This is a genomic window from Enterococcus sp. 7E2_DIV0204 (genome assembly GCF_002140855.1).
GTDB classification, from domain to species: Bacteria; Bacillota; Bacilli; order Lactobacillales; family Enterococcaceae; genus Enterococcus_L; species Enterococcus_L lemimoniae.
The window spans coordinates 2,006,421-2,064,091 of the sequence record NZ_NGKY01000001.1; the positions used below are offsets into that span (position 1 = coordinate 2,006,421).

General features: G+C 36.0%; 50 protein-coding genes, 1 pseudogene and 1 other annotated feature (2 of these 52 cut by a window edge). Of the genes and pseudogenes, 36 read left to right on the forward strand and 15 right to left on the reverse strand.

Annotated features, from left to right (window positions below):
• The 4 genes in view from A5819_RS09355 to A5819_RS09370 are tightly spaced (at most 27 nt apart) and all read left to right on the forward strand, a layout consistent with a single transcriptional unit that may run on beyond the window.
• Positions 1-157: the 3' end of a PTS sugar transporter subunit IIC gene (locus A5819_RS09355; RefSeq protein ID WP_086278544.1), read on the forward strand. It extends 1,133 nt beyond the left edge of the window; only the last 157 of its 1,290 coding nucleotides appear in the window; the start codon falls outside the window, past its left edge; its stop codon occupies positions 155-157.
• Positions 158-172: 15 nt separating this feature from the next.
• Positions 173-571: a hypothetical protein gene (locus A5819_RS09360; RefSeq protein ID WP_086278545.1), complete on the forward strand. Its 399-nt coding sequence runs from the start codon at positions 173-175 to the stop codon at positions 569-571.
• A 27-nt stretch (positions 572-598) separates the two neighbouring features.
• Positions 599-1,462 carry a class II fructose-bisphosphate aldolase gene (locus A5819_RS09365; protein WP_086278546.1) on the forward strand — a complete coding sequence of 288 codons (864 nt, stop codon included), beginning with the start codon at positions 599-601 and terminating at the stop codon, positions 1,460-1,462.
• A gap of 6 nt (positions 1,463-1,468) precedes the next feature.
• Complete coding sequence (locus A5819_RS09370) at positions 1,469-2,086, forward strand: AAA family ATPase (protein ID WP_086278547.1); 618 nt, start codon at positions 1,469-1,471, stop codon at positions 2,084-2,086.
• Between the two features lie 95 nt (positions 2,087-2,181).
• On the opposite strand, the gene A5819_RS09375 is transcribed toward A5819_RS09370, so the two are convergent.
• Positions 2,182-2,661: a GNAT family N-acetyltransferase gene (locus A5819_RS09375; protein WP_086278548.1), complete on the reverse strand. Its 480-nt coding sequence runs from the start codon at positions 2,659-2,661 to the stop codon at positions 2,182-2,184.
• A 163-nt stretch (positions 2,662-2,824) separates the two neighbouring features.
• Between A5819_RS09375 and A5819_RS09380 the strand changes: the two genes are divergently transcribed.
• Complete coding sequence (locus A5819_RS09380; protein WP_176271400.1) at positions 2,825-3,178, forward strand: hypothetical protein; 354 nt, start codon at positions 2,825-2,827, stop codon at positions 3,176-3,178.
• 67 nt (positions 3,179-3,245) lie between these two features.
• Here the strand turns inward: A5819_RS09380 and A5819_RS09385 are convergent, their stop codons facing one another.
• A complete protein-coding gene (locus tag A5819_RS09385; protein ID WP_086278549.1) occupies positions 3,246-4,628 on the reverse strand; it encodes a DUF5808 domain-containing protein in 1,383 nt (460 codons plus the stop codon).
• A gap of 14 nt (positions 4,629-4,642) precedes the next feature.
• Complete coding sequence (locus A5819_RS09390; protein ID WP_086278550.1) at positions 4,643-5,017, reverse strand: GntR family transcriptional regulator; 375 nt, start codon at positions 5,015-5,017, stop codon at positions 4,643-4,645.
• A 151-nt stretch (positions 5,018-5,168) separates the two neighbouring features.
• Between A5819_RS09390 and A5819_RS09395 the strand changes: the two genes are divergently transcribed.
• The 3 genes from A5819_RS09395 (at position 5,169) to A5819_RS09405 (ending at position 7,976) form a co-directional block, all read left to right on the forward strand.
• The gene (locus A5819_RS09395; protein WP_086278551.1) at positions 5,169-6,497 is read left to right on the forward strand and encodes an aminopeptidase C; all 1,329 of its coding nucleotides are present in this window, start codon (positions 5,169-5,171) and stop codon (positions 6,495-6,497) included.
• Positions 6,498-7,329: 832 nt separating this feature from the next.
• A complete protein-coding gene (locus A5819_RS09400) occupies positions 7,330-7,665 on the forward strand; it encodes a multidrug efflux SMR transporter (protein WP_086278552.1) in 336 nt (111 codons plus the stop codon).
• On the forward strand, positions 7,662-7,976 hold the full coding sequence (locus A5819_RS09405) for a multidrug efflux SMR transporter (RefSeq protein WP_086278553.1): 315 nt from the start codon (positions 7,662-7,664) through the stop codon (positions 7,974-7,976). Before A5819_RS09400 ends, A5819_RS09405 begins: the two co-directional genes overlap by 4 nt.
• A 143-nt stretch (positions 7,977-8,119) precedes the next feature.
• Here the strand turns inward: A5819_RS09405 and A5819_RS09410 are convergent, their stop codons facing one another.
• Both A5819_RS09410 and A5819_RS09415 read right to left on the reverse strand, forming a co-directional pair.
• The gene (locus A5819_RS09410) at positions 8,120-9,436 is read right to left on the reverse strand and encodes a peptidoglycan amidohydrolase family protein (RefSeq protein ID WP_086278554.1); all 1,317 of its coding nucleotides are present in this window, start codon (positions 9,434-9,436) and stop codon (positions 8,120-8,122) included.
• A 217-nt stretch (positions 9,437-9,653) separates the two neighbouring features.
• The gene (locus A5819_RS09415) at positions 9,654-10,223 is read right to left on the reverse strand and encodes a recombinase family protein (RefSeq protein WP_086278555.1); all 570 of its coding nucleotides are present in this window, start codon (positions 10,221-10,223) and stop codon (positions 9,654-9,656) included.
• 473 nt (positions 10,224-10,696) lie between these two features.
• Here A5819_RS09415 and A5819_RS09420 point away from each other — a divergent pair, with 473 nt between their 5' ends.
• From A5819_RS09420 to A5819_RS09450, 7 genes are all read left to right on the forward strand, one after another.
• The gene (locus A5819_RS09420; RefSeq protein ID WP_086278556.1) at positions 10,697-11,440 is read left to right on the forward strand and encodes a signal peptidase I; all 744 of its coding nucleotides are present in this window, start codon (positions 10,697-10,699) and stop codon (positions 11,438-11,440) included.
• A 90-nt stretch (positions 11,441-11,530) separates the two neighbouring features.
• Entirely contained in the window at positions 11,531-12,577 is a 1,047-nt protein-coding gene (locus tag A5819_RS09425) for a BsaA family SipW-dependent biofilm matrix protein (RefSeq protein WP_086278557.1), read from the forward strand.
• 35 nt (positions 12,578-12,612) lie between these two features.
• Positions 12,613-13,374 (forward strand): hypothetical protein, encoded by a 762-nt coding sequence (locus tag A5819_RS09430; protein WP_086278558.1) that lies wholly within the window; start codon positions 12,613-12,615, stop codon positions 13,372-13,374.
• A gap of 42 nt (positions 13,375-13,416) precedes the next feature.
• On the forward strand, positions 13,417-14,289 hold the full coding sequence (locus A5819_RS09435; RefSeq protein WP_086278559.1) for a BsaA family SipW-dependent biofilm matrix protein: 873 nt from the start codon (positions 13,417-13,419) through the stop codon (positions 14,287-14,289).
• 45 nt (positions 14,290-14,334) lie between these two features.
• Positions 14,335-15,003, forward strand: a complete 669-nt coding sequence (locus tag A5819_RS09440) for a winged helix-turn-helix domain-containing protein (RefSeq protein WP_086278560.1) — start codon at positions 14,335-14,337, stop codon at positions 15,001-15,003.
• Between the two features lie 107 nt (positions 15,004-15,110).
• Positions 15,111-15,770: a hypothetical protein gene (locus A5819_RS09445; RefSeq protein WP_086278561.1), complete on the forward strand. Its 660-nt coding sequence runs from the start codon at positions 15,111-15,113 to the stop codon at positions 15,768-15,770.
• Between the two features lie 36 nt (positions 15,771-15,806).
• The gene (locus tag A5819_RS09450) at positions 15,807-18,044 is read left to right on the forward strand and encodes a VWA domain-containing protein (RefSeq protein ID WP_086278562.1); all 2,238 of its coding nucleotides are present in this window, start codon (positions 15,807-15,809) and stop codon (positions 18,042-18,044) included.
• A 20-nt stretch (positions 18,045-18,064) separates the two neighbouring features.
• On the opposite strand, the gene A5819_RS09455 is transcribed toward A5819_RS09450, so the two are convergent.
• Entirely contained in the window at positions 18,065-18,940 is an 876-nt protein-coding gene (locus A5819_RS09455; RefSeq protein WP_086278563.1) for a helix-turn-helix domain-containing protein, read from the reverse strand.
• A 254-nt stretch (positions 18,941-19,194) separates the two neighbouring features.
• On the opposite strand from A5819_RS09455, the gene A5819_RS09460 reads away from it, so the two are divergent.
• The 5 genes from A5819_RS09460 to A5819_RS09475 all read left to right on the forward strand — a co-directional run bounded on the left by A5819_RS09460 (position 19,195) and on the right by A5819_RS09475 (position 28,021).
• On the forward strand, positions 19,195-21,666 hold the full coding sequence (locus tag A5819_RS09460; RefSeq protein ID WP_086278564.1) for a SpaA isopeptide-forming pilin-related protein: 2,472 nt from the start codon (positions 19,195-19,197) through the stop codon (positions 21,664-21,666).
• 123 nt (positions 21,667-21,789) lie between these two features.
• A complete protein-coding gene (locus A5819_RS18955; protein ID WP_139843294.1) occupies positions 21,790-21,975 on the forward strand; it encodes a serine-rich class II lanthipeptide in 186 nt (61 codons plus the stop codon).
• 109 nt (positions 21,976-22,084) lie between these two features.
• Positions 22,085-25,195: a type 2 lanthipeptide synthetase LanM gene (gene lanM / locus A5819_RS09465; protein ID WP_086278565.1), complete on the forward strand. Its 3,111-nt coding sequence runs from the start codon at positions 22,085-22,087 to the stop codon at positions 25,193-25,195.
• Between the two features lie 15 nt (positions 25,196-25,210).
• Positions 25,211-27,352 (forward strand): peptidase domain-containing ABC transporter, encoded by a 2,142-nt coding sequence (locus A5819_RS09470; protein ID WP_086278566.1) that lies wholly within the window; start codon positions 25,211-25,213, stop codon positions 27,350-27,352.
• A gap of 45 nt (positions 27,353-27,397) precedes the next feature.
• Complete coding sequence (locus A5819_RS09475; RefSeq protein WP_086278567.1) at positions 27,398-28,021, forward strand: recombinase family protein; 624 nt, start codon at positions 27,398-27,400, stop codon at positions 28,019-28,021.
• Positions 28,022-28,135: 114 nt separating this feature from the next.
• Here the strand turns inward: A5819_RS09475 and A5819_RS09480 are convergent, their stop codons facing one another.
• From A5819_RS09480 to A5819_RS09490, 3 genes are all read right to left on the reverse strand, one after another.
• Positions 28,136-29,185, reverse strand: coding sequence for a chitinase (locus A5819_RS09480; protein ID WP_086278568.1), 1,050 nt, complete (start codon positions 29,183-29,185; stop codon positions 28,136-28,138).
• 30 nt (positions 29,186-29,215) lie between these two features.
• Positions 29,216-29,800: a lytic polysaccharide monooxygenase gene (locus A5819_RS09485; protein ID WP_086278569.1), complete on the reverse strand. Its 585-nt coding sequence runs from the start codon at positions 29,798-29,800 to the stop codon at positions 29,216-29,218.
• A 222-nt stretch (positions 29,801-30,022) separates the two neighbouring features.
• Positions 30,023-30,868 carry a helix-turn-helix domain-containing protein gene (locus A5819_RS09490; RefSeq protein ID WP_086278570.1) on the reverse strand — a complete coding sequence of 282 codons (846 nt, stop codon included), beginning with the start codon at positions 30,866-30,868 and terminating at the stop codon, positions 30,023-30,025.
• 433 nt (positions 30,869-31,301) lie between these two features.
• Here A5819_RS09490 and A5819_RS09495 point away from each other — a divergent pair, with 433 nt between their 5' ends.
• Positions 31,302-32,441: a PTS sugar transporter subunit IIC gene (locus A5819_RS09495; protein WP_086278571.1), complete on the forward strand. Its 1,140-nt coding sequence runs from the start codon at positions 31,302-31,304 to the stop codon at positions 32,439-32,441.
• On the opposite strand, the gene A5819_RS20110 is transcribed toward A5819_RS09495, so the two are convergent.
• Positions 32,411-32,725: a MurR/RpiR family transcriptional regulator gene (locus A5819_RS20110; RefSeq protein ID WP_086278572.1), complete on the reverse strand. Its 315-nt coding sequence runs from the start codon at positions 32,723-32,725 to the stop codon at positions 32,411-32,413. The two genes, A5819_RS09495 and A5819_RS20110, sit on opposite strands and share 31 nt — an antisense overlap.
• 315 nt (positions 32,726-33,040) lie before the next feature.
• Here A5819_RS20110 and A5819_RS09505 point away from each other — a divergent pair, with 315 nt between their 5' ends.
• From A5819_RS09505 to A5819_RS09520, 4 genes are all read left to right on the forward strand, one after another.
• On the forward strand, positions 33,041-33,781 hold the full coding sequence (locus A5819_RS09505) for an acyl-ACP thioesterase domain-containing protein (RefSeq protein WP_086278573.1): 741 nt from the start codon (positions 33,041-33,043) through the stop codon (positions 33,779-33,781).
• Between the two features lie 141 nt (positions 33,782-33,922).
• The gene (locus A5819_RS09510) at positions 33,923-34,756 is read left to right on the forward strand and encodes a DUF72 domain-containing protein (RefSeq protein WP_086278574.1); all 834 of its coding nucleotides are present in this window, start codon (positions 33,923-33,925) and stop codon (positions 34,754-34,756) included.
• Positions 34,757-34,793: 37 nt separating this feature from the next.
• Positions 34,794-35,633: a Cof-type HAD-IIB family hydrolase gene (locus A5819_RS09515; RefSeq protein WP_086278575.1), complete on the forward strand. Its 840-nt coding sequence runs from the start codon at positions 34,794-34,796 to the stop codon at positions 35,631-35,633.
• A gap of 40 nt (positions 35,634-35,673) precedes the next feature.
• Positions 35,674-36,195, forward strand: a complete 522-nt coding sequence (locus A5819_RS09520) for an HAD family hydrolase (RefSeq protein ID WP_086278576.1) — start codon at positions 35,674-35,676, stop codon at positions 36,193-36,195.
• Positions 36,196-36,395: 200 nt separating this feature from the next.
• Here the strand turns inward: A5819_RS09520 and A5819_RS09525 are convergent, their stop codons facing one another.
• Together A5819_RS09525 and A5819_RS09530 are read right to left on the reverse strand one after the other, a co-directional pair.
• Positions 36,396-37,979, reverse strand: a complete 1,584-nt coding sequence (locus A5819_RS09525; protein ID WP_086278577.1) for an ABC transporter — start codon at positions 37,977-37,979, stop codon at positions 36,396-36,398.
• Complete coding sequence (locus A5819_RS09530) at positions 37,972-38,736, reverse strand: ABC transporter ATP-binding protein (protein ID WP_086278578.1); 765 nt, start codon at positions 38,734-38,736, stop codon at positions 37,972-37,974. The genes A5819_RS09525 and A5819_RS09530 overlap by 8 nt, the downstream gene beginning before the upstream one ends.
• 302 nt (positions 38,737-39,038) lie before the next feature.
• On the opposite strand from A5819_RS09530, the pseudogene A5819_RS09535 reads away from it, so the two are divergent.
• A pseudogene (locus A5819_RS09535) lies at positions 39,039-39,478 on the forward strand (GNAT family N-acetyltransferase).
• Positions 39,479-39,550: 72 nt separating this feature from the next.
• Here the strand turns inward: A5819_RS09535 and A5819_RS09540 are convergent.
• Positions 39,551-40,906 carry an aspartate kinase gene (locus tag A5819_RS09540; protein WP_086279671.1) on the reverse strand — a complete coding sequence of 452 codons (1,356 nt, stop codon included), beginning with the start codon at positions 40,904-40,906 and terminating at the stop codon, positions 39,551-39,553.
• 195 nt (positions 40,907-41,101) lie between these two features.
• Here A5819_RS09540 and A5819_RS09545 point away from each other — a divergent pair, with 195 nt between their 5' ends.
• The 7 genes from A5819_RS09545 to A5819_RS09575 all read left to right on the forward strand — a co-directional run bounded on the left by A5819_RS09545 (position 41,102) and on the right by A5819_RS09575 (position 50,756).
• Complete coding sequence (locus tag A5819_RS09545; protein ID WP_086278579.1) at positions 41,102-41,767, forward strand: HAD family phosphatase; 666 nt, start codon at positions 41,102-41,104, stop codon at positions 41,765-41,767.
• A 229-nt stretch (positions 41,768-41,996) separates the two neighbouring features.
• Entirely contained in the window at positions 41,997-43,718 is a 1,722-nt protein-coding gene (ezrA, locus tag A5819_RS09550; protein WP_086278580.1) for a septation ring formation regulator EzrA, read from the forward strand.
• 108 nt (positions 43,719-43,826) lie between these two features.
• Positions 43,827-44,975: a cysteine desulfurase family protein gene (locus tag A5819_RS09555; protein ID WP_086278581.1), complete on the forward strand. Its 1,149-nt coding sequence runs from the start codon at positions 43,827-43,829 to the stop codon at positions 44,973-44,975.
• A gap of 103 nt (positions 44,976-45,078) precedes the next feature.
• Positions 45,079-46,284, forward strand: a complete 1,206-nt coding sequence (gene thiI, locus A5819_RS09560; RefSeq protein WP_086278582.1) for a tRNA uracil 4-sulfurtransferase ThiI — start codon at positions 45,079-45,081, stop codon at positions 46,282-46,284.
• Between the two features lie 153 nt (positions 46,285-46,437).
• Entirely contained in the window at positions 46,438-47,091 is a 654-nt protein-coding gene (locus A5819_RS09565; protein ID WP_086278583.1) for a redox-sensing transcriptional repressor Rex, read from the forward strand.
• 111 nt (positions 47,092-47,202) lie between these two features.
• Positions 47,203-47,694, forward strand: coding sequence for a thiol peroxidase (tpx, locus tag A5819_RS09570; protein WP_086278584.1), 492 nt, complete (start codon positions 47,203-47,205; stop codon positions 47,692-47,694).
• Between the two features lie 44 nt (positions 47,695-47,738).
• Positions 47,739-47,959 (forward strand) — a binding site (T-box leader).
• A 151-nt stretch (positions 47,960-48,110) separates the two neighbouring features.
• Positions 48,111-50,756 (forward strand): valine--tRNA ligase, encoded by a 2,646-nt coding sequence (locus A5819_RS09575; RefSeq protein ID WP_086278585.1) that lies wholly within the window; start codon positions 48,111-48,113, stop codon positions 50,754-50,756.
• Positions 50,757-50,849: 93 nt separating this feature from the next.
• Here A5819_RS09575 and A5819_RS09580 read toward each other — a convergent pair whose 3' ends face one another.
• Positions 50,850-51,443 carry a TVP38/TMEM64 family protein gene (locus tag A5819_RS09580; RefSeq protein ID WP_086278586.1) on the reverse strand — a complete coding sequence of 198 codons (594 nt, stop codon included), beginning with the start codon at positions 51,441-51,443 and terminating at the stop codon, positions 50,850-50,852.
• Between the two features lie 21 nt (positions 51,444-51,464).
• Positions 51,465-54,032, reverse strand: coding sequence for a YfhO family protein (locus tag A5819_RS09585; RefSeq protein WP_086278587.1), 2,568 nt, complete (start codon positions 54,030-54,032; stop codon positions 51,465-51,467).
• Positions 54,033-54,417: 385 nt separating this feature from the next.
• Between A5819_RS09585 and A5819_RS09590 the strand changes: the two genes are divergently transcribed.
• The 3 genes from A5819_RS09590 to radC form a co-directional block, all read left to right on the forward strand.
• Positions 54,418-55,737 carry a folylpolyglutamate synthase/dihydrofolate synthase family protein gene (locus A5819_RS09590; protein WP_086278588.1) on the forward strand — a complete coding sequence of 440 codons (1,320 nt, stop codon included), beginning with the start codon at positions 54,418-54,420 and terminating at the stop codon, positions 55,735-55,737.
• A gap of 697 nt (positions 55,738-56,434) precedes the next feature.
• A complete protein-coding gene (locus A5819_RS09595; RefSeq protein ID WP_086278589.1) occupies positions 56,435-57,094 on the forward strand; it encodes an HAD family phosphatase in 660 nt (219 codons plus the stop codon).
• Positions 57,095-57,148: 54 nt separating this feature from the next.
• Positions 57,149-57,671: the 5' portion of a DNA repair protein RadC gene (gene radC, locus A5819_RS09600; protein WP_086278590.1), read on the forward strand. The gene runs 179 nt beyond the window's last position; only the first 523 of its 702 coding nucleotides appear in the window; it begins with the start codon at positions 57,149-57,151; its stop codon lies beyond the right edge, outside the window.

Here is a 57,671-nt window from a genome sequence, read left to right on the forward strand (position 1 = left end):
GATCGCACATGGATTCTTTATCACTTTATTACCAGCACTATTAGTGACGATTTTCAACAGTATGGGCTTTATCAATGCTACAGCAACAGATGTGGATACCGTTACGGCAGCACTTTTATATGCTTGGATCATTAGCCCAATTACGAAGGCCTTTTAGGAAAGGAGTGAAACGATGTTTGATTTCTTAAAAAAGAAAAAAACAAAACCTATCAAAGCAGAAGTCGACGAGGTTTTAACAGAGGAACAAAAAAATGAATTACGTCAAGAAATTGCTGAACTTACTTTAGAAATCACAGCATCAGAACCAATAGATAGTGTGTTAGCTGAAAAACATGAAAAAGTCGGTTTGTTATTTGCACAACTAAGTGAAATCGACGAAGCAATCGTATCGCTAGAAAAAAGTCAGTCCCATAAAAACAGTATTGGAGCAGGCTATAAAAAATTAATGAGTTTGTACAATCAAAAGCGAGCAGAGGCTGCTAAAAAGGGTGATGGAGCAGGCATTGATCAATGGATGAATAAAATGGATGATATGAGACAGATCGCTAAAAAAGTCACGATCAGTGGTTAGAAAAATCAACAGATAGGGGATAAATAAATGTATACAACATTAAAAGAAGTTACAACAGTAGCTGAAAAACTGAACTTTACAGTGGGAGCGTTTAACGCTCATAATTTAGAAATGTTACCAGAAATGATTCGAGCAGCGAAAGAAATGGGTGCTCCGATTATTATTCAAACCAGTGTGGATACAGCAAAATATATTGGTTATGATGTGTTAGTTTCTGTAGTGAAAACGATGGCTGATAGAGAGATGGTAGATGCAGTTCTTCACTTAGACCATGCAAGAAATTTTGATGATATTAAAGAGGCAATCGATCAAGGGTATACATCTGTAATGTATGATGGGTCTCATTTACCGTTTAAAGAAAATATTTTGAAAACGAAAGCTGTGGTAGAATATGCCCATCCACGAGGAGTCTCTGTTGAGGGGGAATTAGGAACGATTGGCGGCACAGAGGAAGGAATTCATGTAGAGGAAAATGACAAAGTCTACACAAAACCAGCAGATGCCCGTATATTTGTAGAAGCTACAGGAATTGATGCTTTAGCAATTGCGATTGGAACCAATCACGGTCAATTTAAGTCTAAAACAGAAGTCAACTTACCGTTGTTAAAAGAGATTCATGCCACGGTTGATATTCCTCTTGTAATCCACGGAGGAACTGGTGTAAAAGAAGAAGACTACCCAGAGCTGATCAATAACGGTATCCGTAAATTCAATGTGGGAACAGAACTTTTAGTTAATTGGACTAAAACGGCGAAAGAATCATTTGAAGTGACAGCCATTAATAAGTCTTTACGATACAATGTAATTCCTGCCAATGAAGTATGTCACGAAATCGTCAAACATAAAATAGGGTTATTTATGAATGTGGATAGCCCGCTTGTTATGAGGTAGGATTGGATGCAGAAACTTTTAATCTTACTTGCAGGTAGTCCCGCAACAGGGAAAACCTATTTGATCCAAAAAATCCAAGAACAGATTCCTGATCTATTTTTGATCACACCAGATGAAGGGAAGGAATTATTTGCCGATTCAGTTGGATTTGATACGCTTGATGAAAAGCAGCAGTTGCAACAAAGGGTTTGGCACTTTTATTATGGGGTTTTAGAATTATATATGGAGGCAGGAAAACAGGTGATCGTTTCAGAGTATCCATTTAGTGACAAACAAAAAGATAGACTCGCTCAATTTGCTGATACTTATGGATATGAAGTGATCACGATCCGTTTGGTTGCTGATTTTGAAGTCTTGTGGGAACGCAGAAAGAAACGGGATTTAGAGCCTGAGCGACATCTGAGTCATTTGATGACACATTACCATTTTCATGATCAATTAGAAAATCGCAACGAAGCAGACAATCATATTACAAAAGCTGCATTCAAACAAATTATTAACACAAGAGGTTATAATCAATTTGAGTTAGGAGAACTTCACGAATTTGATGTTACAGATTATCTGAAAGTTGATTATCGTTCTCTGATTGCATACTTGAAAAACAAGATCGAAAATAACCACTGAAAAATAAATAGAAAACGACAAAAATAGAGGCATCTCTGAAATTTCCAGTGAATGTCTCTATTTTGTATTGCTAAACGATTCAGTAAGTTAAATCCTTACTTGGCCTCTTTACGATAAACCATCAAATAGTTCATAAGCAAAACACCATTACGGTAATTGATTTTTTGTTCCACTACCTCAAATCCAAACGACTCAAAGAAAGGCTTCGCAGTGATCGATGAATAAACAATCAGTTCTTTTGCTCCTGCTTTAAGTGCATGATCCATTAAGTCTTGGACTAACATTTTTCCTATGCCATAGCCAATCCACTTTTTATCGACATACAAGTAACCAAGCTCACCCGTGTCAGATATATTACCGAAACCGATGATTTCCATTCTGTTTAATGCAACCATTGTATAACTAGACGATAGTTCAGCATCCCATTTATCGTAATCAGGTGATAGCTGTACCCATTGTTCGATCTGTTGTTGTGTATAATCTTTTTTATTGATTGCTTGAACAGTTCCGTTAAATATAGCAATTATGTTTTCTAAATCAGATTTTTGATATTTTCTTAAACTGAATACAGTCATTAGTTGTTCACTCCTATTCATTAAGCTTAGTTTAATCACATTAAAGAAATATGTCAAAGTATAATTTGCAGAATCGAGCATTTTTTAGCAAAATAATCTCCTCTATTAACTTATCAAGCAATCAAGTATAATAATTCTTAATAAACAAATGAGGTGAGCTGATATGCACAGGTTAGAAAAAGTAGGCAATATTCTCGCTGAACAAACTAAAAAGAAAAAAACAGTGGAAAAATTGAAAGGGGTTACGGATCAAGAAATCAGTGAGGTGTTATCTTTAGCAAGAAACACTGTTAGTGAAGATTTGAATAAATTATTGACTAATCAAGAAACGATCCGAGTTAAAAGTCGACCAGTTTTATTTTTCAGCAGACAAGAATTAGAAAAACAATATAGTTGTGTATTTGACGATCAGGTAACAGTGTTCAATCATCGATCTAGAAATAGTAGATACAAGCCCCGAAGATGTAAAAACATTATTAGGTATGATCAAGAATACATTGGAAAAATAAAAGTGTAACGAGCTCGTGAAGCTAGATAAAAGTAAAGAAAAGGTTGGGCCCCCAAGAGAGGGGCTCAACCTTTTTTTATTTTCCACGAATCGTTTGGATGTCCTTATAGTATTTTTCCGTTAATGTTGTGTCCTTATTTGTATAGTAATACAGCTTATCATTCGTCTTTATTTCTAAAATCGGTTTCTTATTTGTTAAAACAAGTAAATAAGCGGGTTCATTATTGATTTGAAATTCCCCAGTTAAATAATTTTCTGTTGCTGTCCCGTATAGTTTAAGTCGATCTTTAGGAAGTGTATTGATCAATTCTACAGATTCAATCTCATCCCAAGTGATTTTTCTGCTTTGACTTAAAGGAGCAGATAGAGAGATTCCATTATGTGATGTGCTCAATTCAAATGGATTGGCTGAAAAATCACTGATCACCATTGGAACACTAGCTCCAACTAAAGAAAATAAAACCAAAACACCGATTATCCCTAAAGCTAGTTTCCCAGCCGGTCGGCCTAAATTTACAGAGATATTCATCCCCACACGGTCCGGGATCATGATTCTTTTATCATTTGGATTAATATAAATGCCATACTTCCAATATTGATCTTCATCACTATAACGATATTCCTTTGCTTGTGCAATCAATTGATCCTGTTTTTTTCTTGATGAAAATAAATAGTAAAAAGTGAAAAGGACAAAGCCAAGAATGAGTAAGGCGTAACCAATTGAAAACAACATCATTTTTTCATAAGGAATTGAAACTGAGCTAACGGAAATAAACGCTAGCGGGCTCAAAACTAGTGCTGAAACAGCCATTAAAACAGACCAGTGATGCCGCATTTGATCATTAACTTGTTGATTAATTGTTTCATCACTTGTTAAAGGCTTAACAGGAAAACGTGCAATAAAATAATAGAAAAGTAAAAACATGGCTGACATTAGCAGTGAGATCAGACCAATGATCCAATTACCATTAGACAAACCAAGAGTTGTAAAAGAATAAATACAACCTAAAATAGTGATCAAAATACTAGGTAAAAACCACCAAATGGAAATTAATTTACGATTTTTATTAGCCACTAATGTGGTATCAACTAGGAGTGGGCTTGTAGGTAAAATCCAATTATTTTGGACTTTAACAGTCGTCATTTTGCGAATATAGATGACTTGTAAATAAAATGAGGTACCAATAAAGCCAAAAATCATTACTAGAAAATAAATCAATGTCAATGAATCATACGATATGGTAAGGATTGGAAGTGCAGCGACAGAGAAAATAAAAGCCCACTGTAGTAGCCGTTTCTTGTAAGTTCTACTAATCGTTAGAACCTGTTCATCTTGAAGTTTTTCTTTAGGTAAAGTTGTTTCTAAAATAATATTTTTATGCGGATTAGCAGGGATTCTACCTGCTAATGCCATTAAAAAGTTGACCCCAACAAGTAGTAAATATAGAAAAAAATTCATTTTCAACACACCTTTTACTGTTCAAATTTTTGATAAATCTGTTGGATTTCTGCTTGGATTGTTTTTTCAGATAATTGATGAATAGAAGCCTCGGCTAGCAATAATTCCAGTTCCTTTAAAAATCGGGTATAAAAAGGTGGATCCAGCGGTTGTTTTTCGGCTACTTTCGTTCCATTTCGACGATCAGTTAAAATATAACCATCATTTTTCAATGAAGTATAAGCTTTTGAAACGGTCATCATATTGACTCCGATTTCATCAGCCATTTGTCGAACAGAAGGTAAAATTTCACCTGGCTTCAACTTATTTGTAGCAATTCCAAGGATCAATTGATTACAGATCTGTTGATAGATCGGCATTTGACTTTGAGTATCTATCACTAATAACATATTATCACCTCTTTTTTACTCTTTTGTATTACATATAATAATACAAATAATGCAAAAATGCAAATTTATCTTATCAAAAACTTGAGTGATTGAAGATTCAGGCATATAATGACAATGAGAACTAACCTTATAATTGAAAGGATGAATCAATATGTCAGTGATCGAACCAACTGTAACACAAAAATTTCACGATAGTTTCATAGAAAATAATAAACTAAACGCCTTACAACGTGGCGTTGTCAAAAATGGCATCACAGCATCTGCTCAAAATCAACAGGCTGAAGTAAATAATGTGCCAGTATTTTCTGTCGATATTACTACAGGAAAAGTAGCCAACCAAAAACAAAGCGGACGTTGCTGGATGTTTGCTGCCTTAAACACTTTTAGACACAAAATGATCAATAGCTTCAACTTAAAAGATTTTGAACTTTCTCAAAACTATACATTTTTCTGGGATAAGTATGAAAAATCAAATTACTTCTATGAAAATATCATTGCGACAGCGGATCAAGAATTAGATAGCCGAAAGGTTGCATTCTTATTAGCAACACCACAGCAAGATGGTGGACAATGGGATATGATCGTCTCTCTTTTCCAAAAATACGGTGTAGTGCCAAAAACAGCTATGCCAGAAAGTAGCAATAGCTCAAATTCTAGAGACTTAAACAATTATCTAAACAAAAAACTAAGAAAAGACGCAACGATTTTGCGTGAGTTGATAACGGCTGGAAAATCAGCAGCCGAAGTTCAAGCGGTTAAAGAAACAATGTTAGAGGAAGTATATAATTTTCTAGCAACTTCATTAGGTACACCTCCGGAAACGTTTGATTTTGAATACCGTGATGAAGAGAAAAACTATCATTTAGATCAAAAGTTGACGCCTCAATCATTCTATGAAAAATACGTTGGCGTTAACCTGGATGACTATGTAAGTGTGATCAATGCACCCACAGCGGATAAACCTTACAATCAAACCTACACAGTAGAAATGCTAGGCAATGTCGTAGGCGGTAAAGAAGTGAAGTATATCAATGTGGACATGAGCACCTTTAAGAAACTGTCTGTGGCTCAATTAGAACAAGGTGAATCTGTTTGGTTTGGCTGTGATGTTGGTCAATCTTCAACTAGAGATAGTGGAATTATGTCTCTAGATGCTTATGATATGAACGATTTATTTGATATCGATTTTACGATGACGAAAGCACAGCGCTTAGATTTCGGTGAAAGTCTAATGACCCACGCGATGGTTTTAACGGGAGTAGATGTAATCGATGGTACTTCAACTAAATGGAAAGTAGAAAATAGCTGGGGAGAAAAAGTCGGCGATAAAGGATTTTTTGTGATGAGTGATGCTTGGATGGATGAATATACGTATCAAATCGTTATTCGTAAAGAGTTATTATCGAAAGAATTACAAGAAGTTTGGAAACAAGAACCAACCGTTTTAGCACCTTGGGATCCAATGGGCGCTTTAGCATAAAGATAAAAATTATACCCACCTTAAATGAGGTGGGTTCTTTTTATTACGCTAAGTCTACGGATATTTTCAAAAAGATTTTAGTGTGGTATAATTTGTATAGACAAAAGAAAGACGTTGACATTACTACCGCCTAAAGTAAGTAATATCAACGTTGACTGATTCACTAGGAATCTTTTTTTGATAAAGTAAGTGTATCATATGTTGCTTAGATTTACAAAATCATGAGATATAAATGTTCATAAAAAGTTGATTCAATCAGCTTTTTATATAAACAAAAAAGATTTTCAGAAAGATAGATGGAAAAAAATCGAGTAAAATGATTGAATTTTTAGACATTTATGTATTTATTTCGGTATAAAATGAGGTTTAAGCTTGTCTTATAGGGAAATGAAGAAGAATATTAAGAATTTTTTAATTAATAATAGAGAAAAATTCTATTGCTAAATTCTAGATTGTGGAGTAGAATGAGAAACAGTTTCAACAAATCAATAGAATAAAATTAAATCAAACAACTTTTGATAAACGGCGCCGGCTATTTATCAGTAAAAGTGTGAATCGACAATTCTTAGGCCATAGATGGAATTGTTGATTGGCACTTTTTTTATTTGGTTGGATGTTGAAACATGAAGGAGAAGATGGGGCGAAGCGGAAGAGTGTTATCTAGCTATGCGAGCTAGCTCCTCGGAAAAAAGATAAAATATAAGTGAGGCAAAGAACGCCACCCTCCTATTTTCCTATTTTTCAGTCGGAGCTGAACGAGCCCGCTACGCTCTTATTGTTATCTAGCTACGCAGGCTAGTTTTTTCAGTTTTTAAAATTAGGAGGTTTTTTTATGAACAAGGATTGGATTAAATTAATGATTGGCGCATTTTTTGAAGTTTTATGGGTCATTGGGATGAAACATAGTAATACGTGGTGGGAAATTTTATTGACAGTAGTCTGTATTCTTATCAGCTTTTACGCCTTGATCAAAGCAGGTGAAACGTTGCCTGTTGGAACGGCTTATGCAGTTTTTGTTGGTTTAGGTACGGCGGGGACGGTGATCACAGGGATTCTCTTCTTTGGTGAAGAATTTAAAGTATCAAAAATTCTTTTGATTGTAATATTACTGATTGGTGTAATGGGCTTGAAATTTGTAACGGGTGAGAAAGGAGCTAGTCAGAAATGAGTTGGTTATTTTTAATTATTGCAGGCATTTTTGAAATGCTAGGAGTGGGATCGATCAACCGCTTTAATCAAAATAAAGATAAAAAGTCATTATGCTTATTATTCTTGACCTTTGGTAGTAGCTTTATCTTTCTCTATCTAGCGATGAAGACTTTGCCAATGGGTGTTTCTTATGCTATTTGGACAGGGATTGGAGCAGCTGGTGGAGCGATTCTAGGGATGGTTTTTTATGATGAATCGAAAGACTGGTGTAGAATTGTTTTTATTGGCATTATTTTAGTATCCGTTATTGGATTGAAACTGATTGGTTGATGAGATAAAACTAAGAGGATGAGACAAATGTTATGTGGCTTATTGCCATCATAAATTTTGTCTCATCCGTGTGTCATGTTATATGTGGTGTATAAAGGTATCAATTTTTAATAACAATGTGGAATGCTTTTTTTCTAGAATGGTTATTTATTTGTAAGTTTAATTCGAATCGCTTGGATTGCTAATTTCTGACCAGTTGTTCCAGCTACGGCACCATTTTTAACCCAGCTCATCCAACCTTTTTCTGACACGTGTACTTGGTAAGAAATATCGTATTGCTTTTCCAAGCCATTTTTTAATTTGAGTTTAACGGCTTGTAAGGATAATTTTTGTCCTGTTGTGCCACCTGTGTTTGTCAACCAGCCCTTTTCAGCAACATGAGCATCAATTTGTACATTTTCTTTCTTACCATCTACATAGACTTCTAAGCATTGGCTTTCAATTCCTAGACCAGTTGTTCCAGCCATTTGGTTATTAGTAACATAACCAAGCCAGCCTTCATTGGCTAAATGTATTCGATATGACACACCTTTTGTTGTAGGTTGACTAGTTCCCTGATCAATTGGTTTACGAACGAGTTTCATTTTCAGTGCTTGAAGGCTTCGCTTTTGCCCAGTTGTTCCAGCTGTTGCACCATTTTTAACCCAGCTCATCCATCCTTTATCAGCAATATGAGCTTGATATTCTAAATTGTAGTAGTTTGCTGCTTCTCCAGTTAATTTGGCTTGGATTGCCTCAACCGCTTTTGATTGTCCTGTTGTTCCAGCAAGCTGTCCGTCTTTTACCCAAGGCATCCACCCAATACTGGATACATGGGCACGATATGAAACAGAAGCTGGGATCTGATTGTTTTTGAAAAGTACTTTCACTGCTTCTACTGGTAAATTGTAACCTGTTGATCCTGATAAAGCGCCATTGGCTACATTGTTCATCCAGCCTACTTTACTTACATGAGTTTCGTAATTAATCCCTTTTGTAATTGGCTGTTCAGGATTTTTAGTTGGTAATTTTGGTGGTTCTGGTTTTGCAGCTGCACTTCTGTACACTGTAATTGGTGGTCTTCCATTATAGCCCCAAATAACATCATGATTATTTGTTGTGATACCATTATAGCCATAATTACAATGAATGATATTATCTACACTGTCAACAAAAATACCAGTATGTCCAGAAGCTCCTCCAGAAGCTCCGCGAGCTCCCCAGATAAAGACGTCTCCTCTTTGAACCCTATAATATCCGTTTACAGGAGCCACTTGCCGCCAATTATTTCTTTCTAGATCTCCAAATAAAGTATCTGTATTTCCCATACTTCCACTTGGCAAAAAGCCACCTGCAATCAATGAAAAATAGACCGACGAACTACAGTCATAACTATTTGGACCTAGTCTATTAGTCATACTATAAGTTACTTTTCCTTCTCTATCTTTCATCCATTTAATCATTGCTTCAATACTTGCCACAAAGCATCTCTCCTTTATTTTGTTAATAAATCAACAGCGCTGTTAATTCTATTAATAGATTAGCAAAAAAAAGAAGGAGTAATCTGTTACCTTTCTATCAAATACATGTCTCAATTCTGTTATATTTCTCCCAAAGGTTTATTTTTTATGTACTGTCAGTAATAAGATAAATCGTTGTTCTTAGTTTTTCATTGCGTTTTTATGTGCTAGTTGTGTGTTAGTTGACCTTCCTGAGTAAGTTTTGTTTTCTAATATGATTGTAGACTGTTGGGACAGAGACATTACATCTTTTCGCAATTTCAGGAACAGATAAGTCTGAATTAGTATAAAGCGCCATTGCTTCATTGACTTCTTTTGTGCGTGGTGGACGTCCTAGCTGCTTACCATTTTCTCTAGCAGCATCAAGGCCTGCCATCACTCTTTCACGAATCAATTCTGCTTCCATTTCAGCGAAAGCCCCCATTACAGTGAAAAAGAATCGCCCCATTGCAGTTGTAGTATCAATATTATTTTGAATACTGACAAAATGAATATTTCTTCGATCAAATTCCTCTAACAAACTCAACAATTGTTTTGTACCTCTGGATAATCGATCAAGCTTAAAAATAACCAATGTATCTCCTGATTTTAGACAGGCCAAAACCTTGTTCAGTTCGCTTCTAGATATCTTTCTGCCGCTCTCTCGTTCTTTGTAAATAAAATCTACGCCATATCGTTCAAGAGCCTTTTGTTGAGAATCAAATTTTTGCTGATGCGTGCTGACACGCATATAACCAATCACTGCCATGTATAAACACCTCTGATTTATTGATAGTTGCTTTTCTGTTTATAATAATGAATGATAAAATTGTTCTCTTATTCAGCAATTTAAAGAGCTGAATAAAGTTAGCGCTAGCATTTGGATCACCCCCATTAATACTCTGAAAACAAAGAGTAAAAAATATTTTTAAATACTATTGACTTTCAGTTTTCTCTATAATAAACTAATGATTTTTATAGAGTTGAAACGCTGGCTATTTTTCTTTGAGGAAACAGTCTAGAAATACGTTATGAAGGGATTTATCCTTTCAAGCGTATTTTTTTTTTTGCGTTTTAGTTGATTTTCTCAATATCATTAGTTTTTTGGACTCTTCAAATGGCTTGAAACTATTATCAGAAAGCTTATTTATGAAGCTTATAGATTTAGTTGTTTTTCTTGATAGTTAAAAGTAAAAGATCATTGTTTTTGGTAAGTACAAGACAAAGTGAGGGTTTAGGGAAATGGCGGAAGAGCGAAATAAGAAGCAACAGCCAAACAAAAAAAAGCGAACTACAAAATCAGCACCAAAACAAACTGTAAATAAGAAACAGGTCTCTAAACATTCAAAACCTAAAAGCAGGAAGCCACAAGCTAAAAATAGCAAAAAAAAACAAGAGCATGTTTCTAAAAAAGCAAAAAAAAAAACGCAACAACGTAAACCCAAAAATCCTGTCTATACTTTATTATTTAACATTATTTTTTACGGTTTCATTTTATTTATGATTATTGGATCGATTATTTTTGCAACGACTAAAAATGCTGACAAAAGTGTGATGGGTTATCGTTTTTTCGGTGTTTTAACGGATTCAATGGTGCCGAGAGATCCTGAAAAACAAAAAGGGGGCTTTCATTCTGGCGATGTGATCATCGTAAAAAATATTGCTGGAGATTCGGCTGAAGTAGGAGATATCATTACATTTCGTCCTAGCATCAAGAGTCAGGCATTTTTAACTCATAGGGTGAAAGAAAAGATGGATCATTTAGGCGATACCAAGGGAACCTACTATATCACTCAAGGAGATGCCAACTTAGCAGAAGATGTGCCAGTTAGCGCGAAACAAGTGGTGGGGAAAAAAATTATAGTTGTTCCTAAAATAGGCGCATTTCTAAATTTTGTACGTGAAAATCCGCTGGTTTCAATTATTTTCCTGATTTCAGTTTTCGGTTTTATTACGATCATCAGGTACTACATTTTAAATAAATAAGATATTTACTTTTTAATTAGGGATGAAAACCTATTTTCGTTGCCAATGTTGAAAAGTTAATAATAAAAAAATTTGGGAGGAAATTTAGAAATGAATAAAAACAGAAAGAAAAAAGTTCTTGCGTTAGCAAGTGCCTTTGCACTTGCAGCAATAGCTGCGGCAACGTTTGCTTGGTTTACTAGTGAAGACCAAAAAACCAACCACTTTGAAGGTCAAATTGCAACTGGAAAAGATATTGAAGTGGTGGAAACATTTGAGCCACCGACCGAATGGGATCCAGGTTCAGAAGTAAATAAAGATGTGGCAATTGCCAATATCGGTAAATACAAAACATTGATCCGTGTCTCTTTAACAGAATCATTGCAACTTTTAAAAGACCATCAAGCAAAACCAACAACTGGTGCTGAACTTGAAGGTAAAACAAGTAAAGAAATCTACTTATTACCTGGCGCGGATGCCCCAGCTGGTTTTACAGATTCTACCTTCGATGGTGCTGCACCAAAAATAAGTGTAGCAGCAGGAGAATTCGCTGGTGATTATACATTAAAAGTGAAAGAAAAAGCTGAAACAGTTGGAACAAAAACCACGTATACTTACCGCTATGCTTTTGAAAAAGGCGGCGTTTTATATCATGCAAGTGGTATTGATGGATTCGTGCGTGATGCTACAAATAAAATTAAAGTAAAATCAGGTACTCCAGCTCTTAGCTATGTATCGTTAGAATACAATGCTGCTGAGGAAAAAGCATGGACACAAGCACCAATTTATGCGCCAACATTCACACAAGATGGTACGTTGATTTGGAACGCACCTGCGGCAACAGGATCAAACAATATCCAAATTTCATTTAATAACATTACAACTGATCCAACTGTCGCTGACAAATGGTATTTCAACGCTGCTGATGGTTACTTCTACTACACAAGTGTTGTAAACCCAGGAGTAAATACAACACAATTGATGGATGCAGTTAAATTACTGGGAACAGCTGGTAATGAATATAGTAAATTGATCTATGACTTAACTGTAAAAGGCCAAGGTATTGCAGCATACAAAGACGCTGTTGATGACTGGTTGCCAGCAGGTATCAATGATTCTTTAGCGACAGCTTTAAAAGATCTAGTACCAGCTAAATAATTGAAAATAGCTATCTATTTTGAGGGGGAAAAAGGATGAAAAGAAAATACAGGGAGAACAAGTGGTTATGGGTAGGGTTCCTCCTACTAATTAGTTTATCACTTACCTTAAAACCTGTTGAAGTAAACTCTGAATCCAACCTTCCCCCAGGAATAGTGGCTGGTGATGATCAAGGTATTAAAATAAAAAATGACGGACAATATCTCGTTGATATTCGAGATGTTGCACCAGGTAAAAAATGGTCTACCAAAATCACGATCATCAACATAGAAGAAGATATCCCTTATCACTTAACCATGAATGTCAGTAAACCGACGCTTATAGAAGGCTCATTAGATTTATCTGAAGCGATTCAGATGACCTTGATTTACGATGGGAAAACAATTTACACTGGACCGTTATCAGGTGTAAGCAAAACGCTAAATCTACAAGATAAATCAGCCCCACTAAATCTAGGTACATTCAAAGGGGGCGACACCAAGATGTTGGAAGCCCAATTTGAGCTAGATGGCAAGTCGTATACTAATAGAGATTTTTTTAAAAAGAATATAGTGGAAAATATTTGGCAGTTTAAAGCAGTCAAAACAACATTACCAGATACTAAAGAGCCAGAGCAACCGGACAAACCTTTTCTTGAAAAACTAGTAAGTAAGTTAAGGCTACCAAATACAGGGGAAGAATGGCGTAATGCTCTACTTTTTTCATGTATAGGCTTATTTTTAGTATTGGTTTCATTATTGATCATCAAACATAAAAAACAGGAAAAAAAACCATATGAACAGAATAAAAAATTGTAATTGGATTTTTTAGAACGATCAAATGATGGGAGGCGGTACAGCATGAAAAAAAATAAGCACAATCTTGGTAAAAGAAAGAAACCTAGCAAAAAGCAAAGAGCAAAAGTAAACACAAAATGGATCATTGCTGTAAGTACATTTCTCTTTTCTGGTTTGATGGTTCTAGGAAGTACATATGCTTGGTTTGTCTCTGAAGATAGTGAGCTCAATCATTTTGTTGGTTCAAGATTATCTGCTGAAATCATCGAAGAATTTGAACCTAATTTTGAATGGCAACCAGGTTTAGCAACAAAGAAAGTGATTCAAGTTAAAAATACTGGAAATATTCCGGCGTTTGTACGAATCAGTTTATATGAATACTTATTGACTTTCAAAATAGATATTACAGATCAAACGGGGAATGGTAATCTAGCCATCGCATCACAAGAGGTGCTGCCAACTGTTGATCAAAAAAATACAGCATCATGGCAACCAGCAGTTAACGTTGGCGGAACATATTTATATGACGGCCAACAGTTGATTGCTGAAAAAGCAATCGTTCCTAATGTACTTACAGGAACCGAAATGTATAAATTTAAAGAGAGTGCTAGAGAAAAGACAGATCTGCGTTGGTTTCAGTTAAACTTTCCAGATAACGTCTACGATGTTGCACCCGCAAAAGGAACAAAAAATTATTGGTTCTATCAAGACGGATACTTTTATTATTCTGAATTACTGGCACCAAATGAAATAAGTGCGCCGGTAATGAACAGCGTACATTTGAGTCCGAGTGCGCCAAATCGATTTAAAGGTTCTTTATATCAACTAAATCCGATGATGGATGCTCATGATACCACGAAAGGACTGTTAAGTTCCTGGAATATTGGCAATTCTGGTGATCTATATAACATGTACCATGGGCGCTTAAATGATTAAAAGAAGAGTCCTCAATATGGAAAAATCAAAAGGATGTGAAAAAGTATGTACGCACTAGGAGTACTTTCGGCTAACCAAACGATACAAGAAAGCGAAAAAAAAAAACTTTTTACTGATTTTGATATTTCAATCTATGATTTAGAAAATGTGGACATAGATTCTCTTCAAGGAATCATTCTTCAAAAAAATGAACAGATTCAAATCGAAAAATTATTTCAATGGCTAATCAAAGTCCGAGAAAGTCCGTTAAAACCAATCTGGATTTTGACAAATGAACCATTAGGAGAAGAAAAAATCATCTATTTGAAATTAGGCGTCACTGGCTTTTTATTAGAATCAGACACGTTTGATGAAATCGCTTGGACGATAAAAAATGGATTACTTTGTATGGCTGTAGAAAAAGAGCGCGGCTTTTGTTTAGATCCGTCGAGCTTTACTGTGTTGATTTCCGATACAAAGCTCGTTCTAACCAAATTGGAATATATGTTATTAGATTATCTATATACATCAGGAGATAAAGTTCGGACCTATGAGGAAATTGCTCATTATCTATGGGAAAAAGAAACAGTACCACCAAAATATCGTGTAGCGAATTTAATTTTTCACATACGACAAAAAATAAAGACGATCGATATCAAATATGCTGATGTTATTAAAACAGTTCGTTCAAAAGGTTACAGACTGAATCTGCCGGATGAATCTATCAATAAGTAAATAAAACGCTAACTGCACAAATTATCAAGAGTGATAACTTAGTGGTTTGAAGTCTTTAAATGTCTGATAAATAGTAATTAAGCAACCAAAAAGGAGTGGATGGGCACGTGAAGAAAAAGCAGAAGACCAAAAAGTATTTAAGTATCAAACAATTTTGCTTATTTACAGGATTTTTGGTAACGATTATCTGTCTTTCCTTTGGTTTATATCAAACCTACGCAGCCTTGACAGATAGTGATCTAAAGCAGAATGAATTTAGAGTTGGGAACCTTAAAACTTCGATAGAAGAAGAATTTGATCCACCCGCAATTTTTGAACCCGATAAAGAATATTTAAAAAAAGTCACGATAAAAAATACCGGAGAACAGGAAATTTTTATTCGAGTTTTGGCATTACCCGTACTTACTAAAGCACAAGCGAATGGTTCTCTCACGCTATTACCTGCAACGGTTGACGGACCAACTCCAGTCTTGAGTATTGATTATAATTTGACTGATTGGACCAATGGAAATGATGGTTATTTTTATTATAAGAAGAAGCTGTTAAAAGGGGAAACGACAACAAATTTATTCACTAAAGTGAAAATGAATCAAGTGAATATTACTGAAGAATATGAAGGTGTCTTGTTATCCTTTGAAGTCAAGGCAGAAGGAATCAGTACGACAAAATTTGCTTATAGAGATGCTTGGTGGAGTGGCCAGATACCTACAAGCAAGCCACTTTTAGATGTGGATAATTTATTGGAAAATCAAACGATCAGTGAATAGCAAGAAAATTCTAAGAGGTAGAGAAGAGGTGCTATTTTGAAAAAAAAAGAAAACAGGCACGTAACGTTTTTTAAATGGTTTATGCTTATTTTTTGCTTGATTGGCTCTATTTATGCAGCGCAATCCTCACTTTCATATACTAATGCTCCAATTAAGGCAGCTCAAAAAACTGACCTGCAGCCCGGACAAATAAAATTAAGTAAAACAGCTGAACCTGTAGCTGGTATGGTCAATCAATGGGATATCACACTTCGAATCGAAGGCCGCAACCAATTCCCACCACCCCCGACAGATGTTGTACTGATCATTGATACATCGGGAAGTATGAAAGATAACGATCGAATGGTCAAAGCTAAAATGGCAGCTGAAAAGTTTGTAAATATGGTTTTACGGAAAGATTATGATAATAGAATTGCTCTGATCACTTATAGTTCAGAAGTAACAAATTATACATTTAATGAAAGTGGTTGGAGTGATCAATTTGTCGATCCAACCCATAAAGGATTATTGATTGATAAAATCAAGGAATTAAAGCCGGAAGGTGGAACATTTACTCAATCTGCAATAAAGTCTGCTACGGAAGTAATTGCTAAAGCATCCGGAAGTAAAAGAAATATCGTTTTGATTTCAGATGGTGTGCCAACGTTCAGTTATCCACCAACTGAGCCATATAACCAACTAATCGGTATGGAAGAATACAACGTTCAATCTGGCTATACCTACTATGAAAGTGTTAAAACGATTCCAAAAGGAAAGTTCAATTATAACAAAATATATGGAAATGGTGCAGAAGGACGATATCGTTATGGTGCATTTGCACCAGATTATGAACAAATGCCGCCAAATTCAACAAATCGCTTAATGGCAAATCATGCCCATAGTGCAATAGCAGAAGCATCGATTGCAAAAAACGAGAAAATGGCAAATGGGGAGAATTTAGTCACGGATTTTTATACGATCGGTGTGGATATGGATTCGACTTCCTCAGATGATGGTATTGTTACCGGAAATAAGACCTTGAAAGAAATTGCGACTTCCGAAGATAAAAGTTTTGCTGCAACAGCGGACAATTTAGAAGATATCCTGAGTGGCATTGCTGGAGAAATCGTAGGAGCAATCAAATCAGGCTTTGTTGTTGATCCGATGGGAATAGGATTTGAAATGAATGGAGCAGTCCAAGCAACGCAAGGAACAACCGAGATCAAGGATGTCAATGGGCGACCAACTATCAATTGGAATGTCGGAACACTAAAAACGCCAGTTTCGCTTGATCCTGATGAAGATGTTATGTTTGCTGAAATAAAGTACCGTATCAACGCAGACGATGAAGTATTGAAACCGAATATCATTGGTGCAAATGGATTAGCAGAAACGAATGGGCGAACAACGATTATTTACAAAGACTACAATGATGTTATGAAACAAGGCGATTTTATTGTGCCTAAAGTCAAGCCGATTATCGTTAGTTTGCAAAAGAAATTACAAAATGAAACAGGTACGGAGATAGAGGATCGAACAGAATTGTTTGATTTTAAATATGGCGAGGATCAATACACAATAAATGATCATTTTTCTCTCTATTCAAATGAGGTCAAAAAAATTGTTCATCCGTGGAAAGCCAATCAAGACTATGGCGTGGAAGAAATACTAAAAGCGAACCAAGACTACGAAACAACGATTGATATCAATGGCTTAACCAAGATCGGTTTAAAGAGTAGCTTTAAATTTGCAACAACAGTGGATGCTTACGCACATCAGCAAATTATTGTGACAAATAAAAAAATTCCAGAAAAGAAAACAGTTAGTTTAAATATTCGACAAGCTGTACTTAAACCAAATTCAGAGTTAGTTATACCATCAAAAGGATTTTATCGCTCTGTGATCGATGAGACACAGCAAAACTTGAACTTAATTTCTGGAAGTACAACTAAGGATTCTGCCGCTGAAGTAGTACAAAATCTCTTTACAAAATATGAAATTACCTTAACAAAACAACAAAAGCAACTCAAAGTTGTAGACGTAATTCCAGAATACTATACGTTTTATGGTTATATTGCCACAACGACGAATTTAGATTTAAATAAAACACATATTTCCAGTAATACAGCTAGTTTGATCAAGAACAATGAAGCTATTTTAGATTACCAAAAAGAAAATGAATATTGGCTAACGATATTCATCACACCTAAGTTTGGGGAAGATAGTAATGGAGAACTCATTATTTCACCAAGACCCTACAGTTGGGATTACAAGGTTAACAAATTTGGATCCTAAGTGTTATAAAAAACAAATAATCAGCAAGTAATCTTATTGTTTTTCAATACTTTTCTGTATTCTTTGACTGTTGCCTGATAGTCTAACGTTTCTAAAATAGATAAATAGTTAGTGATGTGAGCGTTGACAGCGAGTTTTTGACTAGCCGTCTTAGCAATTTCATAGTTTAGGCTGGCAATGATCTTTTCAAATAGTCGGTAATCCGTTTGCGCATTTTCTTTGGCTAAGGTTGAAAAAATTAGTGTATTTTCATAATCTTGACAATTTAAGCATAAGCCAGAAAGATTTAGGTAAATCCGTAATTTGATATCTTGATACTGTTCCAAAGTGCTGAGTGTGTCGATTTTTTTTCCAACTAAAGTTCCTAAGGCAATTGCTTCAGAAAGTTCAAAACAATATAAAGAATTATTGAGTAATTTTAATTCATAGAGATACCATTTATCGATGCCAATTAAATATTGTTTGATTGGGTCCATTAGATCTTTCAAACAGTCGATAGTGTCAGACTCTGACTGCTCTAGGTTTAAGAGTGCCATTGCCTGTGTAATTAAGTTCAGGTGGTAATATTTTTTATTTTTTGTTGTACTATATAGCGTTTGTGATTGCGCAATAAGTGACGTTAGTTGTTGCTTATCTTTTTTAAAAACAGCTTGGCTCAATTGGTGATATAAGTGATTTTCGGTTGGAAAAACTTCAGGATCTAGGGCATACAGGAATTCGTCAACAGAGATGAAAAGTCTCTCCAGTATCAGTAAAAATTTGTCAAAAGATGGCATGCTGGTATTTGTTTCGATCAAATAATAGGCTTGCCGAGTAATGATGCCATCATAAATATCTTTTTGGCTGAGCCCTTTTTCCTGTCTAATATTTTTTAATAACGTTCCATAATGGTTCAAAATAGTGCTCCTCTCTAATCGTAAAGAATAATTTACCTGATGAAAAAAGTTGCAATGCTTATGTTATTATAGCAAAAACATTAAATAACCAACGAAAAATCAAACATTTTTTTATATTTTATAATTTTTTAAATATCTTTCAGGATTGGAGAGGAGTTGAGTAAGATGATTCAATTATTTATTTGGTTTATTACATACTAAAGAAGAGTGCACAAGGGTTAGAAAAATCAAAATTGTTAGGAGAGCTTTTTTATATGAAACAGAAGATTAGCTATTTATTTTTTTCATTCGTTTTCGTCTTATTGACTTTGGGGGCCTTAGGTGGAAAGCAAGCTGAAGCTGTTCAAGGTAATGCATCATGGTCAACAGGATCAAGTGTGAATAGCCAAATGGGAACGGCTTTTACAAATGATTACATGTCAAATGTTCAAAATAATCTTTTGACACCATCAAGTGCAACATCACGCTTTTTTGCTCCAGTATCATGTGGCGGCATTCAAGTAATTAAATATGATGAACGCACAAATGCACGATTGTCAGGAGCACAGTTTACCATTTATGACCGCTGGGGTCGAGCAGTTCAAGTGATTCAGACGAATTACAATGGGATTGCAGAAACAAGATCCTTACCACTTGGATATTATTCTATTAAGGAAACGAAAGCACCGACTGGTTATCAACTAGAAACAAGTGCTTTGAGTTTCAGTATTCTTAGAGCAGGACAATTTATCTGTATCACTAAATGTAATAAACCGTTACCGACTCAAACTGGCAGTCTTAAAGTCAATAAAGTTGGTGAAAATAACCAAGCCTTAGCTGGAGCCGTTTTCGATGTGTACAATGCGAATAATCAATACGTGGGAAGAATCACGACAAATGCTAACGGAGTAGCCACATTAGGGAATCTACCATATGGCACGTACAAATTAATCGAAGTTCAAGCACCAGCTGGGTATGAATTAGATGCAACACCGAAGTATGTTACGATTTCTGCTTCCTCACCAGGAGGAGTAGCTGGTATTACGATTTCAAATAAAAAAGTAGTAAAAACTGGAACGATTGAAGTAATTAAAAAAGATGAGTCTGGCAAGTTATTAGCTGGAGCAAAATTCTATGTTCTAAACAGTAAGAATGTCTATGTAGGACAAATCACAACAGATGCCAATGGCGTTGCAACGTTGGCAAACCTACCTTATGACACATACGTATTACTGGAATATGAAGCACCAGAAGGCTATGAATTAGATCAAACGTTAAAATATGTTACGTTGTCTGAGAGTAGTCCGAACGGTAAAGCAAGTATTACTGTTGTGAATAAGAAGAAAATCACGACTGGCGCACTTGAAGTAATCAAAAAAGATGAAGCCGGCAAGTTGTTAGCTGGAGCAGAGTTTGAAGTTCGTGATGCCAATGATAAAGTTGTTGGAACTATTACAACAGATGCCAATGGGATTGCGACATTGAAAGATTTACCATTTGGCACATATAAAATAATTGAAACAAAAGCACCAGAGGGGTATGAGTTAGACGCAACACCAAAAACAATTACAATTTCCAAAGGTGATCCAAATGGGGTAATCAGTATCACCATTGAAAATAAAAAGGCTAAAACAACTGGAAATCTTGAAGTAGTTAAAAAAGATGAAGCTGGAACACTTTTAGCTGGGGCTGAATTTGATGTGTATAACGAAAAAGATGAGCTAGTTGGTAAAATCACAACAGATGCCAATGGCGTGGGCCAATTAAATGACCTACCGTATGGCACTTACAAGTTAATCGAAACAAAAGCACCAGAAGGCTTTGAATTAGACGCAACACCAAAAACAATTAAAATTTCGAAAGATGATCCAAACGGTAAAGTTTCAATTAATGTAATCAATAAAAAAACAGAACCGATCACTGGTTCTTTAAAAATCACGAAATATCGCAAGGATTCAGATCCAACGGTTTATTTAGAAGGTGCAGTATTTGAAATCTATGACAATAATAATCAACTTATCGGGACACACACCACAGATGTCAATGGAGAAGTCCTCTTAAATGATTTAGAACCAGGTAAGTATTATGTGATCGAAGTTGAAGCACCACCAGGTTATGAACAAGACGCCACTTTCTACGAAGTGATGGTTGAATCTGGAAAAATAGCTGAAATAAGACATGCGAATATCAAAAAAGAAAACTTGGGCGGATTGAAAATTACCAAATATGCCAAAGATAAATTCGGTTTTGAAACAGATATAGTCTTACCAAATGCTGAGTTTGAAGTAAAGGATTCAGCTGGAACGATCCATAAAGGAACGACCGATACTCAAGGAGAACTTTTCTTCCCAGATTTACCGATTGGAGAAGTAACCATCACTGAAACGAAAGCACCAGATGGCTATAAAATCGAGGTAGCCACTCAAAATACAAAAATTGTTGCAGAGACAATCACAGGAGTAACATTTTATAATCCACCTAAAGAGGAATTAGGTCGTGCCTTAGTTTATCTTTCAAGTAACGATGCGAAACAAGCCCTACATGGCCTGGAATATAGCATCACCTGTGCGGAAGGTGCAGCGTTTGAAACAACAGTTGTTACCAATAAATTCGGACAAATCAGCACTTACTTGCCACCAGGTGAATATGAAATAGAACCTGTTGTAAAAGGATATTCGACCACTTCTAAAGCAACTAGCTTTAAAATTGAAGCGAATAAATTCACTATTATTAGATTAACGATTTAAACAGGATTCAAACACACACAATTGTTTTAAGATAGATTGTTTACACAACGATCTATTTTAAATAGATGATAATAAAAAGTGCACATTTTATTATCCAAAAACTATTTGGGAGGAATACACACTATGAACAAACAAGCTGAGAAAAAAGTTGGAAAATCTTTTGAAGAATTAACACCAGAAGAAATGAATAAAGTTCAAGGAAGCTTCGGTTGGAGCTGGTCTTCATCATCATCTTCATCATCATCAAGAAGCTGTTATTCTACAAGATGTAGCTATAGCTGCTGCTCTTCAAGATGTTGCGGATGGTAATTTAAAATAAGCGAGTTGCTAGACGAGGTCCTCTTGATAGGTGCCTTGTCTAGCACTTGTTTTTAACTAAAGAAATTTTACATAAATAAAGGGATAAAAGGAGTTTGGCATGAGTCTTAAAAATTTGGCGAAAGCAACATCGATTCGACAACGATATGATGTGTTAACAGAATATTATTTAGAGAACCATACGTCTTATTCTGAAGGAAATCTAGAAAATTATCATAACTGGCGTAAGCGACCTACAACGGTGACAGACGAACGCTTTCAGGAGATTTTAGCTTCATTACAATTGACCGAAGAAGGCTTTGACTTAGCGATAAAGGAACTGACTGTAGATGAAAAAGCCTATATTTCAGCGGCTATTTATAACGAAAGCTGGGTAAAAACAACTAAACTGATTTTAGCGCAAGAAGATCGTTTAGTTGGGGATGTTTTAGACGAAAACAAAGCGAATTTCACGTATGCCTTACGTCTGCACATTGATTATTTTGAAAAACAACTAGAGCAAATCGTAGCAGACTTTCCAGAAGTTCAAGTTCAGGAAAGTGCCTTGACAGACTATATTGGTGAAGTAATCAATCGCTTTATGGACATCGGCTTACGAACTTTTGTCTATGATTTACATGTGGAGAAAGAGCAGTTGTCATTTTCAGAAGCATTAGATGACAAGGAAGGATTTCAGCACTATTTAATGGCTCGTTTTGATACACAAGAAAAGCTGGTCGAATTTTTTGACCACTATCCAGTCTTGACCAGGCTTTATGCTGAAACGGTTGATTTTCAATTGATTAATTTTCGAGAATTGATGCAAGCTCTCTTTGAGAGTGGATCAGAATTGAAGCGAGTATTCCAAGTAGAACAACCTATTTCTCTCACAGGGTTAAAAATGGGGGCAGGCGATTCACATGATCAAGGGAAATCAGTAGCGATTCTAACGTTCAGTAATGAAATTAAGGTTGTTTTCAAACCTAAAAATTTGATGATCGGTGAGCGTTTTGATCATTTTGTTCAAGAAGTGAATAAAATGGAACCAACATTTGATTTTTATTTGACCACAAAAATAGTCAAAGAAAATTATACCTTTGAAGAATGCTTGATCTATTCTGAATGTTTGACGCAAGACGAAGTGACTCATTATTATCGCCAATTTGGTCAAACGGTTGCTTTAGTTTATTTATTGAACGGAAACGATTTTCATTTAGAAAATGTACTTGCTTTTGGGCAATATCCTGTGTTGATCGATCTTGAAACAATTATTCAAAATCATTTTCCGATGCCAGATAGTGAAAATGCAATCGTGAAAGTAATGCAGGAAAATGGTGAATCAGTAGTCATGAGTGGCCTGGTACCTATTTATTTATTTGAAGAACGGGCGGAAGCAGATGTTGAGGGGGCGACCAAAGGGATTCAATTAAGTGCTTTAAGTGGCGGAGAGCAAAAATTACCCTATAAAGTCCTAAAATTAGTTAATTTTGATTCAGTCAATATGCAGTTTAAGTATCAAGAACATATTACGGATGCAGCTGAAAATATCCCTTTATATAAGGGTGAGAAAGTTGATTTTGTTCCTTATATCGAAACCATCATTGCTGGTTTTAAAGAATTCTCAGCATTTGCTATGAAAAATAAAGAAACCTTAGCCTTTTTAGCGGAAAAGACTTTTTCCGATTGTCTTGTTCGTAACGTGATCAAAACCACCCAAAGCTATGGTGATTTGTTAGATTACTCCACCCATCCTACTTGTATGGTCGACTATATCGAGCGGGAGAAACTCTTTGAAAATCTGTGGATGCATGGCTATTCTAACTCAAATCCAGTACCTTACGAAGTCAGAGATATGCTACAACATGATGTACCAATTTTCTTTAATCCAACTAGCACAAAAGATTTAATGGCTAGTCAAGGTGAAATTATCAAAGATATGTATCAAGAAAAAGCGATTGATCTCGAAGTACAACGTTTAAGAAACTTCTCAGAGCTAGAAGAAAAAGAACAGTTAGATTATCTAAAAACATCCTTTGGATTATATCATTCGACGGACTTACAAGAAAAAACAATTCCATTAAATGAGCAAACCCATCAAATAAACTTTTTAGATGGCGCAACAGCTGTAGGTGAAGCTGTACTTGAAGCAGCTTTTTTAGGAGAAGAATCGATTGCTTGGAAAGACATTGAAGAAACGACTCCAGATAATTATGTGGTCAACGTTATGAACGAAAATTTTTATGATGGCATTACTGGGATGTATCTGTATTTTAGTGAACTGTATCATATTACTAAAGACCAAAAATTCCAAAAACCGTACGAGTTGGCAGAAGCCTTAGTCTTAAAATTGGAAGAGGATTATGTCGATAGTATTTCAGCATTTTATGGTTCTTTTGCCGCAGTCTATCCATTGCTTTATACCTATCAATATAATCATGCACCGAAATTATTAGAGACAGCCGAATCGATTGCCAATAAGTATATGGAAAGATACGAAAATGAAAACGTTGAGAGTTATGATTGGAATGGTGGTACAGCTTCAATCATTAAAGTTTTTGTGCATCTGTATCAACAAACCAATAAAAAAGCTTATTTCTTGTTTGCTAAACAATTACTTTTAGATCTAGAACTTGCTCAAATAACTCAAGGTGGTTTTGCACATGGTTATTCAGGTGTAATTCATGCAGCAAATAGTCTATTAAAAATCGAGAACGATCCTGAAATCACATTGATTATTAAAACATGTTTAGTCAAAGAAAGAACGACTTTTGATCCTGTCAAAAAAGGCTGGTTGGATCTCCGTCCTACACCGCCTATGATCAATGATTTATGGTGTTATGGTTCAACAGGGATTGGTTTAGCCTATTTAGATTTATGGAATAGCGGATTTGAAGATGCTCGTTTAGCGGAAGAAATTCAAATTGCTGCAGGGCGACTGATCAACCAGCAAAAAAGAGATGATTGCTTATGCCATGGGAACTTTGGAGATCTAGAGTTTTTGATTGAATATAGCAAAACAGACTTGGCGACAAAACAACAAAAAGAACAAATTAGAGCGAAAGTGCAACAAGCCCATCAAAAAATTCAGGATGAACAGTATACCTTTGAAGGCTTGCCGACGATACCTAAATATGGACTGTTCACAGGTCTAGCTGGTATTGGCCATGAACTTTTACGAATTCATAATGCTGATCAAGCTGCAGACATACTAACGTTAGAACTACCGATGTAAAAGGAGGAAAGCATATTGACGAAAAAGATACCATTTACTGAACAAAGCGAGCATAGTGAATGTGGATTAGCTTGTACAGCGATGGTTTTGAATTATTATGATGACAATGTAACGCTAAGTCATCTTCGAGATGTCTATGGCGTACCAAAGGGTGGTAACACTCTAACAAATCTGAATCAGATTTTACTAGATCGAGGAATTGAAACAAAGGCTATTCGTGTGTTAGATTTAGAGATTTTAGAGGAACAGACAACACCAACAATTTGTTTTTGGGAAGAACGTCATTATGTTGTGTTGGAGAAATTAACAGCTAAAGAAGCCACGATACTGGATCCAGCAAGTGGACGAAAAAAAATCAAACGAGCTGAATTTCAAGAAAGCTTCTCTAATATTGCCTTGATTATAACGGATGTTGATGTAACGATCACACAACGAAAAAAACAAAAAAATGCAACGTGGACGATTTTAAAAAATATTTTAAATGATCAAAAAGCAAAAGTTGCTCTATTTATTGCTTTGACTTTATTGATTCAAATGGTAACAATTGCGATTCCGAGATTAACCCAAACGATTATTGACAATTCAACAGCAGCTGTCTCTAACATCTTTCAAATAGGTTCAACGATCGCGATTCTTTTTATTGCGTATTACTTATTACAAGTTGCCAGAGGGTTAGTTTTAATTGTTCTAGAAAACTTATTTGATTTAACGCTGATGAAAGCTTTTATGAAGAAAATCATTCATTTACCACTACGCTTTTTTGTTAACCGTTCAACAGGGGACTTGATTTTCCGTGCTAACCTCAGCGTGATCATTCAGCAAATCATGAGTCAGCGGATGTTAACGATCTCAGTAGATTTCTTATTTGTTTTCATCTATTTGATTTTAATGGTCAATTTATCCGCTAGTTTAACGCTGATTGCTATTTTCGGTGCATTTTTGATGGGGGCAATTTCAGTTGTCAATTCTAAACGAGTTCAAAGCATCACCAATAAAGAATTGATTGCTCAATCTAAAGTTCAACGGATCTTAGTAGAATTATTTGAAGGAATGGAAACCGTTAAATCATCAGGATCCGAAAATCAATTTTATTCAAAATGGCGACAGGAATTCAAGAATCAAATCATGCTGCGAGCAGAGAAAAATCGCTTTTCAACTTGGGTCAGAACGATCCAAACATCGATTCAATTTATTTTGCCAATCATATTGATTTATGTGGGGCTATTTCAAGTAACCAAAGGCCAAGTAACATTAGGGGAACTAATCAGCTTCAACGCATTATCAGGAGCTTTTATCGCACCGATCGTGACCGTTTTTGATTCTTATACAGAGTTTTTACTACTACGTTCTTATTTCGGTAAGTTAAACGAAATTTTAGAAGCTAAGGAAAATCCTCGTCTAGCAATCGAAGGCGAGAAAATAGCTGCGATCGATTCTGTGACAGTTGAAGATGTATCATTTAAGTACAGTTATTTTGAGGAAAATATTTTGCATTCAGTTTCTTTTAAAATTGAACCTGGCGATAAAGTGGCTATTGTTGGGAAAAGTGGTTCAGGTAAAAGTACCTTATTAAAATTGTTGGCTGGTTTGTATGATACCACGTCAGGTCAGATCAAATTCAACGACATTGACTTAAAACAAATTGATGATCGTTCATTAAAAAATTGTGTTAGTATCGTTAATCAAAAACCGACGATTTTTAATGCATCCTTATATGATAATATCGTTTTGAATCAGGACGAGGCAACTGATGAACGAGTGGAACAAGCAATTTTTGATTCTAGAGTAGACGAAATCATTATGAATTTGCCATTAGGCTTGGAAACACAAATCTCTGAAGGCGGAATGAATTTATCTGGTGGACAGATGCAACGAATTTCAATTGCACGGGCTCTGGTAAAAGAAACCAGTTTACTATTGATGGATGAGCCAACAAGTTCACTAGATAATATTTCTGAAAACTTTATTATGAATCGATTGAAGACGTACGATTTTACTTGTATCATCGTGGCGCATCGTTTAAATACGATCAAACATTTTGACCGGATTCTAGTGATGGATCAAGGGGAAATCGTGGAAGAAGGAACGCATCAAGAGTTATTGGCGTTAGAAGGGTATTATCATTCGATCTATTTTGATCCAATGAATGTCACATAAGTGAGCATTGCTTGAGATACAAGTAGAATAAGGGGGGAAAATAAAATGGCAGTTATTGGCTATATGCGTGTCAGCACACATTATCAAAAATTTGATTCTCAACAACAAGCGCTTGAAGAGTATGGTGTCGATAAAATTTTTAAAGAATATGAAAGTGGCCGAAAAAGTTTTCGGAATGAATTGAACAAGGCTTTGACTATTTTGAAGCCTGGTGATACGTTTGTTATTTTTAAATTAGACCGCTTAGCTCGAGGAACAAAGCAGTTGTTAGGCTTACTAGAAGAATTTGATCGAAGAAATATTCATTTTGTCAGTATCGAAAATAATATTGATACCTCCACTCCAATGGGACGATTCTTTTTTACGATTATGGGCGCTTTTGCTGAAATGGAAGCTGAATTGATTCGTGAGCGTGTATTAGCTGGTTTAAGTGCTGCTAAAAAAAACGGGGTTATTTTAGGTCGCCCTCCTCTTGTTGCTCAAGTGAATGAAGCTCTTGAACTCTATCATAATACAACGATTTCAATAGAAGAAATTTCAAAACGTTGTGGTATTTCAACGTCAACGATATACCACCATCTAAGAAAAGAAGGCGTTTATCGGACGAAAAAGAAAACGAATTTGTCAAACGTTGAAAAGATATTAGTGAGTAGTGGCGAAAAAAAATGAATGATAGACATGCCTACTAACTTGATCGTAAGCAGCTTCTTTTCTTGCAGTTTATTTTGATAAAGAGTCGTAGACAAAACTAGTTTCTAGTTTTGTCTACGACTCTTTGGTTATTTATTGTAAAATTCGAGCATATCTTGTAGCAAATTCATTATTATAAGATACTCCATTTACATTTGTTCCAGTGTCCCAGTTTGCAGACCAAGTCATTAAGCCTTTGATTGGATTGCCATCTTTAGCTAATTGATCAAGCGCTCTGTAAACTGCATTTGGATCGATTACATAGCCACTGCCAGCACCATCAACATTTGCAGGAAGTCCTAACACAAGTTTGTCATTAGGGATTTTCAAGAATGTTCGTGTACCGTGGATCATTGAATCAGACATATAATAGAGAAACTCATACTTCAACGCATCATTACTTTGTGGAATCCACTTCATGATTTCGTCTACCCAAACACCATCGCCGCCTTGATTATATAACTGAGGTGCAATGTAGTCATAATAACCATCTAAAGAAGTAATATATTTTTCATAGGCCTCACCTGGTTTTAAGTAAGGAAATTCTGGTGCCATCGTGATGATGAAATTCTTACCTTGTGTTCTATAGTACTCTTTGACTTTCTTCAAAGCTGTTGGGATGACCGTTTGATTATCACCAGCTGTAATTGCAGATTGTTCTAAATCAATATCAAGCCCATCGAAGCCATAAGTTTCAACTTGACGAATAATTTCGTCTGCAAAAGCTTGTTCATCCCCTGTTTTTAATTGAATATGAGCATCTGCTCCACCTAAGGCAAGTAAAACGGCACGTCCTTGACTGTTAAGCAAGGCGACGTCTTGACGAAAAGCAGCCTCTGTTTTGTTATAAGGTGCAAACGTTGGAATACGGCTGACACCGTCACTTTTCATGAATGATACTGGAACGACATTATACGCTTTATTTACGTCCGCTAATGAAATATTGGCAGATGTTCCTTGTTTGTACCCATCTTTACCTTTAGAAGCCCAGTTGTGCCAATAACCAACAAGGACCTTTTTATTGGCTACGCTGACCATTTCACTGGCCGAATCAGCAGCTTCTACTGGAGCCGCAGTGAGTAAATTACCGAAGGCAATACCTGAAATGAGTAAAAAGGCTGGAATAAGTTGTTTGATCTTCATGGACACGACTCCTTTGGATTGTTTTGTTGATTATTTGACGTTGACATCAATTGCTTGATAGAAGGCATTTGTTGTGTCATAAACATTCCAAACAGCGTAAATGACATGATAGCCTTTGCGATCGCTAGGAACGGTAATTGTGTGATTAACAGAAGCTTCAGGAATCGTGGCTTTATCATCAACACGACCAATCAAATCAAAGTTTTTAATATCCAACGGTTGATTTTGATTCCAGCCTTGTTTGGTCATATAGTAATCCCATGTAGAAGTTCTGTGACGAGCAGTCAAGGTCCAATTGATAGCAAGTGGTCCTGTTGTGATGTCTGATTTGTACCAACAATCTGTTGTCTGAACATCTAATGGTTCAAATCCGCTAACACCTGCACTAGCTAATTTTCCTGGAGTGAATGTATTTTTTGTTGCCTCAATACTTTGAGGTTCCCACTCAGCACGTCCAACATTTTTATTAATTTTGCCACCTTGAGTACTACCAAAATAGGCACGACTTCCAGGTGATGAAACGTATCCGTGAGCGTGTGTAACAGTAGTTGAAACGGATAAACCTCCTGCTAATAAACCAAGGGTAAGGACTGTTTTGAGCATTGTTTTCTTCATTGTGATTCCTCCTAAAAAATATTTTTATAGCGCTTACAATTTTAAATTTAACATGTTGTTTTATATTATTCAAATAATATGAAATTATTTTTTAAAATGATAAAACGGCGAGAAGTTTTATATGTTTTTTATCTAAAAAAGTTTTTCTGATTGTTTTTAGATAAAAATAAAAAAACTGTCAGTTGAGAGGAGATTGAATCCCCATCCAACTGGCAGTTTTGTTTAACGAGACAGAGTTTTTTCATCATTCTCAATCACATCTAATAAACTTTGATTGTGATTAAATGAGGCAAAAACTTTAGCACTGCTAAAATCGGGTGTTGTTAAGTGTGCAGAGCGCATATAATCGTTGAATGCTGCTTCATATGCTAACAAGTCCAGCATATACAAAGATTGATAAGATTGGTTTAAAGTCATGCCTTGTGTAGCTAAGTCAAATGCTGTGTCGTATTCTTTGATCAACGAGTAAAACTTTGCCGTATTGAAAAATATCTTGGTTGCTTCAATGGGCATTTTGATTGTCATTTTTTGCAGCATATCAATGGATTTCTCATAATAAACCTGAGCCTTATCTAGTTCATAAGCCATTTCATAAACGATGCCTAAGCTATTGACAGAAAGAATCGCGTAAACAGAATTTGAATCACCGAGTTCGTCGGCTCTATAAAAATAAAATAAGCTGTCAGTTGTATTATTATAGCCTAATAAATTCGTGATCCCCATAAAATAAAACCAGCGAACTTCTAATTCTTTATTTTGGAAATCAGCAACATTGATCGATGTTTCTTTTAAAAGTGAATGAGCTTCTTTGTGTCTAAAGGTATTACACAATTCTTCTACATGATTTAGTAAAGATGTTAGTTTCTTTTCATCATTATCATCCAGTACACTTTCGAGACTGAGGTTTAATCTTTTGCAGATGGCATCAAGGATCTCAAGACTGTCGCAGACATTTTTATTTTCGATATTACTAACAGTCCCTTGAGTACAAATTCCAGCGGCTAATGTAACCTGAGATAACCTTTTTTGTTTTCTTGCTGTGCGGATTATGGCTCCTTTGATTCTCATATTTTTCCCCTCTATGTTTAAGCGTTATAGTTCTAGTTTTATATAATAGTATGGTATTATCCCCTTAGAATCAACTAATTTTTTTGGAGGGATAGGGATGGAAACACTTTTAGATCTATTGTGTGAAGTACTTGGTTACGGTAATACAGGTCACGTGTAGTGTGAAAAAATTAGTTATTAGATTTTTTTTTGAAACAATTAGTTAGAACTGAGAAGCTTTTTAAAATGGATGTGTACTTCAATCTATTTTAAAAAGTTTTTTTATTTTTATATAAAAATTTTATTTATTTTATGAAAACTTAAAAAAAAGTTATTTTCAAAAATTGTAAAAAGCTCTACTTCTGTAAATGGTACAAATCTTGTCTACATCATGAGGTGAATGCTATGATATCCTGTTTTTGTAATCGGTTACAAAAACGTAAGGGAGAAACAAATGAATAAAATCGAAGCACTAATTAATGATCGATTGATGCCCATTGCAATTAAAATTCAAAATAATCAATATATGAGCGCAATCTCTGATGGTTTCTCAATGATTTTACCGATCACAATGCTAGGAGCTATTTTTACACTAGTGTCTAGTATGCAATTTGAATGGTATCAGATTTTTTTGAAAGCAACAGGCTTAGCCACTATTCTAAGCTATCCGTCAAAGGTCACGACAGATTTGATTGCCGTGTATGTTGTCTGTGCTATTGCTTACAATTTAACGATTAAGTTTGGGTTTAAAAAAGATGCTTTCTTTGCTACTCTGATCTCATTAGTTATGTTTGTTCTTTTGCTACCTAGTGGCGTAAACAATCAATTGGAAACTGGGGAAATAGTTTTTGTTGAGAATGTTATCGGAACAGAGTATTTAGGGGCAAAATGGATGTTTATGGGCATTATTTTAGGGATTGTTATTCCAATCATCTATTGTGGTGTGATTAAACGTGGAATCATCATCAAAATGCCAGAAAGTGTTCCGCCGACGATTGCAAAATCGTTTGCTTCTATCGCACCAGCTTTTATTCTTACAGAACTATTTTCATGTATACGCTTTGGATTTGAAATGACTTCATATGGAGATGCCAATAATTTTATTTATGCTATTTTAGGTGATCCATTACAAACATTGGGAAACAGCCCTTGGTCATTTATCCTTTTAATCATTGTAGCGCAGCTTTTATGGTTTTTTGGGATTTATGGATATATGATCATTCGTCTTGTATTACAAACCGTTTTTATTCCGCTAAGTTTGATGAATCTGGCGACTTTTGAAGCAGGCGAGCAATTACCAAATGTGATCACTTATCAATATTACGGAACTTATGCAAGCTTAGGTGGTTCAGGTGCTTTATTAGGATTAGCTATGCTGATGGCTTTTGCAGCAAAAAGTGAACGCTATAAAAAGTTAGGGAAAATGGCATTGCCAGCAACGTTTTTTGGTATCAATGAACCAGTTATCTTCGGAATACCAATAGTGTTGAATACGATTTTCGTGATTCCTTTTGTAGTAGGACCAATCATAATGTTTGTGATCCCGTATTTGCTTCAAGTGTTTCATGTGATTGAAACGTTCTCAGTATCATGAATTCGTTGACACAAGGCATCAATCTGTTCTAAATCAAGATGGCTTTCTAATGATTGGAGAGAGGTAGTGATATCTTTGATATATTTAGTAAGTATTTGATCTTTGTCAGTCTTGCCCAGTGTTAATTCAAAATTATTTTTATTGATAAATTTTTTAGTATCCAGCTGATAACCAATAAAAGCCTGTTTCATGTCAGAAAATTTTGAGTACCCTATTTTTTTAGACAACCTACTAATACTAGCTGTGGAGGTGAAACATTCAGCTGCTAATGATTCAATCGTGATATCCGGTGCGTCATGTCCAACTTTTTTTACAAAATTCGTGCAATCGTGGTGTTGATACTTCCTTCAGTAGTGGAAATAACAAGGTCTTGAAGTTTCCCTACAATACTGGTCTTTTCCATGATTTCCTCCCAAGTAAATATGATTAGTCAAAGTATAACAGAAACAAAAGGCACAATGAATACGATTTCTTAGTATGACTGAACAATCTTGCAGGTTTACTTTGAAGAGGATAGGAGATTATTTGTTACTTGTTTTCATCTAGTGATCTTGTGTTATAATTTAACTAGTTTTATAAGTGAAAAAGGAGGAGATCCAGTGGCAAAAAAATTTACGACCCCATATGAAGTAGCTTATTACGATGGCGATATTACGAGAAAAATGACGATTCCGTCAATGTTAGCCGTTGTGATCAAAACATCCGAAGAACAAAGCGATGCCTTAGATCGAGGAAGTGACTTTGTTTCGTCATTTGGGCTAGGCTGGGTTATTACCAATTATGAAATCCAGATCACGCGTTTACCTAAAGTTGGGGAAAAAATTGCTGTGACAACACAAGCAATCGCCTATAATAAATATTTTTGTTATCGAAACTTTTGGATTCATGATGAACAAGGTCAGGAATGTGTCTTGATCAAGTCGACATTTGTGTTAATGGATAAAGTAAATCGCAAAATGAGCAGCGTCTTACCTGAAATTATTGAACCGTACGAAAGTGAAAAAATCAAGAAAATTTACCGCAGTGAAAAAATCGAAAAAGTAGAAAATGGCGAGTTTTCTCCTTATCGCGTACGGTATTTTGATATTGATGGGAATCAGCATGTAAACAATGCAATTTACTTCAATTGGATGCTAGATGTATTAGGCTATGATTTTTTGAGCACTCATGAGCCGACCTATATCAATGTGAAATTTGATAAAGAAGTCGAGTATGGTCAAGTTGTCGAAAGTCATTATGAAGTCCTTGATACAGACGAAGGTAAAACAACGAAACATGAAATCCAAATTGAGGGTCAAATCTATTGTGAAGCGAATATGAAATGGAAAGAAAACGAATAACATTATAAAATTAGGTCATTTTTTGACTGAGACAACTTTTTGTTTTGTCTTAGTCTTTTTTAGTATAAAATAAACAGATAGAGTAACTATTTTAACATTTATATATAATAATGTTAGCAAGTAAAGAAAGGAAATAATTCTATGATACGATTAGGTTTGACTTCTTTTAATGAACATGATAAATTAACCGGAAAAAAGCGTTCCACTTTATATGAATATGCGGGCTATTTACCATTAGTTGAGATGGATACAGCTTATTATGGTATTCCTAAGCAAGATTCGGTTAGAGAATGGACAAAATCAGTACCTGAGAATTTTCGATTTGTCATGAAAGTATATAGCGGTATCAGTTGTCAGGGTGAATGGGCACAGTATTACCAAGATGAAGAAGAAATGGTTGAAGCATTTCTAACAAGTATGTCACCAATGATTGAAAGCGGAAAGCTGTTTGCTTTTCTGATTCAATTTTCTGGAACATTTAGCTGCACAAAGGAAAATGTTCAATACCTTGAAAAAATTCGTCAGTGGTTTGCTGGATTTCCAATTGCTATAGAATTGCGAAATGGTTCATGGTATACGGCAAAATACATCAAACAAACGCTATCATTTATGAAAAATAATCAATTTTCATTAGTTGCAGTCGATGAACCACAGATTCCGACAAATCCTGTTCCCTTTTTTCCTTACGTCACAAATGATCAATTTGTTTTGTTTCGATTCCATGGTCGTAATGCTGCTGGGTGGATGGCAAATGACAAAGATTGGCGCAAGAAACGCACGTTGTACCGTTATAAGGCAGAAGAAATCGCGGAATTAAGTGAAGCTGTCGAAAAAGTGGCGGGCGAAGCCAAAGAAGTTGCTGTGATCTTCAATAACAATTCTGGTGGGGATGCGGCAGGTAATTTACTTGAAATGAAAGCCGCACTTAAGCTGGAGTATGACAATTTAAATCCCAAACAAATGGGCCTATTTTAATCAACCAAATATAAAATGAAACAAAGAAAGGGAAAAGATGATAAAAGCTATTTTCTTTGATATCGATGGCACGCTAGTGAATAAAAATGCCAAAGCTTTGGAGTCAACAAAACAGGCAATTGCATTAGCGCAAAAAAAAGGAATCATCTGCGGTGTTGCAACAGGTCGAGGACCCGTTCATTTAAGCCAGCAGATAGATGAATTGAATCTGGATGTTTTTGTTACGTATAATGGCCAGTTGGTTTATACAAAGGACGAAACGATTCGAGCAGATCATTTTCCTGAGGAGACATTAAAAAGGATCGTAACATTTTCAGATGATTATCATCGCCAAATCATGTTTGGTTCAAGAAAGAGTTTGGAAGGCAGTTCTCTGATGCGCTTTGGGCAAAAAAAATGGGCCAAAAAGCTGTCCCGGTTTTTACCAAAACGTTTTCCTGTGACAATCGCCAAAAATTTAGTCAGTCGCTTTTCTATCCACAGAAAAGATCAACGTTATTTTGATTTGGCCATATTAAAAGAACCAATCTATCAATGCGTTCTTTTGAGTGCCAAATCAGAGGAAAGCTTTTTAAAAGAACAACTGGAAGGTTGCCATTTGACTCGATCTAACCCATACACTGTAGATATTATTCCAGCAGGGGGGTCAAAATTAGTTGGGATAAAGCGCTGTGCTGAACATTTTAACCTCTCATTAGATGAAGTGATGGCATTTGGTGATAGCTGGAACGATCTGGAAATGCTGAGTCATGTCGGCTATGGTGTAGCGATGGGAAATGCTGAGGAAGAGATCAAAAAGGCCGCTAAGTATGTAACAAAAAGTAATGAAGAAGACGGTATTTACCAAGCGTTGAGTCATTATGATGTGATCCGTTAGGCTCAAGTTAGTTTATGATCGTTATATGAGGAGGAACTTTATGAAAATCGATAATCCATTTGAAAAAGCAGAAGCATTTCACGAGAAATTTGATAATCGAAAACCGAAAATTCCAACGCCGTTTTCTGCTAAGCAAGCATCAGATAGAGCGGGTTTTAAAACGGAAGAGTTAGTTGAGTTTTTGTATGGATCGGCGAACAATGATCCAGCAGTTTTTAAAGAATTAGTAGAGCAGCTAAAAGTATCAGTCGATCAGGCTGAGGAAAAAGTTCTGAGCAAACAAAAGCAAGTAACTGATCCTTTAGTAGAACAAGTTGACGCATTGATCGATCTATTGTATTTTACATACGGTTCGTTTTCATTGCTGGGCGTCGATCCAACTGACGTTTTTTCGATTGTTCATGAAGCAAACATGGGAAAAATTTTCCCAGATGGTAAACCACATTATCATCCCGTCACCCATAAAGTGATGAAGCCAGATAACTGGGAGGCAGATTTTGCACCGGAGCCAAAGATCAAAGCTGAATTAGAACGTCAGAAAAACGCTGCTGAAATGAACTGATTACTTGAGAGCAGAAAACGAGCGGGAAAAAACTGAAAATCAGTTTTGTTTCGTTCTCTAAATCCGAATAAACGGCGAGAAAAAAGCAGCTCCTTCGGAAATAAGCTGAAATTCACAAAAATTTGAAGAGCAATTTTAGTGAATCCCCTCTTATTTCTCGGAGCTAAACGCTTTTATCTCGACCTCTTTTTGTCTATAACTTAATCAAAATTTGTCCAAAAATTTTTCCGATAGTAACGGACCCAGAAAATAGTTACAAGCACAATTAGTATTAAAACCCCTAATGTGAGCGGCCAAAATGGTAGATACATAGCGGCAAAACCATAAATCACTAAAATAATCAAGCTACCAAAAATTGACCCCAACATCGTCAAAACTAAACCTGTATTTCCTGCACCACGATTAAATAATTGGCTGATACTGGTCCATTCCAATAAAATAAAGCGATAGTCTCTTGCAAAAAATCGTAGACAAAGCAGATAACTCCCTAATAAGGCACCTGCAACGAAGCTAATGCCAAAAAGTAGTGGTAATCGGAAGAGGCAACTGCCGATCAATGCGATTCCGCCAGTTAAAATAAATTGAATAACCAATCCCACCAAAAATTTTTTCTGCATATACTTGGACATTGAGATCGGCAAAGACCGTACAAAATGAAAATTTTCTTGATCCAGAGAAATCAAATTACTGATAAATGAAGTTTGATTGATCGTCATCCAAGCTAATGCAATGCCACCTAAAAAGACCACCCCAATAAAACGGAAATCTAAATGACTTAAATTCAATGAGCCGCCGATTGCAAATGTAACGATAAAAATAACTGGCATCAGTAAAGAATTTGACAATACTTGCATAATTAAGTTGGGTTCTTTCAATAATTGTTTATTATAATTTATTAGTAGCTGGCCTAAATTTTGATTTGCTTTATATTTCCGACGTTGGGCACCTTTGGCTGTCGTTGCATCTGTTAACTGCTCGTAAAGCTTTGGCAAAATCAACAGCTTAACAGCAAACATCAAAACTAAAAAAATGCCAAGTAAACCTGCAAGACTAAGCAACCCTGATGTAGAAAATGGATTAGCGACAATCTGAAACAAGGGCAATAAAATAGTGATCGGACTTCGATCCATTTGACCTGTTTCGGAGTAAGAACTTTGACCATTCATAAAAATGATCCCAACGATTGCAATCGTCATTGAGATACCTAACAATAAACTAGTTACGATTTTTTTATGCTCTTTGAAAAATTTAGTCCGAGTTAAGCCAAAGACGATCAAACAACAAACTGCAAATACCGTAGCTAAAACTAATAAAAAAAGCAAAACAGCTAGAATGATCGTTACTGGTAGAAAAATCCCTGCTCGCCAACCAGTCAGCAAGAATACGACAAACATTGGAAAAACAAATGGTGTAACTGTTAAAGCAACTACCAAAATTTTTGCGGAAAAAATCGTACTTTGTTTAAATGGCAAAGGGAGATAAGCTGGTAAATCCTGACTTTCAAAGAAGACATTGTAAATGACCGAGATTCCTTGCGAGAAAGCTAAAATGCTAAATAAAGCGACATAATAAGTAAAGAACCCTGGCATTTGACTAAAATCAATCAGAAACATTGTGGCGCCATAGATGAACAAAAATAGAACACCAGAAAGCAAATACTGATTGATCAAGGCTCGTGTCAGCGCTTTTCCACTTTTGCCTTTTCTTCGAGCGCGATCGGTCACTTGCGGGTTGGCATAACGTAAATTCACTCGAGTCAATTCAAGCAGCTGTGTTTTATTCATCCAGATCACCTTCAATACGTTCTAATAATTGCATATCCGATTGCCGACCAGCCATCTTCAAGTAGATGGATTCTAAAGATTCATTTGGTGATTGCGCTAATAAGTCAGCAACAGAACCGTTGTAGATGAGTTCACCTTTCTTTAGAATCGCTAATTGATCACACAGTTGTTCTGCGGTATCTAACGCATGGGTTGAGAAAATGACAGTTTTCCCTTTGGCAGCATGAGCCTTCATCATTTCTTTCAAATCAAATGCAGCTTGGGGATCCAACCCTTGTAAAGGCTCGTCTAAAATCCAAATATCAGGATCAGGCAATAAGGCCCCAATAATGATCGTTTTTTGGCGCATACCATGAGAAAAACTTGCCAACGTTTCATCTTGATGACTCAACATATCAAACAAAGAAGCCAACTCACTTAAGCGTGTTTGTTTTTGTGTCTCTTCAAGTCCATAAGCGGCACTGATCAAATCCCAGTATTCTCCTGCTGTTAACTGTAAAAAGATATCAGGAGTGTCCGGCACGTAGGCAATTTTTTGCTTGATGGCTTGCCGATTTTCTGATAATTCCAAACTGTCAACCTTGATTGAACCACTAGAAGGCTGAATGATACTTACTAGACTTTTGATGGTTGTTGATTTACCTGCCCCATTATGCCCAAGAAAACCAAAAATTTCTCCCGGCTTAATGGTTAAGCTCAATTCCTTCAACGCTTGTTTTGTTCCATAATTTTTACTGACATTAAACAACTCGATCATACTTACCCCACCTTTTCATAAATAGCTTAGTTTTATTGTACTCTAGTCATGTCGTGATGAGAATGCTTTCTTTGAAAATAGATCATCAAAGTCAACAGTTTTTGGTAGAAAAAATAAGGATTAACCCAGTAAAAGTCGATAAATTGTTGACATCATTACAAAACCTCTTTAAGATAAATGCTATCAAAAAGTTGAGGTAAATATAAAATGAATACATATTTTAACTAGGGTTATACTCAGAAAATAATTAAAGGATAAATGGAAAGGAGTGGGTAACCAAACAACGAACGGAGGAAACAAGTATGTTAACTAAAAGAAAAGCAAACAAAGAGGATTATCGTTCAATTATCAAAATATGGGAAAGATCAGTAAAAAATACACATGATTTTTTATCTGAGGAAGATTTCAATTTTTATAAAAAATAATTCCTGAAAATTTAGATAGTGTTGACTTAACTATCTGGAGTGAAAACGATGAGTTAGTTGGTTTTAGTGGTCTTGATCATCATGAGTTAGTCATGTTATTCCTTGATCCTAATTTTATTGGAAAACGCTATGGTAGTAGAATATTGACGTGGCTAGTTGACAATGAAGGGATAAACAGAATTGACGTGAATACTCAAAATGAACAGGCTAAAAGATTCTATTTAAATCACGGCTTTGAAATTGAATCAGAGGATGCAGTCGATGGTTTCGGCAAGCCTTATCCAATTACTCATTTGGTGAAAAAAACTAAGTATTAAATTAGCAACACAACACTAAACAAAATGATGGGATAAAACCAATCAATCGTTTTATCCCATCATTTGCCTATTTTATTCCACTTCAAAAAATGTTTTATATAAGGCTTGGATCGCTTTTTTCTCTTGATCTTCACGAATTCCAAACATAATACTGACCTCAGAAGAACCTTGGTTGATCATTTCTAAGTTGATTTTATTAAAAGCTAAAGCGGCAGTGCTGTCTGCCATAACCCCGATCCGTTGGCGCATGCCTTCACCAACCACCATCAACATCGATAAACCATGTGTGATCCGTAATTCATCTGGCTCAAGTTCACGCTCCAAGCGCTCCATTAATTGTTCCTCGATCTCAATCGTCAATTGCTCTTCTCGCAAAATAATCGAAATATCATCGATTCCAGAAGGCATGTGCTCATAACTAAGACCGAGCTCTTCTAGAATTTGCAATAAACGACGCCCAAAGCCTAATTCTCTATTCATTAAATATTTACTAATATAAATGCTGGCAAATCCTTGGTCGCTGGCAATTCCGACAACAGGGTCGTGTTTTACTGTTCTAGACGTTGTGATCAAGGTTCCTGGATGTTCAGGATTATTTGTATTTTTGATAACGACAGGGATACTAGCACGGTAAGCAGGCATCAAGGCTTCATCATGTAAGACTGCAAAGCCTGCATAAGCTAATTCTCGCATTTCCCGATAGGTTAGTTCCTTAATTGTTTTAGGTTCATGAATGATTCCAGGGTGAGCCACAAAAATCCCATTAACATCCGTAAAGTTTTCGTAAATATCAGCTTCGACTCCAGCTGCAACGATCGAGCCTGTGATATCAGAGCCTCCTCTAGAAAATGTACAAATATCTCCCGCTTCTGTAAAACCAAAAAAGCCAGGAATCACTAGAATTTCGTCAGTTGTTTTAAACTGGTTGATTTTGCTTAAAGAAGAGGGCAAAATCCGGGCATTACCAGGTTCGTCTGAGACAATGATCCCAAGATCACTTGGATTTTTATACCGAGCCTTTAGTCCGCGCTGTTGGAAAAAAGAAGCAACTAATTTTGCATTGTTATCTTCACCGCTTGCCAAAAAGGCATCAAAAAGATGTGGGTTATCCTGCTTTGGTAATGTAGCCAATTTTTGGATTCCCTGTTGAATATCATTTAGTATCTCTTTATCAAGCCCCAACTCATCTAAAATCGCTTCGTAGCGACCAACGATTTTGCCAGTGATTTCAGTCGTATTTTCATTATTTAAATAAGTATTATAGTAAGCAATAAGTAAATCGGTAACTTTGATGTCCCCTGAAGAACGCTTACCAGGAGCTGAAACAACGATAAACTTTCGTGAAGCGTCTTCTTTTACGATTTGTAAAACTTTTTCTAATTGTGCAGCTGATGCTAGTGAGCTACCTCCAAATTTTGTGACTTTCACTTTTTTCACTCCTAATTTTAATAGATTTTTCATTATAATAGTAAAAGAATACCGAAAGATGGACTGAAAAGCAACTGTAAAAATGACAATTATTCGTTCTTTTCCGTTATTTTCCAACAAATTTCTTCATTTTTTTTCAAACTTTTGTTAGACTGGTAGAGCTGAATAAGAATAGTCAAAAAAAGGAGCGCCAAAATGACGCAAGAATACAAGGGAATTATTTTCGATATGGATGGTGTGTTAGTCGATAGTGAGGAGTTCTATTATCAACGTAGAAAAGCTTTTCTCAAGGAATATGACCTATCTATTGAACAGATTCCGATACCATTATTTATCGGAGCTGACATGCGAAGCTTATGGGAGACGATTCTTGAAGTTAATGATACAATCTATGATGAAGCTTTCTTGAATGAAAAATACCATCAATATAAAGCAGAGCATCCCATTGATTACAGTCGATTGATCGATCCAGATGCCAAACGAGTCTTGCAGTTTTTTAAAAGAAAAGGGTATAGAATCGGTTTAGCCTCATCATCAACGTTAGAAGTGATCCAAGAAGTTTTAAAAGAAGGACAATTAACGAGCTATTTTGATGTAGTCGTGAGCGGCACACAATTCAAAAAAAGCAAACCAGCTCCAGAAATTTATGAATATACCGCAGAAGAATTAGGACTCGTGCCTAAAAATTGTTTGGCAATCGAAGATTCTGAAAAAGGGATTCGTTCGGCTCGTGATGCGGGGATAACGGTTTGGGCTATAAAAGATACTCGTTTTGGTATGGACCAGCAATTGGCAGATCTAAAAATTGATACATTGAGTGATGTGTGTAAAAAGTTGCAAAAGACAGAGAAAATCGGTTAAACTAACGAATAGTCGGCAGAGATGCGTGACAATAATACAAAGTCAAAACATTTCTTAAAAATTTACAAATTGTTAGTGCTTGATTGAGTGGTTTGTGCTATAATTTTCTGTAGGTGTTTTTAAGGAATTTTAAGTAGATAAGAGAATATTGTGACAGTAGATAGAGGTGTTTTTGTTATCTATTGGCTGTTGCATATCATATATGGACTAATAAACGGAGGAACCATGAATGAAGAATAATCTGATCATTATCGTAGTTTTAGCTATAATAATCATCGCAGCAGTTTTGTATTTAGTTGGTTATTTTATGAGAAAGAAAAATCAAATGAAACTCGATGATCTGGAAAAGAGGAAAGAAGCGCTGTTCGACTTACCAGTGATTGAAGAGGTCGATGATGTCAAAAAAATGCACATGGTCGGGCAAAGTCAGAACACATTTAGAGAATGGAATCAACGTTGGACCGAGATTTCTACTCGTTCTTTTGCAGAGTTAGAAAGTCAGATTTTTGAAGTTGAAAATTTAAATGAAACCTTCCGTTTTATGAAAGCAAAAAAAGCAGTTGCCGAAGCTGACGAGACAATGACTGAGATGGAATCAGAAGTTGAGATCATTCGTAATGGTTTGAAAGAGCTACGTGAAAGTGAAGAACGTAATTCATTGGAAGTTCAAAAAGCTTTAGATGTTTACGAAGAAATCAGTAAATTACTTCATGACGAAAAATCAGAATTTGGTTCAGCTTATCCGGAATTACAAAAACAAATCAAAAATATCGAGATCGAGTTTACTCAATTTGTTACATTGAATACTTCTGGTGATCCGATCGAAGCACGTGAAGTATTGGAAAATGCCGAACGTCACACCTATGAATTAGATGATGTGATGAAACGTATCCCACCACTTTATGATGAATTGAACCGGACATTCCCAGATCAACTAAAAGAGATCGAAGAAGGATACAAACGTCTGCTTGCAGATCATTATGTGTTCCCTGAAAAGAATTTTGAAGAAGAATTGAGACGCGTTCAAAAACGTGTGAAAAATTCAACGGTTGATTTAGAAAAAACAGAAGTTGATGCGGTTGAAGTTGCAAACCGTGATACAGCTAATGCGATCGATGCACTATATGAAATCATGGAACGTGAGATCAATGCTAAGAAATATGTGATCACAAATCATAAAGTCGTTGGAGATTACATTGCTCACGCATTGAAAAACAATCGGCAATTAATGATCGAACTGGATCACACATCACAAAGTTATACATTGAATCATAATGAACTTGGACGTTCAAGAGGGTTCCAAACTGAGATCGAAGAACTGATTCGTCGTTATGAAGATTTCGAACCAAAAATGAAAGAACATACCATTGCATATTCAGAAGTTCAAGCATTCTTTAAAGACTGTTACAAAATTTTAGATGACATCGAAAATCAACAAGTTGAAATTGATGATTCATTAAAAGAATTACGTAAAGGTGAGAAAGCTGCTCAAGAAAAAGTGGACCAATATGATTTCCGCTTACGCAATATCAAACGTCATGTTGAAAAACAACGTTTACCTGGTTTGCCAGCTGACTACCTAGAATTCTTCTTTGTTGCAACAGATAGAATCGAAGAATTAAGTAAAGCCTTGAACCGTATTAGAATCAATATGGAAGAAATCAAGAAACTGTCTGATCTTTGTAATGAAGATTTAGAATTACTAGATAAGAAAACCAATGATTTAGTTAACTCTGCTGCATTAACAGAACAAATGATGCAGTATGCAAATCGTTACCGTCATACACACGAAGCAATTCGTGTAGCGATGGAAAATAGTTTAGAACTATTTTCAAAAGAGTATAGATATCAAGATGCACTAGATGAAATTGGAACGGCACTTGAAAGAGTGGAACCAGGAGCATTTAGAAGAATCGAAGATTTCTATTTCAATAATCTTGATGCAATTTAACTAGTTAAGGGTGAGACAAGTGTCTCACCTTTTTATTTTGTATTCGGTTGAACTACGAAAGCAGAAAGTATATAATAGGAAAGAATTTCAAGAGAAGAAGGTTTTTAGATGATATATTTTGATAACAGTGCGACAACACCGATTTATCCTCAAGCGTTAGATACATATGTAAAAGTTAGTCAACGAATCATTGGCAATCCGTCTAGTTTGCATGATCTAGGTAATCAAGCAAACCGCTTGCTAGAGCAAGCACGGAAACAAATTGCTGACTTGATCCAAGTAAAATCAAACGAGATTAATTTTACAAGCGGTGGCACAGAAGGTGATAATTGGGTCTTAAAAGGAACCGCTTTGGAGAAAAAATCATTTGGTCGCCATATTATTATTTCAAATATTGAGCATCCAGCTGTTTCTGAAACAGCAAGACAGTTGGCTGAAAATGGCTTTGAACTATCGATTGCTCCAGTTGATGAACGTGGGTTTGTAAAAGTGGCTGAACTAGCCAAATTGATTCGTAAGGATACTATTCTTGTGTCTGTTATGGCAGTCAATAATGAAATCGGCTCGATCCAGCCAATTCAAGCAATTAGCGACTGTTTAGAAAATCATCCAACGATCCATTTCCATGTGGATGCCGTTCAAGCAATTGGCAAGGTTTCTCAGGAACAATGGCTAACGCCACGCGTGGATTTTGCTACATTTTCTGCACATAAATTTCATGGGCCAAGAGGGGTTGGGTTTATTTATTGGAAACATGGACGTAAGCTAGCCCCTTTATTAAACGGTGGCGGCCAAGAAAATGATCAAAGAAGCGGTACAGAGAATGTTGCCGGGATCGTATCAATGGCGAAAGCATTGCGTTTATATACAGATAAAAGAGTAGAAAAACCAACGCATACAGCAACTATTCGTCGTTATTTGGTTGAAGCTTTACAAGAATATGCCAACGTTACGGTCTTTTCAAAAGAAACGTCAGATTTTGCTCCGCATATTTTATGTTTTGCGCTAAAAGGGATTCGTGGCGAGGTACTGGTACACGCCTTAGAAGAAAAGCAAATTTATACATCAACGACAAGTGCCTGCTCTAGCCGGAAAAAAATGGCTAGCAGTACCCTACATGCCATGAAAGTCCCTGATACTTTAGCAACTTCTGCTATTAGAGTCAGCTTAGATGAAAGTAATACAATTGCTGAAGCTGAGCAGTTTATGATTATCTTTAATCAATTGTATAAAAAATTCTTGGTATTGAATGGATAAGAAAAACGAATAAAAATTAGCTAAAATCGCTTAACGGCTATGATATACTAGCTAAAGTAAATAATACTAGAAAATCAAGCTTATAGAAAAGGATTGAAAAATTGTGAAATATACTGAAATCATGGTTCGCTATGGCGAACTTTCAACGAAAGGGAAAAATAGAAAATTATTTATCTCTCAACTAGCACAAAACGTTAAAAGAGTACTAGGTGATTTTCCTGCTGTCAAGATCCATGCAGATCGAGATCGAATGCACTTATTATTAAATGGCGAAGACAGTGTACAAATCTTACCTAAGTTAGAAAAAGTCTTTGGTATTCAAAATTTTTCACCTAGCATTCGTGTGGAAAAAACAATACCGGCAATTCGTGAAATGGTTCAAACTATCATCAAATCTGCTTATCAGCCGGGACAAACATTTAAAATCACTTCCAAACGTTCAGATCATAGTTTTGAATTGGATACCAATGAATTAAACCGAGAGCTTGGCGGAGCAGTTTTTGAAGTTTTTCCTGAAATAGCCGTACAAATGAAAAAACCGAATATTGAAATTCGTTTAGAAATCCGTAAAGAAGGTGCGTATCTTTCTTATGAAACGATTCGTGGTGCTGGCGGGTTACCAGTGGGAACTAGCGGACGTGGTATGCTAATGCTTTCTGGAGGGATCGATTCACCAGTGGCAGGCTACTTAGCAATGAAACGTGGTGTAGAAGTTGAAGCCGTTCATTTTGCCAGCCCGCCTTATACCAGTGAACAGGCCTTGCAAAAAGCCAAAGATTTAGCAGCAAAAATCGCTCCCTATGGCGGTAGTATTCAGTTTATTGAAGTACCCTTTACTGAGATACAAGAAGAAATCAAACGAGTTGTCCCAGAAGGGTATCTAATGACTGTGACCCGCCGAATGATGCTGCGTTTGACAGATGCCATACGTGCTGCTAGAAAAGGCTTAGTGATCATTAATGGCGAATCATTGGGACAAGTAGCTTCACAGACCTTGCAAAGTATGGTGGCAATCAATGAAGTGACCACAACACCGATTATTCGTCCTGTTGTCTCAATGGACAAAGGTGAAATCATAGAAATCGCTGAAAAAATCGATACCTTTGAATTAGCGATCCAGCCATTTGAAGATTGCTGTACAATTTTTGCGCCACCTCAACCAAAAACGCGACCAAAGTTAGATAAAGCCCAAGCTTATGAAGCTCGCTTAGATATCGAAGGATTAATGGCTCGTTCAATGGCTGGTTTGAAAGTTAGTGAAATAACTGAACAAAACGAACAAAACGAAGAATTTTCTGATTTTCTATAAAAGTTGAAAGAACAGACTTGGTAACGCTATCGAATCTGTTCTTTTTTTTATTAGGTTTTTCTAATATCTGCATTTTTTTCACAAACAAGTTGCTCACATACCTCAACCATGCTAAACTATATATGTGAAATAAGTAACAAGGGGGCTAGGAAAATGAAAGAATTACATAAAGAAAAAACAATGCCAAAAGCAACGGCTAAACGATTACCGTTATATTTACGTTATTTAAAAATGTTAGGAGATTCCGGCGTAACTCGGATCAAGTCTAAAGAGTTTAGTGACGTGATCCAAGTGCCATCAGCTACGATCCGTCGCGATTTCTCCCATTTAGGTGAATTAGGACGTAGCGGTTATGGCTATGATGTACCTTATTTAATCGAGGTATTTAGTCATATTTTAAATACCCAAGAAGAAAAACGGATTGCCTTGATCGGCTGTGGTAACTTAGGAAAAGCGTTAGTCAAAAATAATTTTCGAAGAAATGAAAATTTAAATATTGTTTGTGCATTTGATACACAAGAAGAGCTGGTTGGGTTGTCGATTGATGATATCGTTATCCAGCCTATGGAAAATTTAGCGAAAGAAGTTGAGCGAACGGGTGTAACGGTTGCGATATCAACTGTCCCGAGTCAATATGCTCAAGAGGCAATCGATAAAATCGTAGAAGTCGGAATTACTGCGATTTTAAATTTTGCACCAGACCGTGTGATTGTCCCTCAGAATGTGAATGTGCAATATATTGATTTAACAACGGAATTACAGACGTTGATTTATTTCGATGAAACTTTTTCAAAAAATAAGAGCTAGAAAGCAAGAACTTTGTCATCTGTGTTTTCTTCATCTATACTTGATGGAGATAGAAAGATTTAACTAATTGAGCTATAGAAGCTTTATTTGTTTTAGGGGAGGAATAACAGAATGAAAGTAACAAAAAAAGGTGAAGTAGTAGAAATCAGCGGTGTACAACCTGAGGTAGGTAGTAAAGCACCAGATTTCTCATTAAAAAATTTGAAAGATGAGGTAGTCAATCTGTCAGATTTTGCAGGTACACCTGTTTTGATCAGTGTAGTACCGGATATCGATACTAGAATTTGTTCATTACAAACAAAGCGTTTCAATCAAGAGGCAGCGAATGTTGCTGGTGTTAAATTTATCACGATATCAAACAATACAAAAGAAGAACAAGAGAATTGGTGTGCAGCTGAAGGTGTGGACATGGAACTTTTACACGATACAGAAGGAACCTTTGGTGAAGCGTATGGTTTATTCATCCCTGCAATGGGACGTTTAGCACGTGGAATTTTTGTGATCGATAAAGATGGTAAGCTGGTTTATGAAGCAATTTCGACTGAGATTGCGGAAGAGCCGGATTATGCAGCTGCATTGGATAAAGTAAAATCTGTGCGTTAAACTTTTTCAAATTGACTTCTATTCAACTTCAATGGTAAAATAGACCAAAGACCATGATCAAGAGGAGTACTACTGGCATCGTTATAGAGAGAAAATCACTTGGTGGAAGATTTTCACATAACCAGTAAGAAGGTAGCTTGGGAGTCAATGATTTGAATGAAGTAGAATGATTCGAGTAGTGATCGTTACCTCACGAATGAAGCGGTGTTTGGGATGATCAAGCACAATTTAGGTGGTACCGCGTAACAGAGTTTACGCCCTAAAATACGAAAGTATTTTAGGGCTTTTTATATGTTCATCACATATTTTGAAGCAATCTGAGATTGAACAGTACAAGGCGACTGATAAGAAGTGTTGTTACCTTAGTGTGCTGCTTTACCATTCGTTTAGATTAAAATCAGAAAGAAGGAATCTACATGACAGAAGAAAAAAATCTGCCAACAAAATACCAACCAACAGAAGTAGAACAAGGTCGCTACCAAAAATGGCTAGACCAAGATTTATTCAAACCAAACGGAAATAAAGAAGCGAAACCTTATTCAATTGTGATTCCACCGCCTAATGTTACAGGTAAGCTACATTTGGGACATGCGTGGGATACAACGTTACAAGATATGATTATTCGTCAAAAAAGAATGCAAGGCTTTGACACATTATGGTTACCTGGAATGGATCACGCTGGTATCGCAACGCAAGCCAAAGTTGAAGAAAAATTAGCAGAACAGGACATCTCTCGTTATGATTTAGGTCGCGAAAAATTTGTAGAACAAGTGTGGGATTGGAAAGAAGAATACGCTTCTCATATTCGTGAACAATGGGCAAAAATGGGCTTATCTTTAGACTATAGCCGTGAACGTTTTACTTTAGATGATGGCTTATCTCAAGCGGTCCGCAAAGTGTTCGTTTCTTTATATGAAAAAGACTTGATCTATCGTGGTGAATACATCATCAACTGGGATCCAAAAGCGAAAACGGCCTTATCTGATATCGAGGTTATCCACAAAGATATTGAAGGTGCCTTTTATCATATGAGCTATCCACTGACTGACGGAACAGGTGTTGTGGAAATTGCAACAACTCGTCCCGAAACCATGTTAGGTGATACTGCGATTGCAGTTCATCCTGAAGATGAGCGCTACCAAGCCTTGATCGGTAAAACTGTTACATTACCTTTAGTAGATAAAGAAATTCCGATCATTGCTGATGAGTATGTAGACATGGAATTTGGAACAGGGGTAGTGAAAATCACACCAGCTCATGATCCAAATGATTTTGAAGTAGGTAACCGTCACGATTTACCACGTGTAAATGTAATGAATGAAGATGGTTCTATGAACGATTTAGCAGGAAAATACGCAGGGATGGATCGTTTTGCAGCACGTAAAATGATTGTTTCTGATTTAAAAGAAATGGGTCGTTTAATTAAAATTGAAACCATGAATCACAGTGTTGGTCATTCAGAACGTACTGGCGTTGTCGTTGAACCGCGCTTATCTACACAATGGTTCGTTAAAATGGCGCCACTTGCTGAAAAAGCCATCGAAAATCAAGATACAGATGACGCAGTAGAATTTTATCCACCACGTTTTAATCAAACATTCTTACGTTGGATGGAAAACGTACATGATTGGGTGATCTCACGCCAACTATGGTGGGGACATCAAATCCCTGCTTGGTACCATAAAGAAACAGGCGAAATGTATGTCGGCATGGAAGCTCCAGCAGATCCTGAAAATTGGACTCAAGATTCAGACGTATTAGATACTTGGTTCAGTTCAGCCTTATGGCCGTTTTCAACAATGGGCTGGCCGGATGAAGAAGAAGCTGACTATCAGCGTTATTTCCCAACAAGCACTCTGGTGACAGGCTATGATATTATTTTCTTCTGGGTTAGTCGAATGATGTTCCAAAGCTTAGAATTTACAGGACAAGCGCCATTTAAAAATGTCTTGATGCATGGTCTGATCAGAGCAGAAGATGGACGTAAAATGAGTAAATCTCTAGGGAACGGGATCGATCCGATGGAAGTGATCGATAAATACGGAGCCGATGCATTGCGTTGGTTTATGTCGAATGGTTCAACACCTGGTCAAGATATGCGATTCAGTTACGAAAAAATGGATGCTTCTTGGAACTTTATCAATAAAATCTGGAATGCCAGCCGTTTTGTGATCATGAATGTTGAAGGCATGACTTATGAAGATATCGATTTTAGCGGTGAGAAAACTGTCGCAGATCGTTGGATTTTAACCCGTCTAAATGAAACAGTCGCTCGTGTTACTGACTTATTCGATCGCTTCGAATTTGGTGAAGCGGGTCGCCAGCTATATAACTTTATCTGGGATGATTTCTGTGACTGGTACATTGAAATGAGTAAAGAAATTCTTTACGGTGAAAACGAAGTTGCAAAACAAACAACACGTAGTATTTTAGTGTATACGCTAGACCAAATTTTACGACTATTGCACCCAATCATGCCATTTGTGACAGAAGAAATCTGGGAAAATATCCCGCATAAAGGTGAATCTCTTGTGATTGCTGATTATCCAGTTGTTCAGGAAGAATTTTCAGACGAAACAGCCGCTCGTGGTATGGAAGTCTTAAAAGAAGTAATTCGCGCAGTACGTAATATTCGTGCTGAAGTGAATACACCATTGTCTAAACCAATCACTTTATTGATCAAAACAAGTGATGAAGCGGTAGATAAATTCTTGATTGAAAATACCAATTATATTGAGCGTTTCTGTAATCCAGATGAGTTAACGATTGCAAGTGACATTATAGCGCCAGAATTGGCGATGTCAGCTGTTTTAACAGGAGCTGAACTCTATTTACCACTAGCTGGTTTGATAAACGTGGAAGAAGAAATTGCTCGATTAGAAAAAGAATTAGACAAATGGACACAAGAAGTCAAACGTGTTCAAGGTAAATTAGCAAATGAACGATTTGTTTCTAATGCGCCGAATGAAGTTGTGGAGGCTGAAAAGGCCAAAGAGAAAGATTATTTAGAAAAACAAGTCGTTGTGAAAGAACGAATTGCACAACTGCGTACAGTGAATTAACAATAAAAAAATAGGGTAATAATCATGTCTTTTCTGATTATTACCCTATTTTTTTTAAGATAATCGTATTACATACTTGCTATCATAAAGTATTCAGCCAATCAAAAACCGATTAAACAAGAACAAGACCGCATAGCCATAAGTGGCAACTGACCAAAATTTAAAAATCAGTAAAATTTTCATATACTCCTTAAAAGGAAGGTCAGTAAGTCCAGCTACCAAACACACCAAATCATCTGGTGCAAATGGAACGAGCAAGGTGATAATCATCAATCTCTTGATTCCTTTTTCGGGGCGATCTAGCATCTTTTCAAATTTTAAATAGCGTTTCTTCGTTAAAATCAATCGGGCAAAGGACTTACCGTAATAGCGAGCTAACCAGTAAACAATGATTTCCCCGATGATCAAACCGACATAACTATAAAGTAGCCCTTGAATATTACCGAACATCAGCATACCGACTACCGTGGAAATCCCACCAGGTAAGATTGGCACGATGACCTGTAATATCTGTAAAAAGATAAAAATAAATACCGCATATTCACCAAATTGCTTGATAAAATCCTGTAGAGATTGAACAGAATGAAAAATGCCTTTAGAATAACCATAAATAACCAAACCAGTAAAGCTGATAACACCTACAATCGGCAGTACATAGATGATTCGTTTCAAAATGTTACGTCCCATGGCTGCAGTTTCCTCTCGCTGTTACGTTATTTTTCGTTTCTTGTAATACTTTAATAGTTGATAAAATAATACGCCCAAAAGAACAGAAATGCTAATCATAACGCCCACAATGAAATTTTGTTGTTGATACTGCATCGTGAGTTGATGCTTTCCAGGAGATAAGTTAACTCCAGTAAAATTGCCTAAAACTGACATTGCTTTGACTTTTTTTCCATCAACTGTGATTTGCCAGTTTTTGTCATAAGGTATAGCTAAGTAGAGTAGCGTATTTTCTGAGTCAGTAACCGTTATATTGCCTGACAATGTTCCAGAAGCCTGTTGCTTAAGTTGAATAGCTTGGGACTTTTGCTTGGTAATAAATGAATCAAAAGTATCCTGTTGTAGGGTTTTTAATTCGATCATTTGATCTTCTAGTGCTATTTCTGATTCAAGTTGTAATTCAACTTCAGCATCTTTTTTAAAGTACCCCAAATTAAACAATTGATTGGTTGCGATGTAAACAGCTGGTTGGATTTTTTCACCATTTACTTTGAATGAGGTGATTTTTTTCCAATTGATTTCAGGTACATAAAGGTAAAGCTCACCGTTAGCGGATGTTTTGGTTGTAAGTGTGTAGTGATTATCAGCTTGTGTTTCCCAAGTGACTTTTTGTGTTTCCTGAAAATAACTTTGCGGGTTAGCTTGGATCTGCTGCAAAATCATTTCCTGATTTTTTAAAGGCTGATTTTCCACTAGTTTTAGTGAACGAAATCCTGAAGGGACTAAAAAGCCCATACCGATTGCTTCAGGATTTTGATAAACATTTGTAGATGAATCCGTTGAAAGATTTTCCTGATATGTTTTGACTTCAGGTGTTAGTTGATAGGAGACGTTCAAGAGCAGATTGATTACTTTTGATTCATCTACGTAAGCGATTCTACGATCATTTTTTTGATACAAGCCTAGAGCGTGAAGAGTATCCTGAGTTTTGGCATCTAACGTAGAGGTGTAGCTTGAGACGCCAGCGTATCTGTATAAAATTGGATTATTATAGCCATTATTTTTCTCTCTGTAACCTGCAGTATCAGAATCAATGGTTTGTTTGATGCGGAATAAATTTGCTTGCTTATCTTGCAAATCTGAAATCAGGTTATCTTGAATGTGAAATGTTTGCGCAAATTTTTCTTGATTACCAAATGGAATATCTTTAAAACTGATCCAAAAATTAAAAACCAGTTCAGAGCAAACAACTAAAAATAATAATGCATAGACGCTAACTCTTTTTGCGCCACTGTTTTTTTGAGTAAACACGATGATACCAAAGGTCAGCCAAATACTAATAAGACTGAGGATAAAATAATGATCAGATAAAAGAAAAATCTTTTCTTCAGAAAGTTTTAAGGCAATATAGCCAATGAGCAATAGGCCAGAGAAAATAGTTGGAATCATGATTGTTAATTTTGCGCCCTCTTTTAATTTCAAAAAGGCTTCATAGCCAATTTTTATGATCAAAAAACTAAAGATAAAGGTATTTCTATACGGAAATCCTGCTGGGCTTTGGAACATATGCCAAACTGTATTCACTAACTCTAACCAGAAGCTTAAGAAAATAAACCCAAGCAGAAAAACGGCGCCCCATTTTGCTTTTTTAGGAATACTAGATAGCTGGAAATAGGCGATAAAAAGCATAACCATCAAGACCCCAGAAAAAATCGTGGGTAAATGCTCTAACCGCCATTCAAAATTAACACTACCAAGGCCAAATTGTGAAAGAAAATTAAGCCCAAAATTAGGTGTAGGTAAAAAGGTTTGCCAGTCAAAATTTGTTTTCTTTGTCGCTAACATTCCTTCGATAGCTGGAATTAAAATAAAACTGGTACTGATTCCGGTAAGAAAGGAAGTCAGAAAAAACAAGCGACCTTCCTTGATAAATTGCCAGAGCGATTTCTTTTTAGACGCATCATTTTTTTGATAGTACCAGTATAGACTGTAACAAACAGCGAATAGACAAAGCATGTAGCCCATATAATAATTAGTCACAATAGACAAAAATAAAGCGCCAGAATAAAGTGCATATTTTTTATGATCCCACAAGCGCTGAATGCCTAAAATAAGTAAAGGCAGTAAAATAAGGGCATCCAACCACATAAAATTCAAACAATAAACCGTTACAAAACCGCATAAACTATACGATGTTGAAAAGAGCAATGTGGCTATTGTAGATTGCTTATAGGTTTTGTGAAGGTAATAAAACATCGAACTGCCCATCAGTGAAATTTTTAAGGTAATGATCAGTAGGATTGCAATCGGCAACTGTTCATAAGAAAAAAGCAGCACTAAACTATTGAACGGGCTCAATAAATAATAAGCACTTAAGGGTAAAATCGTTCCGCCAAGTGCATCGGAAAATGAATAAAGGGAATAAGTATCACCCTGAAAAAATTGCTTAAATAAACTTAAAAAAGGCATATATTGTGTGCCCAAATCACTAACTAAGAGATTGTTATTTCCAAAAGGTGCTAATCCTAAAATCGACCAGAGTATGATCAATAATAGTAGGGGGAGAAGAAAGCTCCCGCTAATCAATAAATTTTTTTTAACTTTTAACATTTTTATACTGCTCCTCTATTCTAATGATTTATAACTGTTTTAGGATAAAGGTCCAATCAATCCTGAAAAATCAAACGAACTACCTGCAACAATACTATTTTTTAACGAGTTATTTATAAAATGAATTTGGTTTGAGTGATACTCTAAGAATCTAGTCTATCACGGGGTTAGGTGTTGATGCAAAAAAATCAATACTCACTTTTTACATATAGTCTTGTTTATTTTATCACAACTGTTCTTTTTTTAAAGCATAGAGTCATTTGTTTACTCTTTTTTATAAAATGCCGTTTTTTTAACTGTAAATCGAACAATTGTGGGATTTTAGACTTTAATTAGTGAAAAGCATCTTCGCTTTCGATATAATGGACAGTGAGGAGTTGATAAGATGTCATTAACGATAGAAGAAGCGATCGATTGGATTCACAGTAGACTGCCATTTGGCTCTAGACCTGGTCTTGATCGAGTAGAAGCATTATTGAAAAGAGTCGGCAATCCTGAAGAAAAAGTACCAACGATTCATATTGCGGGTACAAATGGAAAAGGATCTACTGTCACTTATTTACGGTGTATGCTAGAAGAGTTAGGGTTAAAAGTCGGGACCTTTACATCTCCGTATATCGAGCATTTTAATGAACGAATTGCCATCAACGGACAAGGCATTTCAGATGATCATATCATCCAGTATGTAGAAAAATATCAAGAGTTGATCAAAGAGATGGATCAACAGCCTGAAAGTGCGGGAATCACAGAATTTGAAACCTTGACGGCCATGGCTCTTGATTATTTTTTAGATGAGGAAGTAGATATCACCATTGTGGAAGTTGGACTTGGTGGTTTATTAGATAGTACCAATGTTGTAAAACCGATGTTGACGGCAATCACAACCATTGGAAAAGATCATACAGAAATCTTAGGCGACACCCTTGAAAAAATTGCTTTCCAAAAGGCAGGGATTATTAAGGAGTCGATACCAGTTGTCACTGGGAATATTGAAGAAGAAGCTTTTGTAGTGATCAATGAAGTTGCCCAAACGAAGCATAGTAGAGTGTATCGCTATAATCAAGAGTATAAAACGGACTATTTACACCCAGATAAAAATTGGGGTGAGATTTTTAATTTTTACAGTGAAGCTGGCAAATTACCTAAGGTCAAAGTGCCTTTATTAGGTCGGCATCAAGTTGAAAATGCAGCGGTTGCGATCCAATTATTTTATCTTTATTGTGAGATACAGAAATTCAATTTTTCTGATAAAGATGTGTACCACGGATTAGCGCAAGCTCGATGGCCTGCTCGGATGGAAAAAATCAGTGATGAACCATTGATCATTTTAGATGGTGCCCATAATGATCATGCAATGCGCCGCTTAGCAGAAAATTTGAAAAAAGAATTTCCAAATCGGGAAATCCACATTTTATTTTCAGCACTAGCTTCAAAAAATATTGATCAGATGATTGCGCTCTTGAGAGGAGTTCCAAATGTTCATTTATATTTGACGACATTTGATTATCCTAGGGCAATCGATCTAACTAAAATGGAACATTATGAAAATGATAAAACAGAAATCGTTTCATTGTGGCAATTCGGTTTAGGTGAAATTTTAGAAAAAATGTCATCAGATGACTTGCTGCTGGTGACAGGTTCACTTTATTTTGTTTCTCAGGTACGGGAATTATTAATGAATATTGGTTCTGACGTTGGGAATTAGTTGCTTTGAAACATGCCAAGAAACACAACGAAGAAATGAAGTGATGTTGAATGCTCCTGCGGTTACTCGTCGCACGAAAAGACTTGGTACAAGGTGAAGCGAAGCTGAACGTTGCTACCGTATCTAGCTACACAAATCAATCCTTAGGAAAATAGATAAATTTTCAATGAAACAAAGAACGTCTCATTGACAATTTCCTAATTTTCTACAGGATTAACCGATTTGTTTCGCTTTTAATGTTATCTAGCTTCAAGAGCTAGCCACTACGCTTTGCTTCGATCTCATCAATTCCTAAGAGCTAAAGCTCTAAGGATTGAAGGTCTCAAGAAAAAGATAAAAACTGAATGAGCTCTTTCAGCTTTTAATGTTATCTAGCTACGCGGGCCAGTCTCTCGAAAAAAGATGAAAATGGAATGAGGCAAAAAGCAACTCAGTCAATTTTCCCTATTTTTCAGTCGAGACTGGACGAGCCCGCTACGCTTTTGCTTTGAAACACAGAGAATGAAATGAACTGATGTTGAAAAGTACAAGGCGAAGCAAAGCGGAACGTTGTTACCATATGTTATCCAGCTACGCAGGCTAGCTCTTCGGAAAAAAGATAAATTCTAAATGAGGCAAAAAGCACCTCAGTTAGAATTTCCTATTTTTCTGTCAGAGCAGGACGAGCCCGCTACGCTTTTAAATTTAGGAGGAAATCATGAAAACAATTGATGGCGTAATTTTTGATATGGATGGTTTATTATTTGATACAGAATTGATTTATTATCAGTCAACACAAAAAATAGCAGATGCTATGAATTTTCCTTACAGTAAAGAGCTTTATTTAGAGTTTTTAGGGGTGTCAGATGAAGAGGTTCAAGAAAACTATCATCGAATTTATAAAGATTTCGGTAAAGCCAAAGTAGATGAATTTATTCAACGATCGTATGAAGATACTTACCAAGTGTTTGAATCGGGCGCTGTTCCTTTGAAGGATGGAGTTTTGGAGTTGCTTGATTTTCTAGACCAACAAGAAATTCCTCGAATCGTCGCTTCAAGCAATGTTCGTCCAGCAATCGAATTACTATTAGATGGCGCTGGAATCAAAGAACGTTTTTCTGGAATTGTTTCAGCAGAAGATGTGACCCGTGCAAAACCAGATCCAGAAATTTTCCAAAAAGCATTAGCGTATCTTGGTACCAAAGCAGATAATACGTTGATTTTTGAAGATTCATTTCATGGTGTAACAGCAGCAGATGCAGCAGGAATTCCTGTGATCATGGTCCCAGATTTATTGGCACCGACAGAAGAAATAAAAGGGAAAACGCTAGAAATTTTTGAAAGCTTGAATCAAGTGCCAGATTATTTTAAAAAATAAGATCATCACTCCTTTGCGTATCTTTTAGTAGAAGCGTATAAAGGAGTGATTTTTTTGATTAAAGAAGAAAAATTATTTATTAGAGAGATGCCAGAAGATTGTTTACCACGAGAACGATTGGAAGGTGTCGGTGAAAAAGCCCTATCCAATCAAGAGTTACTGGCAATTTTATTGCGAACAGGTTCCAAGAACACCAATGTGATGGAAGTCGCATCTAAATTTTTGAATTATTTTAATCATCTATACGAATTGAAGAATGCGACATTGACTGAAATGATGGAAATCAAAGGGATCGGTCGTATCAAAGCGATTGAGTTAAGAGCAGCTATCGAATTTGGCTATCGAATCCAACAAAGCACTCAGCTAAAATTAGGAAAGGTTTCGTCCAGCTATCAAATTGCGCAAAATTTGATCTATGAATTACAAGATTTTCAGCAAGAGCATTTAGTTTGTTTGTATTTGAATACTAAAAATGAAGTCATCAAGCAAGAGACTGTATTTAAAGGATCGTTAAATCAGTCTGTCGCTCACCCAAGAGAGATTTTTCGCAGTGCTGTAAAATATTCTGCGGCACGTT

Bases quoted from the DNA above. Each gene is read 5' to 3' on its own strand.
- A5819_RS09360 (WP_086278545.1), top strand. From the start codon at position 173: ATGTTTGATTTCTTAAAAAAGAAAAAAACAAAACCTATCAAAGCAGAA.
- A5819_RS09545 (WP_086278579.1), top strand. From the start codon at position 41,102: ATGACGCAAGAATACAAGGGAATTATTTTCGATATGGATGGTGTGTTA.
- A5819_RS09565 (WP_086278583.1), top strand. From the start codon at position 46,438: ATGAAAGAATTACATAAAGAAAAAACAATGCCAAAAGCAACGGCTAAA.
- A5819_RS09510 (WP_086278574.1), top strand. From the start codon at position 33,923: ATGATACGATTAGGTTTGACTTCTTTTAATGAACATGATAAATTAACC.
- A5819_RS18955 (WP_139843294.1), top strand. From the start codon at position 21,790: ATGAACAAACAAGCTGAGAAAAAAGTTGGAAAATCTTTTGAAGAATTA.
- A5819_RS09395 (WP_086278551.1), top strand. From the start codon at position 5,169: ATGTCAGTGATCGAACCAACTGTAACACAAAAATTTCACGATAGTTTC.
- A5819_RS09575 (WP_086278585.1), top strand. From the start codon at position 48,111: ATGACAGAAGAAAAAAATCTGCCAACAAAATACCAACCAACAGAAGTA.
- tpx (WP_086278584.1), top strand. From the start codon at position 47,203: ATGAAAGTAACAAAAAAAGGTGAAGTAGTAGAAATCAGCGGTGTACAA.
- A5819_RS09420 (WP_086278556.1), top strand. From the start codon at position 10,697: ATGGCGGAAGAGCGAAATAAGAAGCAACAGCCAAACAAAAAAAAGCGA.
- A5819_RS09365 (WP_086278546.1), top strand. From the start codon at position 599: ATGTATACAACATTAAAAGAAGTTACAACAGTAGCTGAAAAACTGAAC.
- A5819_RS09425 (WP_086278557.1), top strand. From the start codon at position 11,531: ATGAATAAAAACAGAAAGAAAAAAGTTCTTGCGTTAGCAAGTGCCTTT.
- A5819_RS09515 (WP_086278575.1), top strand. From the start codon at position 34,794: ATGATAAAAGCTATTTTCTTTGATATCGATGGCACGCTAGTGAATAAA.
- A5819_RS09485 (WP_086278569.1), bottom strand. From the start codon at position 29,800: ATGAAGAAAACAATGCTCAAAACAGTCCTTACCCTTGGTTTATTAGCA.
- A5819_RS09400 (WP_086278552.1), top strand. From the start codon at position 7,330: ATGAACAAGGATTGGATTAAATTAATGATTGGCGCATTTTTTGAAGTT.
- A5819_RS09430 (WP_086278558.1), top strand. From the start codon at position 12,613: ATGAAAAGAAAATACAGGGAGAACAAGTGGTTATGGGTAGGGTTCCTC.
- A5819_RS09595 (WP_086278589.1), top strand. From the start codon at position 56,435: ATGAAAACAATTGATGGCGTAATTTTTGATATGGATGGTTTATTATTT.
- ezrA (WP_086278580.1), top strand. From the start codon at position 41,997: ATGAAGAATAATCTGATCATTATCGTAGTTTTAGCTATAATAATCATC.
- A5819_RS09585 (WP_086278587.1), bottom strand. From the start codon at position 54,032: ATGTTAAAAGTTAAAAAAAATTTATTGATTAGCGGGAGCTTTCTTCTC.
- A5819_RS09380 (WP_176271400.1), top strand. From the start codon at position 2,825: ATGCACAGGTTAGAAAAAGTAGGCAATATTCTCGCTGAACAAACTAAA.
- A5819_RS09440 (WP_086278560.1), top strand. From the start codon at position 14,335: ATGTACGCACTAGGAGTACTTTCGGCTAACCAAACGATACAAGAAAGC.
- A5819_RS09415 (WP_086278555.1), bottom strand. From the start codon at position 10,223: ATGGCAGTGATTGGTTATATGCGTGTCAGCACGCATCAGCAAAAATTT.
- A5819_RS09495 (WP_086278571.1), top strand. From the start codon at position 31,302: ATGAATAAAATCGAAGCACTAATTAATGATCGATTGATGCCCATTGCA.
- A5819_RS09375 (WP_086278548.1), bottom strand. From the start codon at position 2,661: ATGACTGTATTCAGTTTAAGAAAATATCAAAAATCTGATTTAGAAAAC.
- A5819_RS09490 (WP_086278570.1), bottom strand. From the start codon at position 30,868: ATGAGAATCAAAGGAGCCATAATCCGCACAGCAAGAAAACAAAAAAGG.
- A5819_RS09530 (WP_086278578.1), bottom strand. From the start codon at position 38,736: ATGATCGAGTTGTTTAATGTCAGTAAAAATTATGGAACAAAACAAGCG.
- A5819_RS09370 (WP_086278547.1), top strand. From the start codon at position 1,469: ATGCAGAAACTTTTAATCTTACTTGCAGGTAGTCCCGCAACAGGGAAA.
- A5819_RS09580 (WP_086278586.1), bottom strand. From the start codon at position 51,443: ATGGGACGTAACATTTTGAAACGAATCATCTATGTACTGCCGATTGTA.
- A5819_RS09405 (WP_086278553.1), top strand. From the start codon at position 7,662: ATGAGTTGGTTATTTTTAATTATTGCAGGCATTTTTGAAATGCTAGGA.
- A5819_RS09525 (WP_086278577.1), bottom strand. From the start codon at position 37,979: ATGAATAAAACACAGCTGCTTGAATTGACTCGAGTGAATTTACGTTAT.
- A5819_RS09435 (WP_086278559.1), top strand. From the start codon at position 13,417: ATGAAAAAAAATAAGCACAATCTTGGTAAAAGAAAGAAACCTAGCAAA.
- A5819_RS09475 (WP_086278567.1), top strand. From the start codon at position 27,398: ATGGCAGTTATTGGCTATATGCGTGTCAGCACACATTATCAAAAATTT.
- lanM (WP_086278565.1), top strand. From the start codon at position 22,085: ATGAGTCTTAAAAATTTGGCGAAAGCAACATCGATTCGACAACGATAT.
- A5819_RS09385 (WP_086278549.1), bottom strand. From the start codon at position 4,628: ATGAATTTTTTTCTATATTTACTACTTGTTGGGGTCAACTTTTTAATG.
- A5819_RS09520 (WP_086278576.1), top strand. From the start codon at position 35,674: ATGAAAATCGATAATCCATTTGAAAAAGCAGAAGCATTTCACGAGAAA.
- A5819_RS09590 (WP_086278588.1), top strand. From the start codon at position 54,418: ATGTCATTAACGATAGAAGAAGCGATCGATTGGATTCACAGTAGACTG.
- A5819_RS09480 (WP_086278568.1), bottom strand. From the start codon at position 29,185: ATGAAGATCAAACAACTTATTCCAGCCTTTTTACTCATTTCAGGTATT.
- A5819_RS09390 (WP_086278550.1), bottom strand. From the start codon at position 5,017: ATGTTATTAGTGATAGATACTCAAAGTCAAATGCCGATCTATCAACAG.
- A5819_RS09555 (WP_086278581.1), top strand. From the start codon at position 43,827: ATGATATATTTTGATAACAGTGCGACAACACCGATTTATCCTCAAGCG.
- A5819_RS09460 (WP_086278564.1), top strand. From the start codon at position 19,195: ATGAAACAGAAGATTAGCTATTTATTTTTTTCATTCGTTTTCGTCTTA.